Below are 56209 nucleotides of genomic sequence, written 5' to 3' on the forward strand. Positions count from 1 at the left end.
GAAGGCCTGCGCATCCTGGCCGAGGTGAAGCGCCAGATCGGCGTGCCGCTGCTCACCGACGTGCACGAATACACGCCGATGGACGAGGTGGCTTCGGTGGTCGACGTGCTGCAGACGCCGGCCTTCCTGTGCCGGCAGACCGACTTCATCCAGAAGGTGGCGCGCGCCGGCAAGCCGGTGAACATCAAGAAGGGTCAGTTCCTGGCGCCGTGGGACATGAAGCACGTGGTGGCCAAGGCCAAGGCCGTGGGCAACGACGACATCATGGTGTGCGAGCGCGGCGCCAGCTTCGGCTACAACAACCTGGTGTCGGACATGCGCTCGCTCAGCGTCATGCGCGAGACCGGCTGCCCGGTGGTGTTCGACGCGACGCATTCCGTGCAGCTGCCGGGCGGGCAGGGCGCCAGTTCGGGCGGCCAGCGCGAATTCGTGCCGGTGCTGGCGCGTGCGGCGGTGGCCGTGGGCGTGGCCGGCCTGTTCGCCGAGACCCATCCCGATCCCAGCAAGGCGCTGTCCGATGGGCCGAATGCCTGGCCGCTGGGCAAGATGGAAGCGCTGCTGGAAACGCTGCTGGAGCTGGATGCCGTGACCAAGCGGCACCGCTTCCTGGAGCAGGATGTTTCCTGAAACACCGGGCGCAGCGATGCGCCCGTTCCAACTCTTTCACCATCAGCTTACGGAAACCGCATGAGCACCCAGATCACCCGCATCCACGCCCGTGAAATCCTCGACTCGCGCGGCAATCCCACGCTGGAAGCCGAAGTTACCCTGGCCGATGGCAGTTTCGGCCGTGCGGCCGTGCCCAGCGGCGCCTCCACCGGTTCGCGCGAGGCGGTCGAGCTGCGCGACGGCGACAAGTCGCGCTACGGCGGCAAGGGCGTGAAGAACGCGGTGGCCAACGTCAACGGCACGATTGCCGACATGCTGAAGGGTTTCGACGCGGCCGACCAGAAGGGCCTGGACGGCAAATTGATCGCGCTGGACGGCACGCCGAACAAGGGCAAGCTGGGCGCGAATGCGTTGCTCGGCGTTTCGATGGCGGCGGCGCACGCGGTGGCCGATTCGCGCGGCGAGCCGCTGTGGAAGTACCTGTCCAGCTTCAATCAGGCTGGCGGCAAGCCCGGCGCGCTGCCGGTGCCGATGATGAACATCATCAACGGCGGCGAGCACGCGGACAACAACATCGACGTGCAGGAGTTCATGGTGCTGCCGGTGGGCATGCCCAGCTTCGCCGAGGCGCTGCGCGCCGGCGCGGAAATCTTCCATGCGCTGAAGAGCGTGCTGAAGGGCAAGGGCCTCAACACGGCGGTGGGCGACGAGGGCGGCTTCGCGCCGAACCTGCGTTCCAACATCGAGGCGCTCGACACCATCCTCGAGGCGATCCACAAGACCGGCTACAAGGTCGGCAGCGAGATCCTGCTCGGCCTGGATGCGGCCAGCTCGGAGTTCTACAAGGACGGCAAGTACGACCTGGCGGGCGAAGGCAAGCAGTACAGCTCGGCCCAGTTCGTCGACCTGCTGGCCGGCTGGGCCAAGCAGTACCCGATCGTCACCATCGAGGACGGCATGGCCGAAGGCGACTGGGACGGCTGGAAGCTGCTCACCGACACCATCGGCGATCGCGTGCAGGTGGTTGGCGACGACCTGTTCGTGACCAATCCGACGATCTTCCGCGAAGGCATCGAGAAGAAGATCGCCAACTCGATCCTGATCAAGGTAAACCAGATCGGCACGCTGTCCGAAACGCTGGAAGCGATCGCGATGGCCGACGCGGCGAAGTATTCGGCGGTGATCTCGCACCGCTCCGGCGAGACCGAGGACACCACCATCGCCGACATCGCGGTGGCGACCACGGCCACCCAGATCAAGACCGGTTCACTGTGCCGCAGCGACCGCGTGGCGAAGTACAACCAGCTGCTGCGCATCGAGGAAGCGCTGGGTTCGGCGGCACGCTACGCCGGGCGCGACGCCTTCCCCAACCTCAGCCGCCTGCCGGGCTGAGCGGGCAGCCCGCTCCCATGCTGCGCTGGATCGCCGTCATCCTGATCCTGCTGCTGATCGGTCTGCAGCTGAAGCTGTGGACCGGCAACGGCAGCATGCGCGAGGTGGACACCTTGCGCGTGGCGGTGAAAAAGCAGACGGACGACAACGCAAAGCTGCTGCAGCGCAACCAGGCGGTCGGTGCCGACGTGCAGGATCTCAAGCACGGCGACCAGGCGGTCGAGGCGCGGGCGCGCACCGAACTGGGTCTGATCAAGCCGGGCGAAGTGTTCTACCAGGTGGTCGAGCCGCCTGCCGGCGCGGGCAGCAGCACGCCACCGCCGGTCGCCCAACCCGCCGGATCGCCATGAACGCGGCTCGGCTGTGGTGCGTGGTGCCGGCCGCAGGGCGCGGTACCCGGGTCGGCGGTGACTGCCCCAAGCAGTACTTGCCGCTGGCCGGACGTCCGTTGATCGAGCACACCCTGGAACGGCTCGCCGCGCATCCGCGCATCGCCGGCCTGCTGGTGACGCTGGCCGCGACGGATGCGCACTGGTCGGGCATGGAAACGCTGCACGGCAAGCCGGTGCGGGTCGCGATCGGCGGAGCGGAGCGCAGCGATTCGGTGCTGGCCGGACTGCAGGCCTTGCCGGCTTCGGTGGCCGCCGATGACTTCGTCTTGGTGCACGATGCCGCGCGGCCGTGTGTGCGCACGGCGGATATCGACAGGCTGATCGAACTGGCCAGTGCCAGCGACGGCGGCCTGCTGGGCGCGCCGCTGCGCGACACGCTGAAGCGGGCCAATGCCGTCGGGTGCAGCGAATTCACCGAAGCACGCGACCTGCGCTGGCGCGCCTTCACGCCACAGATGTTCCGTCGTGCTCAACTGTCGGCGGCGCTGGGTGACGCGGCGCGGCGCGGCGTGAATGTCAGCGACGAGGCGATGGCGATGGAACAGGCCGGCTTCGCACCGCTGCTGGTCGAGGGCGCCGAGGACAACATCAAGGTGACCACGGCAGCGGACTTCGCGCTGGCCGAATTCCTGCTTTCAAGGACTGCATGATGCGCATCGGTACAGGTTTCGATGTCCACGCCTTTGGCGAAGGCGACCATGTCGTCCTCGGCGGCGTGCGCATCGCGCATCGACGGGGCGTGGTGGCGCATTCCGATGGCGACGTGGTGATCCACGCGCTGTGCGACGCGATCTTCGGCGCGCTGGCGCTGGGCGACATCGGCCGGCATTTTCCGCCCACCGACGAACGCTGGCGCGACGCCGACAGCCGCCAGTTCCTGCGGCATGCGGCGATGCTGATGGCGCAGCACGGCTACCGGCTGGGCAACGCCGACATCACGGTGATCGGCGAGGCACCCAAGGTCACCCCGCACGCGCAGGCGATGCGCGAGAACCTGGCGGTCGACCTGGACTGCGGGGTCGGCTGCATCAGCGTGAAGGCAACCACCACCGAGAAACTCGGCTTTTGCGGCCGTGGCGAAGGGATCGCGGCCCAGGCCTGCGTCCTGCTGGAGCGCGCGTGAGCGAGATCGAGACCCGCAGTGCGGTCGGTCGCCTGCATGACCAGCTTGAAGCCATTCAGGGCGTGCTTCACCGGCAGGACGACGATGTTCCGCTGACCGAAGAGCTGCAGGCCGAGTTGCGCCTGCAACTGGATGCGCTGCATCCGGCCGATATCGCTTTCATCCTCGAATCGCTGCCGCTGGACGACCGTCTCGCGGTCTGGCAACTGGTCAAGGCCGATCGCGACGGCGAGATCCTGCTGGAAGTGTCCGACGCGGTGCGCGAGTCGCTGATCGCGGACATGGACCGGCACGAGATCCTCGCCGCGGCCGAAACGCTGGACGCCGACGAACTGGCCGACCTGGTCGAGGACCTGCCCACGGCGATGCTGCCGGAGCTGATGGCCGGCCTCGATGCGCAGCAGCGCGAGCAGGTGCAGTCGGCGCTGTCGTGGGAGGACGACCAGCTCGGCGCGCTGATGGACTTCGAGATGGTCACCATCCGCGAGGACGTCAGCCTGGAAGTGGTGCTGCGCTACCTGCGCCGCTGGGACGAACTGCCGGCGCAGACCGACAAGCTGTTCGTGATCAACCAGGACAACCTGCTGACCGGCGTGCTGCCGCTGCACTGGTTGCTGGTGAATCCGCCGGAGAAGATGGTCAGCGAGGTGATGGCGCCGGACGTCAACACCTTCCACCCGGCCGATGACGCCTACGACGTGGCCCAGGCGTTCGAACGCTACGACCTGGTGACCGCGCCGGTGGTCGACGACCGCGGCCACCTGATCGGCCGCATCACCATCGACGCGATGGTCGACGTGATCCGCGAGGAGAGCGAAAGCGAGGCACTCAGCCGCGGCGGCCTGCGCGAGGAAGAAGACATCTTCGCCTCGGTGTGGGCCTCGCTGAAGAACCGCTGGTCGTGGCTGGCGATCAACCTGGTCACCGCCTTCATCGCCTCGCGCGTGATCGGCCTGTTCGAGGGCTCGATCGAGCGGCTGGTGGCGCTGGCCGCGCTGATGCCGATCGTGGCCGGCATCGGCGGCAATTCCGGCAACCAGACCATCACCATGATCGTGCGCGCGCTGGCGCTGAACCAGATCACCGCCGAGAGCGCCAAGCGCCTGTGGCGCAAGGAACTGACCGTGTCGCTGGTCAACGGCCTGATCTGGGGCGGGGTGATCGGCCTGGTGGCGTGGTTGCTGTACGACAGCCTCTCGCTGGGACTGGTGATGACGGCGGCGATGACACTGAACCTGCTGCTGGCGGCGTTTGCCGGCGTCGGCATTCCCGTGTTGATGACGAAATTCGGGCGCGATCCGGCGCTGGGTTCCAGCGTGCTGATCACCGCGATGACCGACAGCGGCGGCTTTTTCATCTTCCTCGGACTGGCCACGATCTTTCTGGTCTAGTCCAGGCCTGGCGCGCCCGCCGCTGCACGCCTTCCGATTCATCGTTGCCGGGAAACCCCATGTCAGAACTTCCCCAAGCCTTCGGCCATCCTCCGCTGACTGCCCGAATGCGCGTCAGCGCCGAGGATTTCCAGGTCGAGGAAGTGCTGGGCCATGACGCCGACGGCGCCGGCGAACACGCCCTGTTGTGGGTGGAAAAGCGCGGCGCGAATACCGACTGGGTTGCCCGCGAACTGGCGAAGTTCGCGGGCGTGCCTCCGCTGGCGGTGGGTTTTGCCGGGCTGAAGGATCGCCACGCGGTGACCCGCCAGACCTTTTCGGTGCAACTGGCCGGCAAGCCCGATCCGGACTGGTCGGCCTTTCCCCATGCCGAGGTGAAGGTGCTGGCCGCCACCCGCCATTCGCGCAAGCTCAAGCGCGGTGCGCTGCGCGGCAACCGCTTCGTGCTGGTGTTGCGCGAGGCCGCCGGCGACCGCGCCGGGGCCGAGGCCGTGCTCGCGCAGATCGCCGCCCGGGGCGTGCCGAACTACTTCGGCGAACAGCGCTTCGGCCGGGAAGGCGGCAACGTCGCCCAGGCCCGCGCGATGTTCGGCGGGCGCCGCGTCGACCGCGACAAGCGCTCGATGCTGCTGTCGGCGGCCCGCTCGCAGATCTTCAACAACGTGCTGGCGGCGCGGGTCGAGCGCAACGCCTGGGATACGCCGCTGCAGGGCGAGATCTGGTCGCTGGCCGGCTCGCGTTCCTGGTTCGGGCCCGAGCCGTTCACGCCCGAGCTGGCCGAGCGCCTGGCCCGCGCCGACATCCATCCCTCCGGTCCGTTGTGGGGGCAGGGCGAGCCGCCCTCCGAAGAGGAAGTGGGTGAGCTGGAACGCGGGATCGCCGCGCAGGACAGTGACCTCGTGGCGGGTCTGGTGGCGGCGCGGATGGACCAGGAGCGCCGGCCGTTGCGCCTGCTGCCGAAGGACTTGCGCTGGCATTGGCTGGGCGACGATGCGCTGGAGCTGTCGTTCGAATTGCCCGCGGGCGCTTATGCCACGGTGGTCGTGCGCGAGTTGGCCACGATCGTGTAGCGGATGGTGCTGCCGGAGTCAGCCCTTGAGCAGCACGACGACCGCACCGGTGCCGCCCAACGCCGGCCGCGCCGAGGCGAACGCGATCACGTCGTCGCGCCGGCGCAGCATGCGATCGGTGAGTCCCTTCAGTACCGGCCCGGCGGATTTCGAGCGCAAGCCCTTGCCATGCACGATGCGCACGCAGCGCTGCCCGTGTTGCTTCGCTTCGGCGAGGAAGGCCACGATGCTGGCTTGTGCTGCGGCGGCGTTCATCTGGTGCAGGTCGAGGTCGTCCTGCACGCTGAACTGGCCACGCTTGAGCTGGCGCAGCAGCTTCGGCGAATAGCCATCGCGCAGGTAGGCCAGCTCTTCGCCGACTTCGAGCACGGCCGGGTCGAACGCCATGTCCAGCAGCTCGCCCGGCACGGCCGCTTCGTCGGCCTCCAGCATGTGCGGGTACGGCGCCGGCCGCGCCGCAGCCGGCGGTGCAGCCACCGGGTCGAGCACGCGCACCTCGCCGATCGCCTCGCGAAACAGCTGGCTGTCGGCATCGGTGATCGGAGCGGGCGGACGGCGCTTCATCGGGCCATGCTAACCAATGCGGCGCGGCCGGGCGAATGGCGAAAGCACCGGGGAACGGCGTGAAACCGGGGGCGCGCTCCGGTAGACTTCGAGGCTTCAGCAGTGCGCTGCCGCAGGATGGTAATGAGCACCTGCGTGTCGCTTTCCACGGAGCATCATGCGAGTTCTGGTAAGTAACGACGATGGCGTGGATGCTCCGGGCATCCGCGTGCTGGCCGAGCGTCTCGGCGAAGTGGCGGACGTGACCGTGGTCGCGCCCGACCGGGACCGGTCAGGTGCAAGCAATTCGCTGACCCTGGACGCACCCTTGCGGGTGTTGCCGATGGCCAACGGCTACTACCGGGTGGCGGGCACGCCCACCGATTGCGTGCACCTGGCGCTGGCCGGGCTGCTCGATGAGGAGCCGGACATGGTCGTGTCGGGCATCAACAACTCGGCCAACCTCGGCGACGACGTGATCTATTCCGGCACCGTCTCGGCGGCGATGGAAGGACGCTTCCTGGGGCTGCCGGCGATCGCCGTTTCGCTGGTCAGCCACGACCACAAGGGCGTGCACTACGACTCGGCCGCGAAAGCGGTGCTGCTGCTGATGAACCGCCTGCTGGTCGATCCGCTGCCCGCCGACACCATTCTCAACGTCAACGTGCCCGACCTACCCTGGGCCGACATCCAGGGCTTCGAAGTCACCCGGCTCGGGCGTCGCCATCGCGCGGCCCCCTGCATCGCGCAGACCGATCCGCGGGGTCGGCCGATCTGGTGGATCGGCCCGGCCGGCGAGGCCGATGACGCCGGCCCCGGCACCGACTTCAACGCCGTGCGGCGGGGTTTCGTCTCGGTGACGCCGATCCACGTCGATCTGACCCGGTTCCAGGCACTGGAGAAAGTCAGCAGCTGGATGCAGCCGCTCAGCGACGAGATGAGCACCGCGATGGCCGAAGGCCGCAATCCCACGAACGAGGTGGCCTGAGCCATGACGGTCTATCCACTGCCGGCGGCAGAGCTGAAGGGCGAGGGCATGACGTCGCAGCGCGCCCGCGACCGGCTGGCTGCGATGCTCAAGGACAGCGGCATTCGCGATGCGCGGGTGATCGAAGTGATCCGCAACCTGCCGCGCCATCACTTCATCGATCAGGCGCTGCATTCGCGCGCCTACGAGAATGATGCGTTGCCGATCGGCCATGGCCAGACCATCTCGCAACCGTGGGTGGTGGCGCGCATGACCGAAGCCCTGCTCGAGCATTTCGACGCCAAGCAGGGCATGCCGCAGAAAGTGCTGGAGATCGGCACCGGCTCGGGCTACCAGGCCGCGGTGCTGGCCGCGCTGGTGCCGCAGCTGTTCACGGTGGAGCGGATCGAGGCACTGTTGCGCCAAGCCCGGCGCCGCTTCCGCCAATTGGGCCTGACCAACCTGCGCTCGCGCCACGACGACGGCAAGCTGGGCTGGCCTGACGAGGCACCGTTCGATGCGATCATCCTCACCGCCGCTGGCGACACCATTCCCACCCGCATCCTCGATCAGCTCAGCCCGACCGGCGTGCTGGTGGCGCCGGTGGGTTCACCCAGCCGGCAAACGCTGATCCGCATGCGTGGCGACGGGCAGGGCGACTTCATCCAGGAAGAGCTCGGCCCGGTCAGCTTCGTGCCCCTGCTTGGCGGTATCGGCTGATGCGCCTGTTTGCCGGGTTGTACGCGCGTGCACTGAGCTGGGCGCGCGATCGCAGAGCGTTGTACTACCTGTCCGGGCTCAGTTTCGTCGAGGCGTTCATCTTCCCGATCCCGCCGGAAGTGATGCTGGCGCCGATGATGCTGGGCAAGCGGCACAAGGCGTTCTTTTTCGCCAACATCAGCCTGCTGTTTTCGCTGCTGGGCGCCCTGGTCGGCTACGTGCTGGGCCACTGGGCCTTCCACGCGCTGCGGCCCGCGCTGGATGCGCTGCATCTGCTGACGCCGATCGAACAGGGCGTGGCGGTGCTGAGCAAGCAGATGGTCGAGCATCACTGGGGCATGTTCGGCGTGCTGATCCTGGCTGCGCTGCAGCCGGTGGTGCCGATGAAGTTCGTCACCTGGGCCTGCGGCATCATCGGCGTGCCGATCCTGCCGTTCCTGGCCTGCATCGGGCTCGGCCGCGGCAAGCGCGTGTGGCTGCTTGCCTTGTTGATCCGCCTGTTCGGCGAACGCGCCGAGCGCATCCTGCACAAATACGTCGAGTGGATCGGCTGGACGGCCTTGCTGGCGCTGGCGCTGCTGCTGGTGTGGTGGTTCGTCCTGCGCTGAAGTGGTGAATTTTCCAAGCCGGGCGAGCCTGGCGGCCTCCCGCCACGGTGACGTCGCATGAAAATCACTGTCTGCCTCGGTATGCTGATGCCCATGGATCGATATCTTCAATGGCCGGCGTTGCTGGTCGCAGCCTCGCTGCTTGCTGCCTGCGGCACCATGCGCAGCTCGGTCGTGGTGGAGCCGGCGGCCGGAACGACTTATCGCCACGCCGCCGTGGTCACCCCGCCGCCAGCTCCCGCGCGTACGCCGATACCCGGTGGCAGCTACCAGGTGCTGCATGGCGACACGCTTTATTCGATCGCGTTCCGCAAGGGCGTGGATTTCCGTGACCTGGCCCAGTGGAACGGGATTGCCGTGCCATACACGATCTGGCCGGGGCAGCGCCTGACGCTGGCGCCGCCGGGCAAGCGTGCGGTGGCACCGTCGAGCGTTGCCGCGCCCGTGCAGGCGGCAGGTTCGAGCGTCGCCGCCGCGCCGGTGTTCGAGTCCGTGCCGATGCCGGCATCGCCCGCCACGGCGGCGGCCGGTGGGGTATCGGCGTCCGCGCATTCGCCTGCTGCCCCGGCAGTTTCGCCGGCGGTCACGGCGACAAAGCCGGTCAAGCCCGCGGTTGCCGCGGCGGCGCCCAGTGTCGTGCCGGTCGCCGGCGTTGCACCGGTGGCACCGGCCGCCATGCCGCCACCGGCCACGCCGGCGGCGGGAGTTTCGCGGGTGGTCAGCGGGGTGCAGTGGCACTGGCCAGCCGAGGGCAACCTGGTGGGTCGCTTCAACAGCGCCGATGCGATTCCCGGCATCGAGATCGCGGGCAAGTCCGGCGATCCGATCCGGGCGGCCGCCGATGGCGTGGTGGTCTACAGCGGCAACGGCCTGGTCGGCTATGGCGAACTGGTGATCATCAAGCACAGCGACAGCTTCCTGTCGGCGTATGGCCACAACCGCAAGCGGCTGGTCAAGGAAGGGCAGCAGGTGAGCAGGGGGCAGCAGATCGCCGAGATGGGCTCGACCGGCACCACCCGCAACGAGCTGGAATTCCAGATCCGCAAGGACGGCAATCCGGTCGATCCGCTGGGCTATCTGCCGCAGCGTTGATGCGGCCGGTCACCGCCCGGGCCGCGGCCCGGGCGCAGCGGCAATCAGCTTGGTGGCAATCAGCCTGGCGGCAGGATGAAGGCGGCGACCACCCGGCGGCCTTCGTCGGCCAGCAGGTTGTAGGTGCGCGCTGCAGCGGCGTTGTCCATCACCTCGATGCCGATGTTCCTGCGCAGGAAGCCTGCCATGAACGCGGCCGCCGGAAAGGTCTGGCGCACGCCGGTACCCAGCACGACCAGCTCGGGGTTCAGTGCCAGCAAGGCTTCGACATGGCTGGCATCGAGCGTTTCGGGAGCCGTGACGGGCCAGTTCTCGATCGCCCTGTCCGGTGCCAGCAGGAAGCTGGAGGTGAGTTCGCGATCAATCAGGGTGATGCCGTGCGCGGCCACCCGGCGCACGTACAGATAGCCTTCGGGGCGTTCCAGCGACAGATCCATCAGCGTGGCAGGGCGATCTTCGGTTCGTCGACATTGCGGCGGAACAGCACCACGACATGGCCGATCTGCTGGATCTGCTCGGCGCCGGTGCCGCCGGTGAGCACGTCGATCTGCGCCTGGCGCTCTTCCTTGTCGCCGCCGGAAAGCTTGATCTTGACCAGTTCGTGGATATCCAGCGCCTGGTTCAGTTCCTTCACCACGGCCTCCGTGGCGCCCTTGTTGCCCAGCAGGACGACCGCGCTCAGGTCATGGGCGAGGCTGCGCAGGTAACGGATCTGCGAGGAGGAGAGGGCCATGCGGTGGGACTCGATTCACGGTTGATGAACGGCAAAGGGTATCATGCGGGTATCCCGTTCCCCAATCGACGATTGCACGACATGGCCCGCAGCAAAAGCAGTGCAGTATGGCTGCGCGAACATTTCAACGACGAATACGTGAAAAAGGCCCAGGCCGAAGGCCTGCGCTCGCGTGCCGTATACAAGCTGGAGGAGCTGCTCGAACGCGACCGGCTGCTCAAGCCGGGCATCAACGTGGTCGACCTCGGTGCGGCGCCGGGCAGCTGGTCCCAACTGGTGCGCAACCGGCTGGGTGACAGCGGCAAGGTCTTCGCCCTGGACATCCTGCCGATGCAAAGCATCGCCGGGGTGGACTTCCTGCAGGGCGACTTCCGCGAGGAAAGTGTGTTGAAGGAGCTGGAGTCGCGCCTGGATGGCCTCAAGGTCGATCTTGTACTGTGCGACATGGCCCCCAATATGAGTGGAGTGGCCCTGGCCGACCAGATCCGCGCGATGGCTTTGTGCGAACTGGCGCTCGACTTCAGCCGGGAATGGCTGAAGCCGGGCGGATCGTTCCTGATCAAGTTGTTCCAGGGTGTCGGCTTTGACGATTACTTGCGCAGCTTGCGCGCGGACTTCAGCCGCGTGACGATGCGTAAACCTAAGGCCTCCCGCGCGCGTTCGCGTGAGGTATATGCGCTGGCGACGGGCCGCAAGCCCGTCGCGGCGTCACCGGGCGAGAACCGTGCATGAATGAAACAGCGAAAAATGTGTTGCTCTGGGTAATCATCGCGGTGGTGCTGTTCACCGTGTTCCAGAACTTCAACCCGCGTGGCGCCGCTTCCACGGACATGGCCTACAGCGCGTTCGTGCAAAGCGTGGACAACGGCAACGTGGCCAACGCCACGATCGGCGCCGACCAGCCCGCCACGATCAGCGGCAAGCTGAAGGATGGCAGCGCGTTCCGCACCGTCGCCCCGATCCTGGGCTTTTCCACCAGCCAGGTGGTCAAGCAGATGCAGGACAAGGGCGTCGAAGTCCGGCAGGACCCGTCCGAAGGTTTCTCGCTGATCGGCCTGCTGGTGAGCTGGCTGCCGGTGCTGCTGATCGTGGGCGTGTTCATCTGGTTCATGCGCCAGATGCAGTCCGGTGGTGGCGGCCGCGGCGCGATGAGTTTCGGTCGTTCGCGCGCGAAGCTGCAGGGCGAGGACCAGATCAAGGTCAACTTCGGCGACGTGGCCGGTTGTGACGAAGCCAAGGAGGAGGTCGGCGAACTGGTCGAGTTCCTGCGCGATCCGTCCAAGTTCCAGAAGCTCGGCGGCAAGATTCCCCGTGGCGTGCTGATGGTCGGTCCTCCGGGCACCGGCAAGACCCTGCTGGCGAAGGCCATCGCGGGCGAGGCCAAGGTGCCGTTCTTCTCGATTTCCGGTTCGGACTTCGTCGAGATGTTCGTTGGCGTCGGCGCCAGCCGCGTGCGCGACATGTTCGAGCAGGCCAAGAAGCATGCGCCCTGCATCATCTTCATCGACGAAATCGACGCGGTCGGCCGTCATCGCGGCGCCGGCCTCGGTGGCGGGCACGACGAGCGCGAGCAGACCCTGAACGCCTTGCTGGTCGAGATGGACGGCTTCGAGGGCAGTGAAGGCATCATCGTCATCGCAGCGACCAACCGTCCCGACGTGCTCGACCCGGCCCTGTTGCGTCCGGGCCGCTTCGACCGCCAGGTCGTCGTGGGGCTGCCCGACGTGCGCGGTCGCGAGCAGATCCTCAAGGTGCACATGCGCAAGGTGCCGACCGCCAGCGACGTCAACGCCATGACGATCGCCCGCGGCACCCCCGGTTTCTCCGGTGCCGATCTGGCCAACCTGGTCAACGAGGCCGCCTTGTTCGCCGCGCGCGAGAACGCGCGTGAAGTGCGCATGAGCCACCTCGACAAGGCGCGCGACAAGATCCTGATGGGTACCGAGCGTCGCTCGATGGCGATGAGCGAGGACGAGAAGAAACTGACCGCCTATCACGAGGCAGGTCATGCCATCGTCGGCCGCCTCGTCCCCGAGCACGACCCGGTCTACAAGGTCACCATCATTCCGCGTGGGCGCGCGCTTGGCGTCACCATGTACCTGCCCGAAGGCGACAAGTACAGCATCAACCGGGTGGCGATCCAGTCGCAGCTGTGTTCGCTGTATGGCGGCCGCGTGGCCGAGGAGCTGATCTTCGGCGCCGACAAGGTCACCACCGGTGCCTCGAACGACATCGAGCGGGCCACCAAGATGGCGCGCAACATGGCCACCAAGTGGGGCCTGTCGGACGAACTTGGCCCGATCACCTACGGCGAGGACGAGGACGAGGTCTTCCTCGGCCGCTCGGTGACCCAGCACAAGAGCATCTCCAACGAAACCGCGAGCAAGATCGATGGCGTGGTGCGGGGCATCCTGGATCGCGCCTATGCGCGCAGCACGGAACTGCTGACGGCGAATCTGGACAAGCTGCACATGATGGCCGACGCCCTGCTGCAGTACGAGACGATCGACGCACACCAGATCGACGACATCATGGCCGGGCGCGTTCCCGGACCGCCGGCGGACTGGACGAAGAGCGCCTCCACCGGCAGCACGCCGCCACCGCCGCCGCCGAAGGGCGACACCGGCTCGGCCGTGGGCAAGGTCGGTGATCCGGCGCCGCAGAGCCGCGACAGGTGGAATGGCTGATCGTCGTTTGGACGGCTATTCGGGCAACAGGGAAAGGGCGACCGATGGTCGCCTTTTTCATGGCCGGACCATCGGCGACAAATTTGATGAAGAAATTTTGCGAAAAGGGTTGACGCAAGAGGTCGGAGTCTGAATAATTCCGCTTCTGGCTTCGCCGGCTTGTTCCCCAGACAACCGCCGGTTCGGCTGAAAAGTTTCACAGTGCGCCCGTAGCTCAGTTGGATAGAGTACCTGGCTACGAACTAGGTGGTCGGGAGTTCGAATCTCTCCGGGCGCACCATTTTTATTCCGGGACAGGGTGTCTGCATCCGTCCTGTTTTCAACCAGGAGCCTGCAAGGTCCGCGTTGGAAACGGTGGTGAGGAAATACCAAGGTGTGCTTCGATACGATTGACTGGGCGAGGCGTCACCCGTAACATTTCAAGGCTTCGGTGGCGAGATGACCGGGGATTCGAAAAGCGGGGTATAGCTCAGTCTGGTAGAGCGTTGCGTTTGGGACGCAAAAGTCGGGGGTTCGAATCCCTCTGCCCCGACCAGCGACACGTTCTGCCGACAGGACGGCGCCTGTAGCTCAACCGGATAGAGCATCGGCCTTCTAAGCCGACGGTTGCAGGTTCGAGTCCTGTCTGGCGCACCAGTATCAAACGATGGTGGATGTAGCTCAGCTGGTTAGAGTCCCGGATTGTGATTCCGGTTGTCGTGGGTTCGAATCCCATCATCCACCCCAGTTTCAAATCCGTCCATGCGGATACAATCAGTTCATGGGCCGTTAGCTCAGTTGGTAGAGCAGTTGACTCTTAATCAATTGGTCCACAGTTCGAATCTGTGACGGCCCACCAATAAAACAGCCACCCAGGGAAACCCGGGTGGCTGTTCTCTTTGCGGAATCCGAAAGCCGCGACCGTGATGAAGTCACGAGGCTGGCGGTGCGGGGCGAACCCGAGGGTTCGCTCTGCACCGCCATGGCCGAGGTGGTGGCCTCGTCCTCAGATGGTCTTTGCCAGTCCGTCGGCCACGCCGATGTAACTGCCGGGCGTCAGTTCCAGCAGCCGCTGTTTCGCCTCGGCCGGAAGATCCAGGCCGGCGATGAATTCGCGCATCGAGTCCCTGGTGATGCCGTGGCCACGGGTCAGCGCCTTGAGTTGTTCGTAGGGCTGCGGCAGGCCGTAGCGGCGCATCACGGTCTGCACGGCTTCGGCCAGCACTTCCCAGCTGGCGTCGAGGTCGGCGCCGATGCGCTCGGCGTTGACGTTGAGCTTGCCCAGACCCTTCTTCAATGACTCCAGCGCCACCAGGCCGTGACCGAACGCGGTGCCCAGCGCACGCAGCACGGTGGAGTCGGTGAGGTCGCGCTGCCAGCGGCTGATCGGCAGCTTTTCGGCGAAGTGGCCGAGCAGCGCATTGGCGAGACCGAAGTTGCCTTCGGCGTTTTCGAAGTCGATCGGGTTGACCTTGTGCGGCATGGTGGAGGAGCCGACTTCGCCGGCCTTCAGCGTCTGCTTGAAGTAACCCAGCGAGATGTAGCCCCAGATGTCCCGGGCCAGGTCGATCAGGATGATGTTGGCGCGGCGCACCGCGTCGCAGTATTCGGCCACGTTGTCATGCGGTTCGATCTGGGTGGTGTAGGCGTTGTAGTCGAGGCCCAGGCTTTCGACGAAACGCTGCGAGAACGCGCGCCAGTCCACTTCCGGGTAGGTGATGACGTGGGCGTTGTAGTTGCCCACGGCGCCGTTGATCTTGCCGGAGACTTCGACCGCCACCAGCTGCTGGCGCTGGCGCTCCAGGCGCGCCACCACGTTGGCGATTTCCTTGCCCAGCGTGCTGGGCGAGGCGGTCTGGCCGTGGGTGCGCGAGAGCAGCGGCAGGTTCGCGTTGTCGTGGGCCATGTCGCGCAGCTTGCCGATCACGGCGTCGAGCTGCGGCAGCAGCACGCCGCTGCGGGCGTCGCGCAGCATCAGCGCGTAGGACAGGTTGTTGATGTCCTCGCTGGTGCAGGCGAAGTGCACGAATTCCTTCGCCTGCGCCAGGCTGGCGTCGGCGCCGATCTTTTCCTTGATGAAGTACTCGACCGCCTTGACGTCGTGGTTGGTGGTCGCCTCGATCGCCTTGATCCGCTCGCCGTCGGCTTCGCTGAAGTTTTCCGCGATGGCCTTCAGGGTGGCGACCTGGGCTGCGTCGAAAGACGGCAGCTCGACGATCTTCGGTTCGGCGGCCAGCGCCAGCAGCCATTCGATCTCCACCTGCACGCGGCGGTGCATCAGGCCGAATTCGCTGAAGATCGGGCGCAGCGCTTCGACCTTGCTGGCATAGCGGCCATCCAGCGGCGACAGGGCGGTGAGGGCGTGGTTGGACATCGGGGCGTTCCGGCGAGGGGAAACCGCCATTTTACATTGACGGCGCGTCCGTGCCCGGCGGCTTATAGTGGGCGGACGCATCCGTTCTCCCTTGTATCCCGAACGTGGCGCCGCCCCCGATCCATCCATTTCCCAAGGATCTTCCCCATGAGCAATTTCCGCATCGAACACGACAGCATGGGCGAGCTGAAAGTCCCCGCCGACGCGCTGTACGGCGCGCAGACCCAGCGCGCGATCGACAACTTCCCGATTTCCGGCCTGCACCTGCCGCGCCCGTTCATCCGCGCCCTGGGCCTGATCAAGGCGGCCGCGGCCGAGGTCAACGTCGCGATGGGGCATTTGAAGAAGAACCAGGCCGCGGCGATCCGCAAGGCGTCGATGGCAGTGGCGGAAGGCCAGCATGACACGCAGTTTCCGATCGACATCTTCCAGACCGGCTCGGGCACCAGCACCAACATGAACGCGAACGAGGTGATCGCGCACCTGGCGGTGGCGGCGGGCGCAAAGGTGCATCCGAACGACCACGTCAATTATGGGCAAAGCTCGAACGACGTGATCCCCACCGCAATCCACGTCAGCGCCACGCTGACCACCAGCGAGCAGTTGCTGCCCGCGCTGAAGCATCTGAAGAAGGCGATCGACCAGCGCGCCCGCGAGCTGAAGAACACGCCCAAGACCGGCCGCACCCACCTGATGGATGCGATGCCGATCACCTTTGGCCAGGAGCTGTCGGGCTGGGCTGCACAGATCGGCTCGGCGATCGAACGCATCGAGGATGCCCTGAAGCGCATGCGCCGCTTGCCGCAGGGTGGCACGGCGGTGGGCACGGGCATCAACGCCGATCCGAAGTTCGGTCCGGCGATGGCGCTGCAGCTGAAGAAGCTGACCGGGGTGAAGTTCGAGTCGGCGGAAAATTATTTCGAGGGCATGGCCGCGCAAGACGCAGCGGTGGAACTGTCCGGCGCGCTGAAGACGCTGGCGGTGGCGCTGATGAAGATCGCCAACGACCTGCGCTGGATGAACTCGGGTCCGCTGGCTGGCCTGGGCGAGATCGAGCTGCCGGCGCTGCAACCGGGTTCGTCGATCATGCCGGGCAAGGTCAACCCGGTGATCCCGGAGGCGGTGGCGATGGTCGCCGCCCAGGTGATCGGCAACGACGCCTCGATCACCATCGCCGGCCAGTCCGGCAACTTCCAGCTCAACGTGATGCTGCCGCTGATCGCGCACAACCTGCTGCAGTCGATCGGGATACTGGCCAACGTCAGCGTGCTGCTGGCCGACAAGGCGATCGCCGGGTTCAAGGTCAACAAGGCGAGGGTCGACCAGGCGCTGGCAATGAACCCGATCCTGGTCACCGCGTTGAACCCGGTGATCGGCTACGAGAAGGGCGCCGCCACGGCCAAGCTGGCGTACAAGCAGCACCGGCCGATCATGGAGGTGGCGCTGGAAACCACCGGCTTGTCGAAGAGCGAATTGAAGAAGCTGCTTGATCCGCTGACGCTGACCCGCGGCGGCATTCACGGCGAAGGCAAATAACCTGTCTGCAGCCTGGAAAGAAGTGGCCCGCACCATGCGGGCCACTTCCGTCGACAGTTTCGTTACCTTCAGTTGATCAGCAACGGACGCAGCGTGGGCCATGCGTTGTCGAGCATGCGCAACTGGGCGACCGCCGTCGGATGCACGCCGTCATCCAGCAGCAGGGTGGGCTTGTCCGAAACGCCGGCCATCAGGGACGGCAGCAGCGTGACGTGCTGATCCTTGGCAACCCGGGCATAGACCTGCCGCAGGGCGTCTGCGCAGTGATCCTTGTCGAGCTTGGGCGGAATCTCGAAACCCAGTACGGCGACCTTCGCTCCCGAGGCCTTGGCCAGGTCGATCAGCTGGGTCATGTGCTGTTCCAGCGTTTGCCGATTGGCGCCGAAGATGGCGTCGTTGGCGCCCAGCTCGAGGATGATCAGCCGCGGATGGTGGGTGGTGATCAGTGCGGGCAATTCCTTCAGCGCGTTATCCATGGTCTTGCCGCCGCGGCTGGCGTTGACGATCGAAGGCGGAGTCGTCGTGGCGTGGTCGACGCGTTGCTGCAGCAGGTTCACCCAGCCTGCCTCGGCCGGGATGCGGTGCGCCGAGCTCAGGCTGTCACCGACCAGCAGAACGGTCCCGGTCCGTGCCGTGGCATCGCTGGCGGGGGAGAGCGAGGCTTGCGCCAGCGGTGTGGCGAGAGTCAGTGCAAACAGGACGCAGGGCAGGAGGCGCATGGTGATTCCTTGGGGTGCGGGAGGCCGACGCAGTCGGGACGACTTCGTGGAGTGAACGGTGAGGCGGGAGGGGTGGATACGGGGCGGTATCCGCGCGGGAAGGGCTTCATCCGGCACGCGTGCCGGATGGTCCGTCGTCAGTCTTTGGCGTTGCTCTCGCAGTCCGCCACGTCAGATGAGCTGACGATCGAAGCGTAGGGCTTGAAGGACGCCAGTTGCGTGGCCAGCTGATCCTGCGCGGTCTTGATCGAAGCCTGCGCCTTGCAGATGTCTAGGCTCAGCTGCTGCATTTGCCCGGCTCCCGCCTCGGCTGTCTCGCCCGCATTGGCCGGCGCGGAGGACGTGCTGGCCACGACCGCTTTGGCCGCCATGCGGACGCCGGCCTTGCCCATGGCCAGGCCGGTTTCATGCACCGAGCGCACGCTCTGGTTGTATTGGGCCAGCAGGCTGCGTTCGGCGGGCGTGGTGACGACAGGCTTGCCGTCGACGGTGAACGCGCCGTCGGCATCGATCGTGGCCTTCGACGCGCCGATGACGCGCAGGGTCACCTGGTTTCCATCCAGAGTGATCGCACCATTGGCCATGACTGCGTCAGGCGTATTGCAGGCAGCGAGCGTGCATGCCAGTACGGCGAGAAGGAGCGGGCGGGCGAGAGCTTTCATGACAGGTCCGTTGTTCGGTTCAAGAGAGCGCTTGTGATCATGGTGTGTGCAACTCCGCCAGCCGCCGGGGCGGCCGACGGAAGCGGGTCCGCTCAGTCGGAGAACACGGCAAAGCCCTTCTTGCCATCCTTGTCGGTCATCTCCTTGCCGCAGTCATCGATGTCCTTTTGCGTCATCGTGGCGTAGGGCCTGAACGCCGGCATCGCCGCGGCGAGCTTCTGCTGCGAGGCCAGCAGGTCCGGCAGCCGCTTGCACAGGGCCATGGCGGCGGCCTGGATCTTGTCGGTCTGCGGCTTGATGCTCGCCTCGATCTCCTTGTCGTCCTTGCCGCTGAGCGCACCCCAGATGGCCTGCTTCGCCGCCGTGACGCCGATGTCCGCGCCCTGTGCACCGATGTCCATGCCGGCCTCGGCGATGCCGAGGACCTGCTGTCGGTAGTCGACCAGCATGACGTGCTGCTCCGGCGTGGCATCGATCGGCTTGCCCGCGATCACCAGGTTGCCTTGCGGGGTGATCGCCGCCTTGGGCAGGGAGGAGTCGTGGTGGACGCCCGGTTCCGTGTTGAAGTGGACGTCGCCGATGCTGATGTCCTTGGTGGCCAGTTCCTGCTTGGCCTGCTCGATGCCCTCACGGACTTTGGCGGCGATCGACGAGGACGAGGTCTGAGTGCTGGCTTGCTTTGCTGCCGGGGCATCCTGGTCCGAGTGGCTGCAGGCGGCCAGTGGCAGCAGCAGGGCCGATGCGAGGATGCCGCTGGCGAAGAGATGGCTTTTCATCGTGTGTTCTCCCTTGTGATTCGTAAGGATGGGTCAGTTGTCGTCGCGCCAGCGGCGGAACCAGGTCGCACCGGCCAGCAGGGCGGCGCCGATCACCACACCGATCCACAGGTTCGGCGAGGCTGCCAGGTGCCAGGTGTTGACCAGGTCCAGGACGTCGCTGCCGTTGCCGGTGACGTGGCTGACCATGTTGTCGCTGTCCGCGCTGAAGATGCTGCCGGTGCCGGGGAATACGCTGAACAGGGCGCGCTGCACGATGTTCTTCCAGAACCAGGTGGCCGGCAGGTTGAACAGGCCCATGATGCCGAACCAGCTCACCAGCAGACCGGCGCCGACCGGCAGTGCCACCGCCCACAGGAACGGCTTGCTGCGTGCCCAGGCCGAACAGATCAGCAACCAGCCCACCGCGGGCGCAGCCCACAACACATACAGCGGGATGTAGCCGATCAGGTTGAACATGACCTTGAACGGGTGCGCCAGTACCAGCAGCTGCCACACGTTGACGCCGTGGAAGGACAGCGTGATCGCCACGATCAGCAGTTGCAGCATGCCCACGATGATGCCCACGATCACGGCCACGATGGGCGCGACGACGGTGGCGCTGACGACCTTGGACAACACGGTGCTGGCGTCGGAGATCGGCAGCGATTTCCAGAACAGGATGCTGCGGTCGCGGCGATCGTCGTACAGCGCGCCGAGGCAGTAGAAGAACACCACGAAGCCGAGCACCACGATCAGCAATCCCATTGCCGAGTACATCGCGATGTCCAGGGCGAACCCGACCTTGCTCATGTCGCCGGCGTCCATGCCCTCGATGACCTTGCGCAGTCCGCCGCTGGCGCCGAAGCTGATGCCCTGGCGGGCGCCGAGCACCTCGGCGGTGATGATGCCCATGATGTTCAGCAGCAGGAAGATGCCGCCGGTGATGATCGGCGCCCAGAAGAAGCCGCCCCGATGTTCCCAGAATTCGCGCTTTACCAGCCAGTAGAAGGTTTTCATGCGTAGGTTCCCTTCATGGTGGCGACGAACAGGTCGCTGATGGACGGCCGGCGGGTTTCGCCCAGCTGTTCCAGCACCGCGCGGTTCGCGCCGTCAAACAGAAAAATGCTCTTGCCGAAGACCTGGCGTTCGTCGATGGGCTTCAATGCCCGGGCCGCATCGGCCTTGTCGGCGCCCACCATCACCTCGATGAAGCGTTCGCCCACCGCGTCCATGTCCGCATCCAGCACGATCCTGCCATCGCGGATGAACATCAGGTCGGTGAGGATGTGTTCGACTTCCTCGACCTGGTGGGTGGTGACGATGATCGTCTTGTTCTCGTCGAAGTAGTCTTCCAGCAGGTTCTGGTAGAACTGCTTGCGGTAGAGGATGTCCAGGCCCAGCGTGGGTTCGTCCAGGATCAGCAGGCGGGCGTCGATCGCCATCACCAGCGCCAGGTGCAGCTGCACGATCATGCCCTTGGACATCTGCCGCACGCGCTGGTCGGGCTGCAGCTTGGTGCGGGCCAGAAAGGCCTCGCACTTCTTGCGGTCGAAGCGCGGATGCACGTTGGCGACGAAGTCGATCGCCTGGCTCACCTTGATCCAGCGCGGCAGCACGGCCACGTCGGCGATGAAGCAGACTTCGCCCATCAGCTTGTCGCGCTGCTTGCGCGGGTCGAAACCCAGCACGTTCAGCTCGCCGCTGAAGTCGGTCAGTCCCAGGATGGCCTTCAGCGCGGTGGTCTTGCCGGCGCCGTTGGGACCGATCAGGCCCACGATGCGGCCGGGCTCGATCTGGAAGCTGGTGTTGTCCAGCGCCAGCGCCGACTTGTACCGCTTGGTCAGGCCGTTGGCCGTGATTACCGCGCTCATGATCCTTCCTCCTTGTCCGTGGCGGCTTCGCGCAGCAGTGTCTTGAGATCCAGCCCCATCCGCTGCAGCCGTGCAAACAGCGCCGGCCACTCTTCGCGCAGGAAGCGCTCGCGTTCCGATTTCAGCAGCGCCTCGCGAGCGCCTTCAATGACGAACATGCCCAAGCCCCTCCGTTTCTCAACCAGTTGTTCGTCGACCAGTTCCTGGTATGCCTTGGATACCGTCAGCGGATTGATCTGGTATTCCGCTGCCACCTGGCGTACCGACGGCAGCGGGTCGCCCTCGTTCAAGGCGCCGTCCAGGATCATCGCCACGACACGCTGGTGCAGTTGGCGATAGATCGGGACGCTGTCGTTCCAGGTAATGGTCATGTCTTATTCCTTGCTGATGCGACCGAATTTGTTGCCGAACGAATAGTAGGGCATGGCCAGTTGCGACCCGAGCAGGCTGAATTGCCCGGCGCCGTCGGACTCGCCCAGGTTGCCCAGCACCGACATCGTGGCGATGGTGGCGGTGTCGTTCCCGGGCAGCAGGGCCGCGCTGCGCATTTCCGCTGCGCTGGGGCGAACCTGGACCGGTGCCAGGTTGGTGACGCGGGCGGCGCCCTGCTGGGCAGCTGCGGCCGGCTGGCTGTCGACGTTGTAGTTGACGACGCTCAGGCTCGCGACGGTGAGCAGGACGGCGGCGGCGCTGGCGATCAGGTTGTGCGCTTTCATGACGGGCCTCCTTAGTGACCTCGTTGGGTGGTGTTGTAGTGAACTATAACACCGAGTTTTGAACCGTCAATAGGCTGGATGCAAATTGGCAACATGACTGATGGCAGGGGGCGCCGGATCGTCCGTGCAGGGGTATCAGGTCCATCCAGCGGAGACGGTTGCGCCGTTGGCCCGCGCTGCGCGGGCTTCATGCTTCAATACCTGGCGTCAATCCGGAGGTGAACGTGGATCTTGAACTGGCTGGTCGCATCGTCGTCATCACCGGCGCGAGCAAGGGCATCGGACTGGCTTGTGCGATCGCCTTCGCCCGCGAAGGCGCCAGCGTGATCGGCGTTTCCCGCGATCCGGCCAACCTGCGTGTCGCGCAGGAGCAACTGGCGTCGCTGGGCCTGGCCATGGATGTCGACCCGGCAGATCTCAAGGACAGCGTGGCGGCGCAACTGGTGATGGAACGCATCGTCAACGACCACGGGCCCATCGACGTGCTGGTCAATTGCGCGGGCGCCGCCCGGCGCACGCCGCCGGACGAACTGGACGCGACCGCCGTGCTCGCGGCGATGCAGGCGAAGTACCTCAGCTACATGCACGCGATCGATCCGGTGATTCGTGCAATGGCGGCGCGTGGCACGGGAAGCATCGTCAACGTGATCGGGCAGGGCGGTCGCCAGGCCAATCCGCAGCACATCGGCGGCGGTTCGGCGAACGCCGCCCTGATGCTGGCCACCGTGGGCTATGCCAATGCCTACGCCGGCAGGGGCGTGCGGGTGAATGCGATCAATCCGGGGATAACCCGTACCGGCCGCGTCGACGAAGGACTGGACGCCGCGGTGCGGGCGAGCGGGCAAGCGCGCGAGGCGCTGCTGGCAAGTCAGCTGGCCGGCATTCCACTGGGGCGCATGGCCGAGCCCGCCGAGATTGCCGATGTCGCGGTTTTCCTCGCCTCGGCGCGGGCCAGTTATGTCACCGGCGCCATCATCCCGATGGATGGCGGCAAGACCTCGACGATCTGAGCGCCACCACGGCAAGGGCAGGCACGGATGCCGGCCCTTGCGGGCCGATGGTCAGTCCCTGGCGACGTAGACCTGCTTGCCGCCGACCCAGGTCTGCAAGACCTTCGTGTTCCAGATCTTGCTGGAAGGGTCCTTCATCACGTCGTGATCGATCAGGATGAAGTCGGCCCACTTGCCCGGTTCCAACGTGCCCAGGGTCTTCTCGGCATGCTCGGCGTAGGCCGCGTCCAGGGTGAAAGCACGCAGGGCCTCGGTCAGGCTCAGGTCCTGCTGCGGGTACCAGCCACCCGGGGGCTGACCCTGATGGTCCTCGCGGGTCACCGCCGAATACAACCCGTAGAACGGATCGGGCGATTCCACGGGGAAGTCCGAGCCGGCGGCGATCACGGTGCCCTGCTTGAGGAAACGCTGCCAGGCATAGGCACCCTTGATGCGCTCGTGGCCGATCCGGTCCTCGGCCATGTTCATGTCCGAGGTGGCATGGGTGGGCTGCATCGAGGCGATCAGGTGCAGGCTCACGAAGCGCGGGATGTCCTGCAGCGAAACGATCTGCGCATGTTCGACGCGGTTGCGCAGGGCCACCGCATCCGGATGGGTCTTGTAGGCGGCGGCGAAGCTGTCCAGCACCTCGCGGTTGGCGTGGTCGCCGATGGCATGGATGCCGACCTGGTAGCCCTTGCCGAAGGCCTTCTCGATCTTCGAAGTCATCACCGCCGGCGACAGGAACAGCAGGCCGCTGTTGTGCGGATCGTCGGAGTAGGGCTTCAGCATTGCCGCGCCGCGGCTGCCCAGTGCGCCGTCGGCGAACAGCTTGACCGAGCGTACGGTGAGGAAGTCGTTGCCGTAGCCGATCAGCGGGCCGTCCTTGCTGATCGCGTCGAAGGCCTCGCCGGTGTCGCGGATCATCGCGTAAATGCGCGCGGTGAGCTTGTGCGCGTCGGCGTACTGCCGATACAGCTGGTAGTTCTCCAGATCGATGCCCGCATCGCTGACGCCGGTAAGCCCGACGCTGGCCATCTCGGCCAGCGCGGTGTCCAGCGCCTCGATCCGGTCCTTCTGCGTCAACGCAGGCACCACGGCGTTGACCAGGTCCACGGCGCCATCGACGAAGACACCGGACGGGTTGCCGTGGGCGTCGCGCTCGATGCGTCCGCCGCTGGGGTCCCGGGTGGTCTTGCTGACGCCGGCCAGCTTGATCGCCGCCGAGTTAGCCCATGCGGCATGGCCATCGATGCGGCTCAGCCATACCGGTCGGTCGGACACCACGGCATCAAGCTCTTTCGCAGTGGGGAAACGCCCCAGCTTCCAGATTTCCTGGTTCCAGCCGCCGCCGCGTATCCACTTCGCGTCCGGATGGGCCGCGGCATACGTCTTCACTTTCGCCAGCGCTTCGTCCAGCGATTTCGTGGTGCTGAGATCCACGCTGTTGCGGGCGTAGCCGAGTTCGAGCACGTGACCGTGAGCGTCGATCAGCCCCGGCAGCAGGGTCCGGCCGTGGCCGTCGACGACCTTCGCGCCACCGGCGCGCTTGATCAGGTCGGCGCTGGTGCCGGTGGCGACGACCTTGCCCTGGTCCACCAGCAAGGCCTGGAAATGCTGCAGCTTGCCATGGCTGTCGAGGGTGTAGCCGTTGACGTTGCTGACCAGCAGGTCGGCGGCCGAAGCCACCGGTGCCAGCACCAGCAGGGCCAGCAGGGAAAAACGGAGCGAACGGATCATGGGTGGGGTCCGATGATGGGTGGGCGAAGCTCCAGTGTGTCTGCCCCGGCCCGTTTTTTCCACCGCGTGCAAACGGTCGCGACTTGATTGACCGTCGATGCAAAGCGGATATATTCGGAACAATCTGACGGTGGATGTGTCCTTTCTGATCAATCGTCCCCAAATGGAAACGACGATGACCGTATTGAGCGGCGCCCTGCAGGACCTCAACGACCTTTACTTCTTTGCCGCCGTGGTGGAGCACGCCGGCTTCTCCGCCGCCGGCCGCGCCCTGGGTGTGCCGAAGTCGCGTCTCAGCAAGCGGGTCGCGCAGCTGGAGGAACGGCTCGGCGTGCGCCTGTTGCAGCGGACCACCCGACGCTTCGTGGTGACCGAGGTGGGCGAGCGCTTCTACGCGCATTGCCGCGCCGTGCTGGAAGAGGCGCAGGCCGCCCAGGATGCGGTGGACGAGTTGCGCGCCGAGCCGCGCGGCGTGGTGCGCCTGAGTTGCCCGGTGTCCCTGACCCAGACGGTGCTGGCCTACCTGCTGCCCGACTTCCTGGCGCAGTATCCGAAGATGCAGGTGCGCCTGCTTTCCAGCGATCGCCGGGTCGACGTTATCGGCGAGGGCTACGACCTGGCGATCCGCGTGCGCAACAAGCTGGATACCGATGCGAACCTGGTGGTGCGCAGTTTTGGCAACTCCCGCACCAAGCTGGTGGCCAGTCCGGCACTGCTGAAGGCGCAGGGGCGACCGACCTCCCCGGACGAACTGGCCAGGCTGCCGGCGTTGTCGATGCGCGAGCACGAGGGCGCGCAGACGTGGGAGCTGACCGACGCGGGCGGTGCCCAGGTCAACGTGGAGGTCCATGCACGCCTGATCACCGGCGATTTCGCCGTGTTGCTGGAAGCCGCCCGCCGCGGCATGGGCGTGGCGCTGCTGCCGGAGTTCGTCTGCGCGCCGGCGATCACGGCAGGCGATCTCGAAGTGGTGCTGCCGGACTGGAGCATGCCCGAGGGCACCATGCATTTCGTCTACCCCAGCCGGCGCGGCATGCTGCCCGGCGTGCGGGCGCTGGTGGATTTCCTGGCCGAGCGCCTGCCGGTCACCACCCTGCTCAAGCACGAACAGTGCAAGCAGCGCCCGCTGGATGCGCTGCCGAAGTCCTGATGCGCTACGCTTGAACCTTTATGGACATCCATACGGCCGAATGACAATGATCGAAACCAAGCTTCCGAAAGTCGGCACCACCATCTTCAGCGTGATGAGCCAGCTCGCGCTGGAGCACAAGGCGGTGAACCTGGGCCAGGGTTTTCCCGACTTCGAGCCGCCGCAGGCATTGCGCGACGCGCTGAACCACGCGATGAACGACGGCCGCAACCAGTACGCGCCGATGCACGGCACCGCGGCGCTGCGCGAGCAGATCGCCCTGAAGACCGAACGCCTGTATGGCCGCAAGCTCAACGTCGATACCGACATCACGGTGACCTCCGGCGCCACCGAGGCGATCTTCGCGGCGATCGCCGCCACGGTGCGCGCGGGCGAGGAAGTGATCGTGTTCGATCCGGCCTACGACTGCTACGAGCCGGCGATCGACCTGCAGGGCGCGCGCGCGGTGCACATCCCGCTGACCGTGCCGACATTCTCGATCGACTGGCAGCGCGTGCGCGAGGCGGTGACGCCGAAGACCCGCATGATCATGATCAACACGCCGCACAACCCGTCCGGTGCGGTGTTGTCTGCGGCGGATCTGGACGAACTGGCGGCGATCGTGCGCGACACGGAGATCGTGGTGTTGTCCGACGAGGTCTACGAGCACATCGTCTACGACGGCGCCCAGCACGAAAGCGTGCTGCGCCATCCGGAACTGGCCGGGCGCAGCTTCGTGGTGTCCTCCTTCGGCAAGACCTATCACTGCACCGGCTGGAAGGTTGGCTACGCGGTGGCGCCGGCTGCACTGAGCGCCGAGTTCCGCAAGGTGCATCAATACCTCACCTTCTGCACCTTCCATCCGGCGCAGGTGGCGTTCGCCGAATTCATGGCCAGCACGCCGCAGCATTACCTGGAATTGCCGGCGTTCTATCAGGCCAAGCGCGACCGTTTCCGTGCACTGCTGGCGCCTTCGCGATTCAAGCTGCTCGACGTGCCGGGCGGCTATTTCCAGCTGGTCGACTACTCGGCGATCCGCGACGAGGACGACCTCAGCTTCAGCCGCTGGCTGGTCGAACAGGGCGGGGTGGCGGCGATCCCGTTGACGCCGTTCTACGAACAGGCGCCGGGAACGCGATTGCTGCGCCTGTGTTTTGCCAAGAGCGACGCCACCATGGAAGCGGCGGCGGAACGCCTGCTCAAGCTATGAGCATGCAACCACTGCAGGTTTCGCTGGTGCAGGGCGCCACCCGCTGGCACGACGCGCCGGCCAACCGCGACTATTACGGTGCGCTGGTACGCCAGGCCAGAGGCAGCGACCTGATCGTGCTGCCGGAGACGTTCCTGTCCGGTTTCAGCAACGACATCCAGGCCAGCGCCGACAGCATGGACGGCGAGGGCGTGGCCTGGCTGCGCGCGCTGGCGATCGAGGTCGGCGCGGTGATCTGCGGCAGCCTGGCGATCCGCGAGGATGGCGTGGTCTACAACCGCCTGTTGTGGATGCAGCCGGACGGCAGCTTCCAGCAGTACGACAAGCGCCACCTGTTCCGCATGGCCGGCGAACACACCCGCTACGGCGGTGGCAACGAGCGGCTGGTCGTGGAGCTGAAGGGTTGGCGCATCCTGCCGCAGGTCTGCTACGACCTGCGCTTCCCGGTGTGGCTGCGGAACCGTCGGCTGGCGTCTGCCACCGGCGGCATGGACTACGACCTAGCCGTGTTCGTGGCGAACTGGCCGTCACCGCGCCGGCAGCCGTGGCGCACCTTGCTGCGCGCCCGCGCGATCGAGAACCTCAGCTACGTGGTCGGCGTGAACCGGGTTGGCGTGGACGGCAACGAGATCCCGTATGCCGGCGACAGCGCGATACTCGATCCGGTCGGCGAACCGCTGGTGGAACTGGGCGCGCAGGAACAGGTGGTGACGATCACGCTGGATCCGGCACCGCTGCTGGCCCATCGCGAACGCTTCCCGGCATGGATGGATGCCGACGCGTTCTCGCTCGACCCGGGTTGACCGATGCGTCGCATCGTCGTTCGCCTGGCAACAAAAAGCCGCCTCGAAGGCGGCTTTTGTCGATGGGTCGGTGACGGGTTCAGAGTATCGCCAGCACGGCCTCGGGCGGACGGCCGAGCGCCGCCTTGCCGTTGGCGACCACGATCGGTCGCTCGATCAGTTTCGGATGCGCGACCATCGCGGCGATCAGGGCCTGGTCGTCGAGCGAGGGGTTGTCCAGGCCCAGGGCCTGGTAATCGTCCTCGCCCTGGCGCAGCAACTGGCGTGGCGTCATCCCCAGTTGCTGCAGCAAGGTCGAAAGCTCGGCGGCCGTCGGCGGCGTGTCGAGGTAGTTGACCACCTCGACGTCGGCGCCGCGTTCCTGCAGCAGCGCCAGCGTGGCGCGCGATTTCGAACAGCGGCTGTTGTGATAGATCCGCACCATCGGTCAGGCCTCAGCGATTGCCCGAACGGTTGCCGCCGCGGCCTGGCGGACGTCCACCGCCGGAGCCCGCGGGCCGCGCGCCGCCATGCGGACGGTTGCCGCCCTGACCCTGCGGTCGACCGGAACCCTGGGGGCGATTGCCACCCTGTCCTTGCGGGCGAGCCTGGTTGCCATGCGAACGGTTGCCCTGGGCCTGTCCCTGTCCTTGTCCCTGCGGACGCGGACCACGATTGCCCAGAGCGCGATTGCCTCCTGCGCTGTTGCCCCGTGATTCGCCGCCAAAACCGCTGTACGGACCGGCGGCGCCGGCGCTGCGGCCTTCGCCCGCGGAACGTGCGCCGAACGGCTTGCCACCGGCCGGGCGACGATTGCCCGGGGCGCCGGCATTGCCGCGCGGTGCGCCGGGACGACCGGCACCGCCTTCGCGACTTTCGCCGGCGAACCAGGTGCGCACCGAGGGCAGTTCCTGCCCCGGCGCCACACGGCGACTCTTGCCGCCTCGGGCGCCACCGCCCGCGCCACGTTCGGGGCGCGCCACGTTGCCGTTCACTTCCCGGCCGTCACGCCGCGGCGGCTTGCGGCCGCGGACCGGTTCCTCGCGGATGCGGTCGTAGGCGCGCAGTTCGCGCGCTTCGTCCTGGCCGCCGGTCCAGGCCGTACCGGCGCCGCGTTCGGGACGATATTCGGTGACGCTGCGGCTGGCGCGACGCTGGTGCAGCACCGGACTCAGCGTGAGCACCGGCTGCGCCGCACCCAGGCCGGTGGTCTGGCGCAGCTGCTTGACGCTTTCGGCGTCCAGCGCTTCGCACTCGCCACGACGCAGGTTGCGCGGCAGTTCGATCTTGCCGTAGCGGATGCGCTTCAGGCGGCTGACCAGGAAACCCTGCGAGTCCCACAGCCGGCGCACTTCGCGGTTGCGGCCTTCGCGGATCACCACGCGGAACCAGCTGTGGCTGCCGCCGCGGCTGATCACCGCGATCTCGTCGAAGCGGGCGGGACCGTCTTCCAGCTCCACGCCGGCCTTCAGCCGCTCGATGATCTCGTCGGGCACTTCGCCATGCACGCGGCACAGGTATTCGCGCTCGAGGCCGCTCTTGGGATGCATCAGGCCGTTGGCCAGTTCGCCGTCGGTGGTCAGCAGCAGCAGGCCGGTGGTATTGATGTCGAGGCGACCCACGGCGACCCAGCGCGCGCCCTTCAGGCGCGGCAGCTGTTCGAACACGTTGGGGCGGCCGTCGGGATCGTCGCGGGTGGTCAGCACGCCTTCGGGCTTGTGGTAGATCAGCACCTCGGCGTCGTCGCGGCTGTCGGTGGCCACGACGAACTGCTTGCCGTCCATGACCACGCGGTCACCGGCCTTCACGCTCATGCCGATCTCGGCGGGGGCGCCGTTGAGCTCGACTTCGCCGGACTGGATGCGTTGCTCCAGCATGCGGCGCGAGCCCAGGCCGGCGTTCGCCAGCACCTTGTGCAGGCGCTCTTCCAGCGCGGGTGCGTCGGTGTCGATGCGCGGTTCGCGCTTCAGGGACAAAACGGATTTTTGCGGCGCAGTCATGCGCGGTACTCCTCGGTATCTTGGCTGGCGGTGCCGGTGTCGGCATCCGCGGCGGGGTTCGCTGCCTCGTCGGCAGTGGCAATCGGTTGGTCGGCAAGTGGGCCCGATTCTGGGCCAGGCTCGACGGCCTCGGGTGTCGTGGTCGGCGCATCGGCGTCGGCCGTGGTGTCGCTGTGATCGGTATCCGCGACGTCAGCGGGTACCGGGTGTTCGTGCTCGTCGTCGATCGCGCCGTCGTTGTCCGGGCTGCTGTCGTCCGGCATTTCCTCGTCCGGGTCGATCGGCAGGTCGCGTGCGACGCGGGCGGGCAGGGGTTCAGGCTCGAAGCGCATCTGCGGGTCTTCCATGTCGCGGATTTCCGACAGCGGCGGCAACTGGTCCAGCGATTTCAGGTTGAAGTAGTCGAGAAAGGCGCGGGTGGTGCCGAACAGCGCCGGCTTGCCGGGCACGTCGCGGTAGCCCACCACGCGAATCCACTCGCGCTCCTCCATCGTCTTGATGATGTTGGAGGACACCACCACGCCACGGATCTGCTCGATCTCGGGCCGGGTGATCGGCTGGCGGTAGGCGATCAGCGCCAGCGTTTCCAGCAGCGCACGCGAATAGCGGCTGGGTCGCTCGGTCCACATCCGCGAGATCCACGGATGCACGTCCTGGCGCACCTGGTAGCGGAACCCCGACGCCACTTCCTTCAGCTCGACGCCGCGGCCGTCACAGTCCCCGGCCAGCGACTCCAGCGCCCGGGCGATCAGCTCGCGCGTGACCTCGTCGGCCTCGACGAACAGGTCGCCCAACTGCTGCACGGTCATTGGCTGGGTGGAGGCCAGCAGGGCGGCCTCGATGATGGATTTGAGTTGCTCGATCTGCATAACCTTGGGTCGGATGCCGTTTCGGTCGCTGTCGTTCAAAGGGTGTCGTTCATTCGCCGGATGCCTCGATCACGGCCGGTTCGCCGTCCTGTGCCGCATCCAGCGGCAATTCGGCGGCTTCCTCGATGTGGCTCGCTTTCGCCTTCACGTAGATCGGCGCCAGCGGTTCCTCCTGGACGATCTCGACCAGCATTTCCTTGGCCAGCTCCAGCATCGCCAGGAAGGTCACCACGATGCCGAGCCGTCCCTCGCTGATGTCGAACAGGCTCTCGAAGCGGTGGAAGCTGCTGTCGTCGAGCCGGCTCAGCAATTCGCCCATGCGCTGGCGCACGCTGAGCGCCTCGCGCTTGATCGCGTGGTGCCCGAACAGTTCGGCCCGGTGCATCACGTCCTTCAGTGCCAGCAACAGCTCGGTCAGCTCCAGTGGCGGCGGCAACTTGATGACGTTGCGCTCACCCACATCGGCGTGGACCACCACGCTGTCGCGTTCCTGTCGCGGCAGCGCCTCGATGTCCTCGGCGGCCCGCTTGAATCGTTCGTACTCCTGCAATCGCCGTACCAGTTCGGCGCGGGGATCCTCTTCCAGCCCTTCCTCGGTCGGCGGTCGCGGCAGCAGCAGCCGCGACTTGATCTCGGCCAGGATCGCGGCCATCAGCAGGTATTCGGCGGCCAGTTCCAGCCGCATGACATCGCGCATCAGCTCGATGTAACTCATGTACTGCCGGGTGATCTCGGCAACCGGGATGTCCAGGATGTCCAGGTTCTGCCGGCGGATCAGGTACAGCAGCAGGTCCAGCGGACCCTCGAACGACTCCAGGATGACTTCCAGTGCATCCGGCGGGATGTACAGATCCTGCGGCATCTGCAGCATCGGTTCGCCGCGCACGATGGCCAGCGGCATTTCCTGCTGCTGCGGCACCGACGCGAAGGCGTCCTGCGTTGCAGGTACCGGACTCTGCGGCTCGACGACGGGCTCAGTGCTCATCAATGCATGTCATGGGGCCGCTTTCGGCGGCTGGCAGTGCGTTCTACGGGATCGGAGTCATTCACATGCCGTCACGACATGCGGATGTCCGTACTCGGAACACGGCGGTAAGGCGGCATTCCCGGGTGCTGCGTTCGTCAAAACCATACAAATCGAGGCGTGGCGTACGCACTCGTCACGACGGGCATGATGAAGCCACGCGTTCGTGGTTCGGTCAGGCAGGTCGCCAGCGACCAATCGCGCCAACTGCGGGTTGTCAGCCACGGCAGGTGCGCCTAGCCGATGACGGCGGAATCACATCGCGCCAGTTCACCGGTCGGGTCGAAAGCCATCGAATGGAAGCCAAGGTGCGCCGCTGTCGCTCGGCGAGCAGTTTCCGTGGTGCCATGCGTGGGCCAAGAGTAGCGGCTGGCCGGCTTCAAGTCCAGCGTAGGCAGACATGACTGATGGAACGAGGAAGGCCGGACTGCAAGGTGGCAGCTTCGCATCACGGCCGCAGGCAGGCACAATATCCGGATTGTGCCTTCGAAGCGGGTTGTACGGGAAGGCGAGGGCGCCATGTGACCTAATGCGTCGACTTGCGGTCAGCTTGCGTCATGGCTGATGCCATCGCCGGCAGGTGGCGGAAGACGCGACCGAGGATGCCTGGGCGTGGCGCAGCGGAAGAACGCCGCGCGGTGGCGTTGGCTCGCTGGTCCGCGCCGTTTTTCCCGTGCATCAGGGCTGCTGGCGGTGGTGGGATAAACCAGGGGACGGACTGGCACGTTGGTTGCTTTCCAACAGCTCGACTGGTGCAATCGCTGGCGGTTGCATCGTCCCACAGGGAGCGACACGACGATTTCAGGAAGAAGGTGAAACAGCGTTTGCGGAAAACAAGAGCAACAGCAGGCGCAAGCACAAACGGATGGTGGAGTTGATGGTGACCGACAAGAATGGACAAGGCGGACCGGAGCAGTTGCGTCCGGCGCGCATGCAGATCGAGACGACGGTGCTGATGAGTCGTCATGGCGAGTCGCACCCGACCGAACTGGTGGACATATCGGCGACCGGCGCATTGCTGCGGCGCCCGCTGGGGTGGTCCGGAGACGTGGGTCAGAGCTGGGTGCTCGACATGATCTTCGGGCACAACCTGCACATTCACCTGGAGGCTGCGGTCGCGCGCATTTCCGACCATCACATCGGTTTTTCCTACAGCCGCATTCCCGAGGACAAGCAGGTCCCGCTGTGGAACCTGCTGGGCGGCTACGCCGACATCCTCGAATACTGGAAGGACGGCTGACCCGCGCCGCATCCCCGCGCATGGCGCAAACGACAACGCCCGCCTGATCCAGGCGGGCGTTTCTGTTCGCGAAGCAGGAATCAGGCGGCGGGTTTCTTCTCGTCGCGCAATTCGCGGCGGAGAATCTTGCCCACGTTGCTCTTGGGCAGTTCGGTGCGGAATTCGATCTGGCGCGGCCGCTTGTAGCCGGTCAGGCGGTCGTGGCAGAACTGCTTGAGCGCTTCCTCGGTCAATTGCGGGTCCTTGCGCACCACGAACAGTTTCACCACTTCGCCCGAATGTTCATCGGGAACCCCGACGGCGGCGACCTCGAGCACGCCCGGGTGCTCCATCACCACGTCTTCGACCTCGTTCGGGTACACGTTGAAGCCGGACACCAGGATCATGTCCTTCTTGCGGTCGACGATGTAGAAGTAGCCGTGCTCGTCCATCCTGGCGATGTCGCCGGTGTGCAGCCAGCCATCCGCACCAAGCACGTTGGCCGTCTCTTCCGGGCGCTGCCAGTAGCCCTTCATCACCTGCGGACCGCGCACCATCAGTTCACCGACTTCGCCGGAGGGCAGCGGCTGGCCTTCCTCGGACCAGATGGCGACATCGGTCGATGGCACCGGCAGGCCGATCGAGCCGTTGTATTCCTTCAGGTCCAGCGGGTTGATGCAGACCGCCGGCGAGGTCTCGGTCAGGCCATAAGCCTCGGCCAGCGTGCAGCCGGTGGTCTTCTTCCAGCGTTCGGCCACGGCACGTTGCACGGCCATGCCGCCGCCGAGGGTGAGGTGCAGCTTCGAGAAATTCAGCTCGGCGAAGCCGGGCGTGTTGAGCAGGCCATTGAACAGCGTGTTGACGCCGGTCAACGCGGTGAAACCGGACTTGCGAAGTTCCTTCACGAATCCCGGCATGTCACGCGGATTGGTGATCAGCCAGTTCAATCCGCCAAGGCGCATGAAGACCAGGCCGTTCGCGGTCAGCGAGAAGATGTGATACAGCGGCAGGGCGGTGATGATCACCTCTTCGCCGGGCTTGGCGCTGCCTCCAATCCATTCGCTGGCCTGCAGCATGTTCGCGATCATGTTGCCGTGGGTGAGCATGGCGCCCTTGGCCACGCCGGTGGTGCCGCCGGTGTACTGCAGGAACGCGATGTCGCCGTGCTCCAGCGTGACGCTCTGCAACGGGTGCGCTGCGCCGCGAGCCAGGGCATCACGGAAGCGCACGGCCTGCGGCAGATCGTAGGCCGGGACCATCTTCTTCACGTGCTTCAGCACGAAGTTGATCAGCGCACCCTTGGGGAAGCCGAGCAGGTCGCCGATGCCGGTGGTGATGACATGCCGTACGCCGGTTTCCGCCACCACCTGCTGCAGGGTGTGGGCGAAGTTGTCCAGCACCAGGATGGCCTTCGCGCCGGAGTCCACCAGCTGGTGTTTCAGTTCCCGCGCGGTGTACATCGGATTGGTGTTGACCACGATCAGGCCCGCGCGCAAGGCGCCAAACAGGGCGATCGGATACTGCAGCACGTTGGGCATCATGATGGCGATGCGATCGCCCTTGCCCAGCTTGAGCACGCCGGTGAGGTAACCGGCGAACTGGCGACTCATCGCATCGATCTGGCCATAGCTGAGCTGGCGGCCGAAGCTGGCGAACGCCGGGCGATCACTGAAGGCGGCGAAGGCCTCTTCCAGCACCGCAGGAACCGAAGCGTACTGACTGACGTCGATCTGCCCGGACACGCCGGCTGGATACTGCTCCAGCCACGGACGCTCATTGCTCATGCTTGGAATTCCCTGTTGGTCGAGGACGACGGATCAGATGATGGAATCAGGATCGGCTTTGCATCCATCATGGATCATGCGTCAGGTGATTTGAGCATACGCCCGCGTACAGCGGCAAGCCGCACTGCAACGAGTAGCCCGATGATGATGACGAAAAACATGCTTTGCCGATGGCTTGCCTGCGTGGTGTTCGCGCTGACCCTGGTGGCCTGTCGACACGACTCCGACGAGGCGCGGGTGAGGGCGGCGATTGCGGCCGTCGCCCAGGCGGCGGAGGCGGGTTCCGCCAGCGATCTCGGCGAGCCGATCAGCGAGGACTTCGAGGGCAATGACGGTGCACTGGACCGACGCAGCCTGACGTCGATGGTCCGCCTGCTGGCGCTGCGCGGGGAGCACGTCGGCGTGACCATGGGGCCAGTCTCGATCGAGCGGCGTGGCGAGCGCATGGTGGCCACGTTCACGGTCACCCTGACCAGTGGCGGCAAGTTGCTGCCAGACCAGATGGGTCTGTACCAGGTCGAATCGGCATGGCGCCAGGAAGAGGGCGAATGGCGTTGTTACACGGCAAGCTGGAAGCATGCGCTCTGACGATCTTTCGGTGAGCTGATGCAAAGCCGCCCCGGAATCCGGGGCGGTTTTGCTGTTGCAGAAAGTCACGCCTGGACTCAGGCGGCCTTCTTGCCCGCCAGCTGACGCAACACGTACTGCAGGATGCCGCCGTGACGGAAGAAGTCACGCTCCTTCGGGGTCAGCAGCATCACGTGCACGTTGAACTGCTTCTTGCTGCCGTCGGCGGCGGTAGCCACTACCGTGGCCTCGCGGGCATTGCCGTTGTCCAGACCGGTGATGTCGAAACTTTCGTTGCCGGTCAGGCCCAGCGACTTGGCGCTTTCGCCATCCTTGAACTGCAGCGGCAGCACGCCCATGCCGACCAGGTTGGAGCGGTGGATGCGCTCGAAGCTTTCGGTGATCACGGCCTTCACGCCCAGCAGCAAGGTGCCCTTGGCCGCCCAGTCACGCGATGAACCGGTGCCGTATTCCTTGCCGGCGATGACCACCAGCGGAGTGCCCGCTTCCTTGTACTTCATCGCCGCGTCGTAGATCGCCAGCTGTTCGCCGCTGGGGACATGGCGGGTGAAGCCGCCTTCGACGCCATCCAGCATCTGGTTCTTGATGCGGATGTTGGCAAACGTGCCGCGCACCATCACGTCGTCGTTGCCGCGACGCGAGCCGTAGGAGTTGAAGTCGATCGGCTGCACGCCACGCGAGATCAGGAAGCGGCCGGCAGGCGAATCCTTCTTGATCGAACCGGCCGGCGAGATGTGGTCGGTGGTGATCGAGTCGGCGAACAGGCCCAGGCAACGCGCGGCGTGGATGTCCTCGACCTTGCCCACTTCCATGGTCATGCCGTCGAAGTAGGGCGGGTTCTTGATGTAGGTGGACGCTTCGTCCCAGGCGTACAGCGCACCGTCCGGCGAAGCGATCGCGCTCCAGCGCTCGTCGCCCTTGAACACGTCGGCGTAGTTCTTCTTGAACATGTCCGAGGTGACCGCGCTGGCCAGCAGGTCGCTGATTTCCTGGTTGCTCGGCCACACGTCCTTGAGGAACACGTCCTTGCCATCCGAACCCTGGCCCAGCGGTTCGGTGGTGAGGTTGATGTCGAGCGAGCCGGCCAGCGCGTAGGCGACCACCAGCGGCGGCGAGGCCAGGTAGTTCATCTTCACCTCGGCGTGCACGCGGCCTTCGAAGTTGCGGTTGCCGGAAATCACGGCGCCCACGGTGAGGTCGCCGGTGCTGATCGCCTGGCTGATTTCCTGCGGCAGCGGGCCGGAGTTGCCGATGCAGGTGGTGCAGCCGTAGCCGACCAGGTAGAAGCCGGTCTTCTCGAGCTCGGTCAGCAGGCCGGTCTTTTCCAGATAGTCGGTAACGACCTTGGAACCCGGCGCCAGCGAGGTCTTCACCCACGGCTTGGCCTTCAGGCCACGCGCAGCGGCCTTCTTCGCGACCAGGCCCGCGGCCAGCATCACGGCGGGGTTGGAGGTGTTGGTGCACGAGGTGATCGCGGCGATCACCACCGAGCCGTCGCCGACGCGGAAGTCCTGGCCGTTCATCGACACGTGCTGGCCCGGCGCGTTCTGGCTCTGGTCGTGGCCGACCGCGGTGTCGCCGCCTTCATTGGCGAAGCGGGCTTCGGCACCGTTGCGCTTGGTCGTGGTGGCGCCGAGGTTGTCGTTGTAGTTCTGCTTGACGTCGGTCAGCAGCACGCGATCCTGCGGGCGCTTCGGGCCGGCCATCGACGGCTTGACGTCGGCCAGGTCCAGTTCCAGCGTGGCGCTGAAGTCGGCGTGCACGCTGTTTTCGTCGTGCCACAGGCCCTGGGCCTTGGCGTATGCCTCGACCAGGGCGACCTGCTCGTCGCTGCGACCGGACAGGCGCAGGTAGCGCAGCGATTCCGCGTCGACCGGGAAGATGCCGCAGGTGGCGCCGTATTCCGGCGCCATGTTGCCGATGGTGGCGCGGTCAGCCAGCGCCAGGTGCTGCAGGCCCGGGCCGAAGAACTCGACGAACTTGCCGACCACGCCCTGCTTGCGCAGCATCTGCGTCACGGTCAGCACCAGGTCGGTGGCGGTGGCGCCCTCGGGCAGGCGACCGGACAGCTTGAAGCCGACCACCTGCGGAATCAGCATGGAGGAGGGCTGGCCCAGCATCGCGGCCTCGGCCTCGATGCCACCCACGCCCCAGCCCAGCACGCCCAGGCCATTGACCATGGTGGTGTGCGAGTCGGTGCCGAACACGGTGTCCGGGTAGGCCCACTGCTGGCCGTCGACTTCATTGGCCATCACCACGCGGGCCAGATGTTCCAAATTCACCTGGTGCACGATGCCGGTGCGCGGCGGCACCACCTTGAAGTCGGCCAGCGCCTTCTGGCCCCAGCGCAGGAAGCTGTAGCGGGCCTGGTTGCGCTCGAATTCGATCGCGACGTTCTTTTCCAGCGCGTCCTCGCTGCCGAATACGTCAACCTGCACCGAGTGGTCGATGACCAGCTCGGCCGGTGACAGCGGGTTGATCAGGGTCGGGTCGCCGCCCAGTGCCTTCATCGCGTCGCGCATCGCCGCCAGGTCGACCACGCACGGCACGCCGGTGAAGTCCTGCAGCAGCACGCGTGCGGGCATGAAGGAGATTTCGGTATCCGGCTCCTTCTTCGCGTCCCAGTTGGCGACCGCTTCGATTTCCTTCGAGGTCACGTCCACGCCATCCTCGTGGCGCAGCAGGTTTTCCAGCAGGATCTTCATCGAGTACGGCAGCCGCTTCAGGTCGAAGCGCTGGCCGAGCTTGGCCAGGCTGGCAAAGGCGTACTGCTTGCCGTTGACCTCGAGGATGTCGCGTGCGGAAAAGGTATCTTTCATGGGGAAGCTCCTGGCTGAATCCTGCGGCTGGGATGACTGAACGACGCCGGACGGCGCGTGGGGTCCACCAGTCCGGTAAAAAACGCAATTATCGCGCAAACCCCGCATCTCCGCGAACTGGACAAGCGACCTGGACGGGATGACATGGCCGGTTTGATGCCTTTTGGCTCATGCCGCCAAGTACACTGCGCGAACGGCGCGTGGCCGCACTTCACCGCACAGGATGGCCCCGATGATCACCGCAAGCAAACGCCTTTGATGACATGCAGCATTCGATGATTTCGATGGGCCTGGCGGCTGTCTCGCTGCGCGACCTCGCGCTGGTGCAGGCGGTGCATCGCCACGGCAGTTTCAACAGCGCGGCGCGGGCGATGCACATCAGTCCGTCCGGGTTGTCGCACCAGGTGCAGAAGGTGGAGCAGGCGCTGGGTGCGCCGTTGTTCGAGCGTGGCGGGCGGAAGATCGTGCCGACCGCCGGCGGCCAGCGGCTGCTGCAGCAGATCGACGCGGTGCTGGCTGCGGGCGAGCACCTGCAGCAGGTCGCCCGCGCCGGCGAAGTCGCCTTCGGTGGCGAATTGCGCCTCGGCGTACCGGCCTCGCTGGGCCCTTACCTGCTGCCGCACCTGATCGCGCCGTTCCCGCAGCATTTTCCCGGTGCGCGGCTGGGCATCTCCGAGGGCAAGCCGCGTGGCCTGCTGCGCCGCCTGAGCGAAGGCGAACTCGACGCGGTGCTGGCGCCGCCGACCGCGACGGTCAGCGGCATCGCATTACGCCCGCTGTTCTTCGAGCCGTGGGAACTGATGCTGCGCGCCGACCACCCTCTGGCCGGGCAGCAGGACATCGCGATGACCCAGCTCGACCCGGCCGAGGCCACGCTGATGGCCGAGAGCCACGCCGACGGCCTGCATTGTGAAGGCAGCGAGCACGGTCACGTGCAGGACGTCAGTCTGGAAAGCCTGGCCGCCCTGGTCAGCCTGCGTGGTGGTTACGCGCTGGTGCCGGCGCTGGCCCGCGAACGATTGGCCTCGATGCCGAACATCGCGCTGGCGACCTTGAAAGGCCCCGCGAGCGGCCGCGAGATCGCCCTGTACTGGCGCGACGCCTCGCCCTGGCACGACGACCTGCAGGCATTCGCCGAATTGCTGCGCAAGCTGGCGCGGCAACGGCCCGGTTTGCGGGTGCGCGGCAGCAAGGCCTGAGGTACCGGTTCCGGCGGGCACGAATGCAGAAGGCCGCCTTGCGGCGGCCTTCTGTTCAATCCCTCACTTGACGATGCAACTCAACCGCGCGAAGCGCGCTTGCGGTCGTTCTCGGTGAGGTGCTTCTTGCGCAGGCGGATTTCCTTCGGGGTGATCTCGACCAGCTCGTCGTCGTCGATGAAGTCCAGCGCCTGTTCCAGGGTGAACTTGATCGCCGGGGTCAGCTGGATCGCGTCGTCCTTGCCGGAGGCGCGCATGTTGGTCAGCGGCTTCGGCTTGATCACGTTGACGGTGAGGTCGTTGTCCTTGGCGTGGATGCCGACCAGCTGGCCTTCATACACGTTGTCGCCTTCGGCGGCGAACAGCTTGCCGCGATCCTGCAGCGGCCCCAGCGAGTAGGCGGGGGTGGTGCCGCCGGCGTTGGCGATCATCACGCCGTTGAGGCGCTTGGCGATCTGGCCGTCTTCCTTCGGACCGTAATGGTCGAACACGTGGAACAGCAGGCCCGAACCCTGGGTCAGGGTCTTGAACTGGTTCTGGAAGCCGATCAGGCCGCGCGCCGGGATCTCGTAATCCAGGCGCACGCGACCCTTGCCGTCCGGCTCCATGTTCTTCAGCTGGCCCTTGCGCACGCCAAGGCGTTCCATCACGGCGCCCTGGTGAATCTCTTCCACGTCGACCACCAGCTGTTCGATCGGCTCCATCTTCTGGCCGTCGATTTCCTTGATGATGACTTCCGGGCGCGACACGGCCAGCTCATAGCCTTCGCGACGCATGTTCTCGATCAGCACCGACAGGTGCAGTTCGCCGCGGCCGGAGACCAGGAACTTGTCGGCGTCGGAGCCTTCCTCGACCTTCAGCGCCACGTTGTGCACCTGCTCGCGCTCCAGGCGGTCGCGCAGCTGGCGGCTGGTCAGGAACTTGCCGCCGGAGAGGTCCTTGTTGCCGGCGAACGGCGAGTTGTTGACCTGGAAGGTCATCGAGATGGTCGGCTCGTCGACGGTCAGCGCGGGCAGCGCTTCGGGGGTGTCCAGCGCGCAGACGGTGTCGGAGATGGTCAGCTCGGCGATGCCGGAGATGGCCACGATGTCACCGGCCTCGGCGCTGTCCTGCTCGATCCGCTCCAGGCCCAGGAAGCCCAGCACCTGCATCACCTTGCCCTGGCGCTTCTTGCCATGGCGGTCGATCACGCTGACCGGCATGCCCTTCTTCAGGGTGCCGCGCTGGATGCGGCCGATGCCGATCACGCCCACGAAGCTGCTGTAGTCGAGCTGGCTGATGCGCATCTGGAACGCGCCTTCCGGGTCCACGTCCGGCTTGCTGACGTGCTGCATGATCGCTTCGTACAGCGGGGTCATGTCGCCTTCGCGCACGTTCTCGTCGAGGCTGGCATAGCCGTTGAGGGCCGAGGCGTAGACGATCGGGAAATCCATCTGCTCCGGCGTGGCGCCCAGCCGATCGAACAGGTCCCAGACCTGTTCCACCACCCACTCGGGGCGCGAACCGGGACGGTCGACCTTGTTGATCACCACGATCGGCTTGAAGCCCATCGCGAACGCCTTCTGCGTCACGAAGCGGGTCTGCGGCATCGGGCCGTCCATCGCGTCGACCAGGATCAGCACCGAGTCGACCATCGACAGCACGCGCTCCACCTCGCCGCCGAAGTCCGCATGTCCTGGCGTGTCGACGATGTTGATGCGGTTGCCCTGCCAGGTGATGGCGGTGTTCTTCGCCAGGATGGTGATGCCGCGCTCCTTTTCCTGGTCGTTCGAGTCCATCACGCGCTCGGCCAGCACGGTGCGCTCGTTGAGCGTGCCGGACTGTTTGAGCAGGCAATCGACGAGGGTGGTCTTGCCGTGGTCGACGTGGGCGACGATGGCGATATTGCGCAGATTTTCGATGGACATGGGATCGACTCGGGTGGCGCTTGGAGCCACCACGTGGGTTATCAGAGGGTTAACCCGTCGATTATACGGATTTATGCGACAACTTGCCCGCATTCGTTGAAGGGGTCATTCAGGGGCGCGATGGTTCGCCTTTGGGGCAGGTGGCCGTGGCCGGCCACCTGCCGGTGCCTCATTCCAGCAGACTCACCTGGTCGGCGGCGGTCAGCCACAGCAGCTGATAGTGGTCGTAGGGATAGTCGAAGCTGTAATCCTCGCCGGGGATCGTCGAGGTGTGCACGCCGTAGACGAGGCAGCTGCCGTAGCAGTTGATCTCGTCGCTCCACGATTTCATCGAGTACATGTGCGCTCCGAACCGGTGCCCGGCCATGCCTTGCAGCAGCGGGCTGCCCACGGACAGGCCATACGAGCCGCAGGTCGCGGTGGCCACGTTCCATGGATACATGCCGCACGACCACAGCCCGTGCACCGCGCCGGCGATGCCGATGAACACGTCGACCTTGCCGGCCACGCCGAGCCTGTCGATCTCGCGCATCGCCAGGGTCACGCCCATCGAATGGCCGATCACGTCGATATGCCCGCTGCACGAGCCGGCGATGGCGCTGCTGATCGCGTTCCTGACCGGGGTCTCCTCGCTGCCGCTGTGGTCGTTGCAGGCGGCGCAGTAGGCGTTGCCCCAGGCGGGCGCAACAATCTGCGCGTCGCTCCAGCCCTGCTGGCGCAGCCGGTCGTAGGTGTTCTGGAAATCGGCGGGGCTGCCGGTATTGCCGTGCACCAGCACCACGGTGTCATGGCAGGTGGCCCGCGCAGACAGCGCGGGCAGGAACAGCAGCACGGCCAGCAGGCCAAGTCCATACGTCTTGATCGACATCGCTCATGTCTCCCTTAGCTTCACGACAGTCCCGCTTGCGCGGAACGGAAGGAGCCACCCGCATGCAGGCGGCCCCGGATCGGTCGGCGTCGGCAACCGGCAACGCCGGTCGGGGGAGGCGACGTCGTTCGGGTGGTGGTCTAGACCACGCCGAGGAAGTAGTACGCCGCGATCACCAGCAGCACCGCCAGCGTCTTGATCACGGTGATCGCGAAGATGTCCCTGTAGGCCTGCCGATGGGTCAGTCCGGTCACCGCCAGCAGGGTGATCACCGCGCCGTTGTGGGGCAGGGTGTCCATGCCGCCGGAGGCCATCGCGGCGACCCGGTGCAACACTTCCATCGGGATACCGGCGGCGTTCGCGTTGGCGATGAAGGTATCGGCCATCGCCCCCAGCGCGATGCTCATGCCGCCGGAGGCCGAGCCGGTGATGCCGGCCAGCGCGGTGACGGTGACCGCCTCGTTGACCAGCGGATTCGGGATCGTGTGCAGCGCGTCGGCCACCAGCTTGAAGCCGGGCAGGGCGGCGATCACCGCGCCGAAGCCGTATTCGGATGCCGTGTTCATCGAGGCCAGCAAGGCGCCGCCGACCGCCGCCTGGCTGCCCGCGGCCAGCCGCCCCATCACCGCGCGCCAGGCAAACACCAGCACGCACGCAATGCCGACCAGCAGGGCGCCCTCGACCGCCCAGATCGCGGCGACCTTGGACACGTCCTGCACCACCGGCTTCGCGTTGCCGACCACGCTGGGCAGGAACGACTGGGTTTCGCCATACACGCGCGGGATCAGGTCGGTGAACAGCTTGTTGCACACGCCAACCAGCACCAGCGGCAGCAGGGCGATCAGCGGATGCGGCAATCGCGCAGCCTCGAACGGCTCCGGCTCGTTGAGCAGATTGTTGCCGTAGCCTTCGCCGGCCGCGGCGGCCTTGCGTCGACGCCAGTCCAGATAGCTCAGGCCCACGATCAGGATGAACACGCCGCCGATCGTTCCCAGCCACGGCGCTGCCCAGGTGTTGGTGCCGAAAAACGAGGTGGGGATGATGTTCTGGATCTGCGGCGTGCCCGGCAGCGAATCCATGGTGAAGGTGAACGCGCCCAGCGCGATGGTGCCGGGGATCAGCCGCTTGGGGATGTCCGACTGGCGAAAGAGTTCTGCGGCAAACGGGTATACCGCGAACACCACCACGAACAGCGACACGCCACCGTAGGTCAGCAGCGCGCAGACCAGCACGATCGAGAGCATCGCGCGGCTGCGCCCGACCAGGCCGATGGTCGCGGCCACGATCGATTTGGAAAAGCCGGACAGCTCGATCAGCTTGCCGAACACCGCACCCAGCATGAACACCGGGAAATACAGCTTGAGGAAACCGACCATCTTGTCCATGAACAGGCCGGTGAACATCGGCGCGACCAGTGACGGATCGGTCAGCAGCACCGCGCCCAGCGCAGCGATCGGCGCGAACAGGATCACGCTGTAGCCGCGGTACGCCGCGAACATCAGGAAGCACAGCGCGGCCAGCACGATCAGGAACGCCATCCGTGAATCTCCCCGTTTCAGCCCTAACGACAGGCGCCGAGTATCCCGAAGCGCTGGCCGTGCGGGCACTGTACGAAGGTACAAGTGTTGCTGCGGCAAGGCCCACCTAAGCTCCCCTCATCAGCATTCGCGCGAGCGATGCATTCACTAGCAAGGGGACGTCATGAAACGCACGCATCTGAGTTCGGCGATCGGTCTGGTTCTGGGCCTGGCCCTGGTGGCGCCGCTGCAGGCGCAGCAGGCGAACGAGGATGCCGGCGCGAAAACCACGGCAGCGAAGCAGGCCGACGCCAAGCAGCTGCAGGAAGTGACGGTCAGCGCGCGGCGCCGCGACGAGTCGCTGGAAAAGGTGCCGGTGGCGATCACCGCGTTCAGCGGCGAGGACATGAAGGACCTGCAGGCGAACAGCATCGACGGCCTGCAGGGCGCGGTGCCGAACATGAACATCGTGCAGGGCCGCGGTTCGTCCTCGGCGGTGAACATCTTCATCCGCGGCATCGGCCAGCCCGACGCGCTGCAGACGTTCGACCCGGGCGTAGGCATGTACGTCGACGACGTCTACTACTCGCGCATCCAGGGCGGGCTGATCAACCTGTTCGACGTCGAGCGCGTCGAGGTGCTGCGCGGTCCGCAGGGCACGCTGTACGGCAAGAACTCCACCGGCGGCGCGGTCAAGGTGGTGACGAAGAACCCGGGCGACAGCACCGAAGGTTCGGTCGAGGCCGGCTTCGGCAACTATGGTCGGCGCGAAGGCAAGTTCTACTTGGGCGGCCCGCTCGGGGGCGCGTGGTCGGCGTCGATCGCCGGCGGCGTCACGCAGACCGACGGCTACGTCACCGATCCGTCCACCGGTCACAAGTACAACGACGAGGACACCAAGTCCGTGCGCGGCAAGCTGCGCTATCACCCGTCGGAGAATTTCGACGCCGTGCTGAGCCTCGACTACACCAAGCAGGACACCGGTCTCACCTTGGGCCAGCCGGTCTCCACGTTGAAACGCACCGACTTGGTGTTCGGTTCGGTGGCGTTGTACACCCCGACTCCGGACCAGAAGTACGACTTCAAGACGCGCACCTCGTTCAGCCCGGACAAGGGCCAGCAGCTTGAACACAAGGGCGCTGCGCTCAGCCTCGACTGGAAGCTGTCCGAGCAGTGGAACCTCAAGAGCATCAGCGCGTTCCGCAAGCTCGACAGCGACTCCTACATCGACATCGACGCCTCGCAGTTCGAGCTGGGCGACGTGCTGGTCGACTTCCACCAGAAGCAGGCCAGCCAGGAACTGCAGTTGCAGTACGACAACGGCAGCAACCTGCAGGCGGTCTACGGCCTGTACTACCTGCGCGAGACCGTGCCGTCGCACCAGGAAGCGTACGCCGATGACCTGTTCGCGCTGGCCGGTACGCCGATCACCTTCCTGCGCACCATCGACGACGACCTCACCACCACGACGTACGCCGGCTTCGCCCACGTGAACTGGCAGTTCGTGCCCAGCTGGACGCTGGCCGCCGGCGTGCGTTACAGCAGCGATCACAAGGACTACGACCGCACCACCAGCACGTTCTGGGGCCAGCCCTTCACCGCGATCAACGAGACCGTCGCCTTCACCGGCGACAAGCGCTGGAATGCGTGGACGCCGACGATCAGCCTGCAGAAACAGTTCGACCCGCAGACCATGGGTTATGTTTCCGCGAGCCGCGGCTTCAAGTCTGGCGGCTTCAACGGCCGCGCCAACTCCGCCGCGGAAACGCGCACCGCCGAGTACAACCCCGAGTACGTGTGGACCTACGAACTGGGCCTCAAATGGCGCTCGGCCGACAACAAGCTGCAGGCCAACCTGGCCGCGTTCCACAGTGACTACACCGACTTCCAGGCCCGTGTGTCCGAAGTGCAGAACCCCGGCTCGATCACGCCGACGTTCGCCTTCCCGGTGATCAACGCGGCCAAGCTGAAGATGGACGGCTTCGAGTTCGAAGGCGCCGCCGTGCTCGGCCAGGGCACCCGCCTGTCGGCGCAGGTCGGCTACATGGACGCGCGCTATGCCAAGTTCGTCGACCACCGCCTCGATCCCAGCGACCCGCTGTACAACCCGGAGCTGCATAAGCACGTGCCGTTCTCGCCGACCTGGACCTCGCGCGTCGCGGCCACCCAGGCATTCACCCTGGGCGACGGCAGCGCGATCACCATCGGCGCCGACTGGTCGTACCGCAGCGAGACCTGGCTCAGTGTGGACAACTACGACGCCTTGAGCCAGAAGGCCTACTCGGTCACCGGCCTGTTCGGCATCTATGACTCGGCCGACGGCCACTGGCAGTTCCGCACCGGCGTGCGCAACCTGGGCGACAAGGTCTACAAGACCGACGGACAGGAGTTCTCCAGCGTGGGCAACATCCGCACCGCTTACTACGGCATGCCGCGCAACTGGTACGCCAACGTGCGCTATAACTTCTGACGAGGCCGTCCTGCGGGGTGGGTGATGCCCGCCCCGCAGCCCACCTCGAATCGAGCCCATGGAGCGACCGATGACTACCCGCTGGACAACCCGCGTGCTGTGGCTGGCCTTGCTGGCCAGCGCCGGCAGTGCCTGCGCCAAAAGCCCCGACGCCAGTTTGCCGAAGCTGAAGATCGATCCGGCACGCACCGCGGTGGTCGGTCTTTCCTCCGGTGCCTACATGGCCACCCAGGCGCAGCTGGCCTATCCGGAGCTGTTCCCGAATGCGGCGATGGTCGCCGGCGGACCGTACGGCTGCGCCGGCGGCAAGCTGGACGTGGCGCTGGGCAGTTGCATGAAGGGCGTGCCCGCACCGGATGTCGCCGCACTGGTGGCCAGCGCCGGCAAGCGTTCGGCCGCCGGCGAGATCGGTGCCTTGAAGGACCTGGCGCATGCCCGCGTCTACCTGCTGCACGGCAGGGACGACGCCCTGGTGGCGCCAGCCGTGGCCGAAGCCGGCGCCCATTTCTATGAACAACTGCGCGATGGCACGGCGGGCCTCGGGGGCATGCAGGTGCATGACGATGGCCAGCGCGCGTTCGCGCACAATCTGCCGGTGGCGGCCACCGGCGACGATTGCGACAAGTCGGTCACGCCTTACCTCGGCCACTGCGGTTTCGACGCCGCGGGCGAAATCTTCGCGCAGATGTTCGGCCAGCCGGCGCATGTCGCGACCACGGCCAAGGGCGAGCTGCGCAGCTTCGACCAGGACGCGCTGCGTCCCGACGGCGCCGACGCGTTCATGGCCGATACCGGCTACGTCTACCTGCCACCCACCTGTCTCGCCGGCAAGTCCTGCGGCGTGGTAGTGGCGTTCCACGGTTGCAAGCAGAACGCCGACGCGGTGGGCGAGGCGTTCGTCAAGGACGCCGGCTTCAACCGGTGGGCCGACGTGTACGACGTGGCGGTGCTATATCCTCAGACCCGCGCAAGTTTCGCGCCCTTGAATCCGCAAGCATGCTGGGACTGGTGGGGTTATTCCGGAGCAGACTACGACACACGCCACGGCGTGCAGTTGCGCTGGCTGGTGAACGCGGTACGCGCACTGGGGCTGCCTGCCGGCCATTGATGGCCCCGCACGCGGATGGCCTCGACGTTGTCGTAGGAACGCACCGTGTGCGCGATGCTCTTGCGCATTCAGAGCGAAGATCAAGCAGAGCTGAAAGGCTTTCGTCTGCCTTTGGCAGCCGAGTTACTTTCTCTTTGCGTGGCCAAAGAGAAAGTAACCAAAGAGAAAGGCCACCCCGCTTGGCGCTTGTTGGGCATCCTGCCCAACAAGTCCGTGAGCCGGGGCCGGGCTTTTCGAGCGGGCTCCTGCCCGCGCGAAAAGGCGTTGCCATCCCTGGCAACGCCCGCTGCGCGGCCTGTCGACCCCGTCTCACCGCCGCACAAGGGACCCCGGTAAAGCAGCGGGCCATCGTGGCCCGCACTCTTCAGAAGAGCCGGGGCAAGAGCAAAGCCGCGGCGACCCGGAGCTTTTGTTCTGGCTCTGCTTTTTTCTGCTTTTGCTTTTCGGCTTCATCACCGAGTGCGCGCTGGGAGCGCGCTGCTCTACCCGGGGCCCCTATGGCGTGGCGGGTGGGCGGAGGAAAGGCCCCGCAGGGGTGGCCGGCAGGGATGCCGGCCAGTTCGACGTCAGTCCATGGATGGACTGTCGGCGAACCCCCGGAGCCCACCCGCGCACCCGGAGGGCAGGATGCCCGCAGGGCGCGCCATCGGGGTGGCCTCTCTTTTGGTTACATTTCTCTGGCCACCCAGAGAAAAGTAACTCGCCCTCCGAAGGAGGACGAAAGCTCTTGGCTCTGAACCCACCAACAGCAAGAGCATCGCGCACAAGGCGTGCTCCTGCGGATGCGAGCGGACGAAACCTCTTCACATCGAAGACGGGGCATGCCGCGCCCGGAACATCGCGACGGAAGTCGCCCTCACGGATGTGCTTCGCATGCTGAGCGCCAGCGTCATCGCCATCGCCGCGCTTTGCTGGCTGGGCCTGCTGTTCGGCGTGGCGTTGCTGGGCGAACGCCGCCCGCACATTTTCGAGAAGCGCTGGGCGATCGTGTATGCACTGTCGTTGGCGATCCACTGCACCTCGTGGACGTTCTACGGCACGGTGACCCAGGCCAGCCGTTCGGGCTGGTGGCTGCCGCCCACGTTCGTCGGGGCGATCCTGATGTATCTGTTCGCGCTGAAATTCCTGGGCCGGCTGGTGCAACTGGTGCGCGAATACAACGCCGGGTCGCTGGCCGACCTGATCGCGGTGCGGCTGGGGCGACATTCGGGGCTGGCGGCGCTGGTCACGGCGGTGGTGGTGATCGGGATCGTGCCGTACATCGCGCTGCAGCTGAAGGCGGTGGCGATGAGCTACGGCATCCTCAGCCAGGGCCAACTGGCCGAATCCGATCCGTGGCAGGACAGCGCGTTGTACGTGGCGCTGCTGATGGCGCTGTTCGCGATGCTGTTCGGCACCCGCCGGGCGTCGACCATGGCGCACAACCGCGGGCTGGTGCTGGCGATGGCGTTCGAGTCGCTGTTCAAGCTCGGCGCGATGCTGGCGCTGGGCACGCTGCTGTTCGCGGCGTTGCCGCCCGGCTTGCCGGTGAATGTGCCGCAGGCACCCGACAGTGGCGGGTTCCCCGCCTTGATCCTGCTCGGCGCGCTGGCGATGTTCACCATGCCGCACCAGTTCTACGCGGGCATCGTGGAATGCCGCGACGATGGCCAGCTGCGCACCGCGCGCTGGCTGTTCCCGCTGTACCTGCTGCTGATCTCGCTGCCGATCCTGCCGCTGGCGCGGCTGGGCGATGCGTGGTTGGGCGCGAGCGGGGTGTCGTCGGACATGTACGTGCTGGCACTGCCGCTGGCCCGTGGCGAACACGGGCTGGCGCTGATCGCCTTCCTCGGCGGCCTGAGCGCGGCGACCAGCATGGTGGTGATCGCCACGCTGACGCTGAGCCTGATGGTGGTCAACCATTTCATCGCACCGCTGCGCGTGCGTTCCGGCTGGGGTCGCGACGAACATGGCGACCTGCGCGGCGAGCTGCTGAACCATCGGCGCGTGGCGATCCTGCTGGTGATCCTGCTGGCCTGGGCGTACAGCCGGTTACTGGCGCGCAACGAGGCGCTGGCCGACATCGGCGCGATCTCGTTCTCCGCGCTGGCCGGGCTGACACCGGCCTTGCTGGCGGCGGTATATCGGCCGCAGCTTGGGCCGCGCGCGGTGATGGCCGGGCTGGCCGCGGGCACCCTGGTGTGGATGTATGCCGTGCTGCCGGCCCTGTTGCCGGCCGCGCCGGCGTGGTTGCACAGCGGTCCGTTCGGCCTGCACTGGCTGGCGCCGGATGGCCTGCTGGGGCTGGGCAACTGGAACCGGCTGGGACGCGCGGTGGTGGTCAGCCTGCTGGTCAACATCGTGGTGATGCTGGCGCTGGCCGGCTCCCGTTACGGCCGTTCCGCGCACGCCGTCAGCGTGGGCGACGTGGGCCTGGTCGAACTGCGGGCGCTGGCGGCGCGCTTCCTGCCGCCGGAGCGGGTCGCGCTGCTGTTTGCCAGCGCGCCGGCGACCGGTTCCGCCGGCAGTGCGCGGGTGGCCCAGGTCGAGCACGAACTGGCCGCGGTGATCGGCGCGGCATCCGCGCGCCTGCTGCTGGAAGTGGTGCATCGGCAGGGTCGCGACGACCTGGACACGGTGGTTGCGATCGTGGGCGAGGCGGCGCAGGACCTGCGCTTCAACCAGCGCGTGCTGGAGGCGGCGCTGGAGAACATGAGCCAGGGCATCTGCGTCGTCGATGCGGAATTGCACCTGGTGGCGTGGAACACGCCGTATGCGCGCCTGTTCGACTATCCGCCCGGGATGCTGCAGGTAGGGCGGCCGGTGGCCGAGCTGACCCGCCACAACATCGACGCCGGCATGCTGGGTCCGGGTGAGGGCGAAGCGCGCGTGCAGCGCCGGCTGGCGCACATGCGCACCGGCACGCGGCATTTGTCCGAGCGGCGTTTTCCCGACGGCACCATCGTCGAGATCCGCGGCAACCCGATGCCCGGCGGCGGCTTCGTGGCCACCTTCACCGACGTCACCGCCTTCCGCCAGGCCGAGGCGGCGCTGAAGCGGGTCAACGAAACACTCGAGTTGCGGGTGGAGGAACGCACCCGCGAGCTGGCCGCAGCCTCGGCCGAAGCGCAGGCGGCGAATGCCTCGAAGAGTCGTTTCCTGGCCGCGGTCAGCCACGACCTGATGCAGCCCTTGCACGCCGCGCAGCTGTTCGCGCACTCGCTGACCGAACGTGGCGGCGATGCCGCCATCGCGCAGCATCTCAACGGTGCGCTCAGCGCCACCGAAGGCCTGCTCACCGGCCTGCTCGACGTGGCCCGGCTGGAGGGCGGTCGCCTGCATCCGCAGCCGCGCGCGTTTGCGCTGGCTGAAGTGCTCGATCCGCTGGCTGCCGAGTTCAGCGCCATCGCGCTCGACCGCGGCGTACGGCTGGACGTGGTCGGCACGCGCGCGTGGGTGCATTCCGACCCGCAGCTGCTGCGCCGGGTGCTGCAGAACTTCCTGTCGAATGCCTTGCGCTATGCCGAGCACGGTCGCGTGCTGCTCGGCGTGCGTCGAGCCGGTGACCGCCTGCGCGTGGAAGTGTGGGACACCGGCCCGGGCATCGCCGTGGCGGAGCAGGAACTGATCTTCCAGGAATTTCGCCGTGGCAGCGCCGCGGGCGGACAAGGACTCGGACTGGGTCTCTCCATCGCGCAACGCATGGCCGAGCTGCTCGGTCATCCGCTGGGGCTGCGTTCCTGGCCGGGTCGCGGCAGCGTCTTCCATCTCGACGTGCCGCTGGCGCGGGCTGCTGCACGCCTGCCGATGGTCGCCAACGGTGCGCAGTTGCTGCCGACGGGTCGCGCGCTGCTGCTGGACAACGAACCGGCCGCGCTGGCCGCACTAGGCAGCCTGCTGGCCAGCTGGGGCTGGCAGGTTCACCCGGCCCGCAACGCGGAACAGGCACTGGCCGCGCCGTGGCAGCCGGACCTGCACATCCTCGACTACCACCTCGATGGTGGACGTACCGGCCTGGACGTATGGGAGCGCCTGTGCGAGCGACATGCCGACGTGCCGACGGTGATGCTCACCGCGGATCGGGACGGCGAACTGCGGCAACGGCTGCTCGATGCGGGGATCGGCGTGCTGTACAAGCCGTTGAAGCCGCTGGCACTGCGGCAGGTATTGCAGCGGGTGGTGGCAGCAACAGGGCGCGCTCCGGACGTTTGATCGTCGTGTTTCGGTCAGACCGGTTTGTGGACGAATGTCCGTATGCCTATGATCAGCGGCTCTGATTACCGATGCAGGATGTAAGCGCAGTGAGTTCCGTCCCCACCGATCCCATGCAGGATTTGTCGCGTGAAGCGACGGAACTGCTGCGCCGCGCTGAAGCCCATCTGGGACGTGGCGAGTTTTCGCTGGCCGGCGACCTGCTCGAAACCGGTCTGAAGCTGGCGCCCGAGCATCCGGAACTGTTGCGCCGGCAGGCGATAGCCTTGCACATGCAGCAACGTTTTCCGGAGGCCGCCGCCATATTTCGCCGGATCCTGCAGCGCCGTCCGGATGACGCAACGATCTACAACAATCTCGGCAGCGCGCTCGGCGCCGCGGGTGACATGCCTGGCGCAGCGGAGGCCTTGCGACGCGCGTGCGAACTGGCCCCCGGGCGTGCCAACTACTGGTACAACCTGGCCAAGGCGCTCGAAGGCATCGCCGATGCCGATGGCGCCTGCCAGGCATTGACCCGCTTCCTTGAACTCGTACCCCACGACGCGGAAGCACGGATCCTGCGCGCCGACGCGCTGAAAACACTGGGGCGTCTGCAGGAAGCCGAGGCGGATCTACGGTATGTGCTGGCCCGGCATCCGGATTCCATCGAAGCGTGGACGCCGCTGGTCAACCTGAAGTCGGTGCGCCTGAGCGAGCGCGATCTCGCCGAGATAAAACGCGTCCACTCGCTACCGGGGGTGAGGGAAGACTATCGGGTTTCGCTCGGCTTCGCCCATGGTCAGGCGCTGGAGTCGAACCGGCGCTACGCCGAGGCGTTTCCGGTTCTGCTAGCTGCGAATGCAGCCAAGCGTCGATCCGTGCAGTGGGATTCCGGCAGGACCAGTCGTTTTGTCGACGACACCATGAATGCGTTTGCACAACCCATGACGCAGGCCACGAATCCGCAACTTGGCGGGGAAGTGATCATGTTGTTCGGAATGCCACGCTCGGGCTCGACCCTGCTCGAACAGATGCTCAGCGCCCATGACCAGATCGAGGGATCCGGCGAGATCAGCGACCTGGGCAAGGTGTTGTTCGAGGAATCCGTGCGGCGCGGCATGGACATTCCGCAATGGGCGCCAAAGGCCACTGCCGAGGACTGGACGCGGCTGGGCGAGGCATACATGCAGCGCACTGCGCACTGGCGCCAGCATCATCCGGTTTTCACCGACAAGGAACTGGGCAAGTGGCAGTTGGTCGGAGCGGCGCGTGCGATGTTGCCGGGAGCGCATTTCATCCATTGCCGGCGCGACCCGCTGGAAACGTGCTGGAGCTGCTTCAAGCACGAGTTCAAGGCGGACCAGCTCTACAGCTACGATTTCCACGAACTGGCCACCTACTGGCACGACTACGATCGGCTGGTGCGTTTCTGGCAGACGCGTTACCCGGGCCTGGTCTGCGATTATGTCTACGAAGATCTGGTCGAGCAGCCTGAAGCGGAAATACGCCGTCTGCTCGATTACTGCGGTCTGACTTTCGATCCGGCCTGCCTGCGTTTTCACGAGGTCGAGCGGCAGGTGCGCACTGCCAGTGCCGGCCAGGTGCGGCAACCGCTCAATCGCAATACCGCGGTCGCTGAACGTTATGGAGCGTTGTTGAATCCGCTACGCGAGGCGCTTGGTTTGACCATTGTGACCAGTTGAGAAGTCCGGGAGGTTGTATCCAGAGCCGACGCGGCCTGTCCCGTTCGACAACAGCGATTGCAGCAGCATCCATGCCTGCGTGCGGTCTATCACCCGGCAGCAGCATTCATGGGTGCGCCGCCACGAATCCCTTTGCTTCGGCCAGTTCCGGCAGATCGGCATCCGCGGTGTGCCAGATATCCAGAAGTTGTTTGTATGTTGCGGTGGCCGCCGAAGTGTCGCCGCTGGCGGCTTCCGCGCGGGCGCGGCCCAGCAGCGACCGGCTGCGGCCTGGCGCGCTTTTCAGTGCGGTCTCGAAAGCCACGCGCGCGTCGGCGGCCTTGCCTTGTTTCAGCAATTGTTCGCCGAGCAGTTCATGCGGTGGCTTGATCGGCACCGGTGGACCGAAATCGAACGGCAACGCTTCATAGTTGCGGGAGGCGCGACGGATGGCTTCCACTCCGTTGTCGGGCTTGCCCTGTTCCACGGCCAGCAGGCCAGCGAGATCGTCCTGCAGGATGGCGAGATAGCTGGACGTCTGTTTTTCTCCCGCAGCCTGGCTTGCGGCATGCAAGGTGGAAATTGCGCTCAGCGAGCGCTGCACGGCCGCCAGGTCATGGCGTTCGATCGCGGCATAACCATCGGTGAAATCGTTCCAACCGGCGTCCGAGCCCATGCCCGTGGTGTCCACGGCCGTGTGGGCGGCGAAGCCGTTGCCGTCACCTGACTCGACCACGGCGATCGCGCGCATCTGCATCAGCGATTCGTTCAGCATCTGCCCGAACATGGCCGGCGAACTGTGCATCTCGGCAAGTTGTCCGGCGTGACTGCTGGCCCACTCCATCGAGGGTTTGACCGACTGCAGGCAGGCCTGCAACGTCTTTCCGGCATCACGGAAGCGGCCTTGCTGGTAGTAGGCGTATTCCAGCCACTGGGTGTAGTGATCGCAGGTGGTGAGCGGGCGGCCCTCTGCCTTGGCCGGGACATTCATCACATGCATCGCCACTTCGTTGGCTTTCGCCACGTCGTCCCACAGACCGAGCGCCATGAAGATGTGCGAGGTCATGTGCTGGGCGTGGGCGGCAGCCGGAGAGATCTTCGACAAGGCACGTGCCGGCTTCAGCGCGCCGGCGGCGTGCGCGGGATCGTCCATCGCGTGGATCCAGTAGTGCGCCGCGCCGGGGTCCTGCGGATTCAGTCGGAATATGCGCTCGGAGATCGCTCCCGCGCGCAGGTAAGCCGGTATGTCGCGCACGCCTTCGCTGCGTCCCATCAGCGCCAGTGCATGGAACAGTTGTGCGTTGTTGTCGTCAGGCCAGGCCTTGGCCAGATGCTCCATCGCCTCGTCGTAACGGGCGTCGCGGGCAGGCTTGGTGTCGCTGTCGGCGTACAGGATCTCTACGGCAGCCAGATAGGCCTTCTCTCGCGGCGTGGGCGCTTTCGCCGCACGCGCGGCGGGTGTGGGGCCGAGCTTTGCGAGTGCCTTGCGTCCGGCATCCGCATCAAGCTGGTTCCAGATGCCGTGGTTGTATGTCATCGCCTCGCCCCAGTAGGCCATGGCGAAATCCGGGTCCAGCTGTTGGGCCTGGCGGAAAGCCCGGGCTGCGTCGGGATACTCGAACAGGTGCAGCAGGAGTGCGCCGCGCAGGAACGCGGTCTGCGCAGCAGCCGACCGGGTCGAGGTGGGGAACGAAATCGTGCCGAGCCCCTCGATGCTGCGCATCGGTTCGGTCTGGCGGGCCTGCGTGGCGCTGATCGCACCCGACAGCAAGACCCCGGCAATGAGCGCGGCGAAGCAAAACCTGTGCTGCATGTTCATGATCGACATCCCCCATGGTGGATGGAGTCACACGCGGCGAATCGATTCGCCAATGCGATGCACGAGATCGGCGTGTCGCGTCCATCCGGTAACCGGACAGAGGCGTCTCGATCTGGGCGGGCAGAGTATGCACCCGATCTTTCGACAGTGGATACGCGAGGCCGCGAGCCGCTCAGTTCACCCGCGCCGGTTCGCCCAGTTCCAGCGATTTCAGCAGCATCCCCGCCTGGGTCCGGTTGCGCACCTTCAGCTTCTCGAAAATCGCGGTGACGTGCGCCTTCACCGTGCGCTCCTGGATCGCCAGCCGGTCGGCGATCTGCTTGTTGAGCAGGCCTTCGGCCAGCAGGGCCAGCACGCGCGATTGCTGTTCGGTGAGGCGGGCCAGCCGGCTGGCGAGGTCGGTGTCGGCGGGATCGGCGGGCAGGGCGGCGACGGCGTCAGCGAGATCGGGCGGCAACCAGGTGCCGCAATCGAGCACGCTGCGGATCGCCTCGCCGATTTCGGCAGGACTGGCGCTCTTGGGGATGAAGCCGGCGGCGCCGTGATCGAGCACGCGGCGCACGATGCGCGGCTCGTCGTGGGCGGAGACCACCAGCACCGCCACGCCGGGGTGCTGGCCGCGCAAGGCGGCGAGGCCGGACAGGCCCTGGCTGCCGGGCATGTGCAGGTCGAGCAGGACCAGGTCGATATCCGGTGCGTCAGACAGCAACTGCAGCGCCCCGGCAAGGTCAGCCGCCTCCCGGATTTCGCAGCCGGGCAGGCTGTCGTTCGCGGCCAGCCGCAGCGCGGCGCGAAACAGGGGGTGGTCGTCGGCAATCAGCAGGCTGGTCATGACGCTGAAGTTAGCTGGCCGCCGCGGCCGCGTCGAGCTTGCCGGCGCGCGGCGATGGACTTTCGTACGATGGCCAGGCGCCTTGTGCTTGCTATGGTGCGGGAATGAAAAATTCCGCCCGTCGCCTGTCCTGGCTGTTCTGCTTCATGCCCTTATCCGTCATGCTGTCCGCTTGTGCCAGCCATGCCACGGGGAAGGAAGCTGCCATGCCAGAGGTCGACTACGGGGAAGTGCGGGTAACGGAGCATCGCGGTCACGATGATCTGCTGAGTGCAGGACTGGGCCTTGCCGGCCTGGCCGCTGCGCCGCTGCCCTTTACCGATCCACTCGACCCCGGCGCGGAAGAACTGCGGCGACGCGCGATCCAGACCAGTTGGAAGGGCATCGCCGACCTGGGTCCGCTGGGTGGCTACGGCACGGTCTACGGCGCGGTGCCGGACGTGCCGGGGCGCGAATACTCGGCGTTTGCCCGGATTCCCGGCGCACGCGCGCCGCATCGCGTATTGCTGCAGTTGCCGGACAACTTCGACAAGCAGAAACGC

50 protein-coding genes and 5 tRNA genes (2 of these 55 running past the window's edge) are annotated in these 56209 nt (G+C 66.1%); 32 read left to right on the forward strand and 23 right to left on the reverse strand.

Features of this window, described 5'->3' with window-relative positions:
- The 7 genes in view from kdsA to truD are tightly spaced (at most 60 nt apart) and all read left to right on the forward strand, a layout consistent with a single transcriptional unit that may run on beyond the window.
- Window positions 1-627, forward strand: the 3' portion of a protein-coding gene (kdsA, locus tag AC3A56_RS09055) for a 3-deoxy-8-phosphooctulonate synthase (protein WP_007809120.1). It extends 210 nt beyond the left edge of the window; only the last 627 of its 837 coding nucleotides appear in the window; its start codon lies off the left edge, out of view; its stop codon occupies window positions 625-627.
- Between the two features lie 60 nt (window positions 628-687).
- Entirely contained in the window at window positions 688-2001 is a 1314-nt protein-coding gene (gene eno, locus AC3A56_RS09060) for a phosphopyruvate hydratase (protein ID WP_056764722.1), read from the forward strand.
- Window positions 2002-2018: 17 nt separating this feature from the next.
- The gene (gene ftsB, locus AC3A56_RS09065) at window positions 2019-2351 is read left to right on the forward strand and encodes a cell division protein FtsB (protein ID WP_007809116.1); all 333 of its coding nucleotides are present in this window, start codon (window positions 2019-2021) and stop codon (window positions 2349-2351) included.
- A complete protein-coding gene (ispD, locus tag AC3A56_RS09070; protein WP_487770099.1) occupies window positions 2348-3043 on the forward strand; it encodes a 2-C-methyl-D-erythritol 4-phosphate cytidylyltransferase in 696 nt (231 codons plus the stop codon). The genes ftsB and ispD overlap by 4 nt, the downstream gene beginning before the upstream one ends.
- Window positions 3043-3516 (forward strand): 2-C-methyl-D-erythritol 2,4-cyclodiphosphate synthase, encoded by a 474-nt coding sequence (gene ispF, locus AC3A56_RS09075; protein ID WP_056718403.1) that lies wholly within the window; start codon window positions 3043-3045, stop codon window positions 3514-3516. Before ispD ends, ispF begins: the two co-directional genes overlap by 1 nt.
- Window positions 3513-4907, forward strand: a complete 1395-nt coding sequence (mgtE, locus tag AC3A56_RS09080) for a magnesium transporter (protein ID WP_056718369.1) — start codon at window positions 3513-3515, stop codon at window positions 4905-4907. The genes ispF and mgtE overlap by 4 nt, the downstream gene beginning before the upstream one ends.
- Window positions 4908-4966: 59 nt before the next feature.
- A complete protein-coding gene (gene truD, locus AC3A56_RS09085; protein ID WP_487770100.1) occupies window positions 4967-5977 on the forward strand; it encodes a tRNA pseudouridine(13) synthase TruD in 1011 nt (336 codons plus the stop codon).
- An 18-nt stretch (window positions 5978-5995) separates the two neighbouring features.
- On the opposite strand, the gene AC3A56_RS09090 is transcribed toward truD, so the two are convergent.
- A complete protein-coding gene (locus AC3A56_RS09090) occupies window positions 5996-6541 on the reverse strand; it encodes a Smr/MutS family protein (protein ID WP_487770101.1) in 546 nt (181 codons plus the stop codon).
- 157 nt (window positions 6542-6698) lie between these two features.
- On the opposite strand from AC3A56_RS09090, the gene surE reads away from it, so the two are divergent.
- The 4 genes from surE (at window position 6699) to AC3A56_RS09110 (ending at window position 9907) form a co-directional block, all read left to right on the forward strand.
- Window positions 6699-7508 (forward strand): 5'/3'-nucleotidase SurE, encoded by an 810-nt coding sequence (gene surE, locus AC3A56_RS09095; protein WP_056764728.1) that lies wholly within the window; start codon window positions 6699-6701, stop codon window positions 7506-7508.
- A 3-nt stretch (window positions 7509-7511) separates the two neighbouring features.
- Window positions 7512-8207: a protein-L-isoaspartate(D-aspartate) O-methyltransferase gene (locus AC3A56_RS09100; RefSeq protein WP_056764729.1), complete on the forward strand. Its 696-nt coding sequence runs from the start codon at window positions 7512-7514 to the stop codon at window positions 8205-8207.
- Window positions 8207-8815 (forward strand): YqaA family protein, encoded by a 609-nt coding sequence (locus AC3A56_RS09105; protein ID WP_007809099.1) that lies wholly within the window; start codon window positions 8207-8209, stop codon window positions 8813-8815. Before AC3A56_RS09100 ends, AC3A56_RS09105 begins: the two co-directional genes overlap by 1 nt.
- 81 nt (window positions 8816-8896) lie before the next feature.
- Window positions 8897-9907 carry a peptidoglycan DD-metalloendopeptidase family protein gene (locus tag AC3A56_RS09110; RefSeq protein ID WP_487770290.1) on the forward strand — a complete coding sequence of 337 codons (1011 nt, stop codon included), beginning with the start codon at window positions 8897-8899 and terminating at the stop codon, window positions 9905-9907.
- A 59-nt stretch (window positions 9908-9966) separates the two neighbouring features.
- On the opposite strand, the gene AC3A56_RS09115 is transcribed toward AC3A56_RS09110, so the two are convergent.
- Both AC3A56_RS09115 and yhbY read right to left on the reverse strand, forming a co-directional pair.
- Window positions 9967-10344, reverse strand: coding sequence for an Mth938-like domain-containing protein (locus tag AC3A56_RS09115; protein ID WP_487770102.1), 378 nt, complete (start codon window positions 10342-10344; stop codon window positions 9967-9969).
- The gene (yhbY, locus tag AC3A56_RS09120) at window positions 10344-10640 is read right to left on the reverse strand and encodes a ribosome assembly RNA-binding protein YhbY (protein WP_056718376.1); all 297 of its coding nucleotides are present in this window, start codon (window positions 10638-10640) and stop codon (window positions 10344-10346) included. Before yhbY ends, AC3A56_RS09115 begins: the two co-directional genes overlap by 1 nt.
- Window positions 10641-10721: 81 nt before the next feature.
- Here yhbY and rlmE point away from each other — a divergent pair, with 81 nt between their 5' ends.
- From rlmE to AC3A56_RS09160, 8 genes are all read left to right on the forward strand, one after another.
- Entirely contained in the window at window positions 10722-11372 is a 651-nt protein-coding gene (gene rlmE / locus AC3A56_RS09125) for a 23S rRNA (uridine(2552)-2'-O)-methyltransferase RlmE (RefSeq protein ID WP_056764735.1), read from the forward strand.
- Entirely contained in the window at window positions 11369-13327 is a 1959-nt protein-coding gene (ftsH, locus tag AC3A56_RS09130; protein WP_056718378.1) for an ATP-dependent zinc metalloprotease FtsH, read from the forward strand. The genes rlmE and ftsH overlap by 4 nt, the downstream gene beginning before the upstream one ends.
- A complete protein-coding gene (locus tag AC3A56_RS09135) occupies window positions 13320-13460 on the forward strand; it encodes a hypothetical protein (RefSeq protein ID WP_204108800.1) in 141 nt (46 codons plus the stop codon). The genes ftsH and AC3A56_RS09135 overlap by 8 nt, the downstream gene beginning before the upstream one ends.
- Before the next feature lie 70 nt (window positions 13461-13530).
- Window positions 13531-13607 (forward strand) — tRNA-Arg (locus tag AC3A56_RS09140).
- A 178-nt stretch (window positions 13608-13785) separates the two neighbouring features.
- Window positions 13786-13862, forward strand: a tRNA-Pro gene (locus AC3A56_RS09145).
- A 24-nt stretch (window positions 13863-13886) separates the two neighbouring features.
- Window positions 13887-13963 (forward strand) — tRNA-Arg (locus tag AC3A56_RS09150).
- Between the two features lie 13 nt (window positions 13964-13976).
- Window positions 13977-14053: transfer RNA gene (locus AC3A56_RS09155), tRNA-His, on the forward strand.
- 36 nt (window positions 14054-14089) lie between these two features.
- A tRNA-Lys gene (locus AC3A56_RS09160) sits at window positions 14090-14165 on the forward strand.
- 147 nt (window positions 14166-14312) lie between these two features.
- Here the strand turns inward: AC3A56_RS09160 and purB are convergent.
- Entirely contained in the window at window positions 14313-15680 is a 1368-nt protein-coding gene (gene purB / locus AC3A56_RS09165) for an adenylosuccinate lyase (RefSeq protein ID WP_487770103.1), read from the reverse strand.
- Between the two features lie 147 nt (window positions 15681-15827).
- Here purB and AC3A56_RS09170 point away from each other — a divergent pair, with 147 nt between their 5' ends.
- The gene (locus AC3A56_RS09170) at window positions 15828-17216 is read left to right on the forward strand and encodes a class II fumarate hydratase (RefSeq protein WP_487770104.1); all 1389 of its coding nucleotides are present in this window, start codon (window positions 15828-15830) and stop codon (window positions 17214-17216) included.
- Between the two features lie 68 nt (window positions 17217-17284).
- Here AC3A56_RS09170 and AC3A56_RS09175 read toward each other — a convergent pair whose 3' ends face one another.
- From AC3A56_RS09175 to AC3A56_RS09205, 7 genes are all read right to left on the reverse strand, one after another.
- Window positions 17285-17935 carry a GDSL-type esterase/lipase family protein gene (locus tag AC3A56_RS09175; RefSeq protein ID WP_487770105.1) on the reverse strand — a complete coding sequence of 217 codons (651 nt, stop codon included), beginning with the start codon at window positions 17933-17935 and terminating at the stop codon, window positions 17285-17287.
- 137 nt (window positions 17936-18072) lie between these two features.
- The gene (locus AC3A56_RS09180; RefSeq protein WP_487770106.1) at window positions 18073-18597 is read right to left on the reverse strand and encodes a hypothetical protein; all 525 of its coding nucleotides are present in this window, start codon (window positions 18595-18597) and stop codon (window positions 18073-18075) included.
- A 92-nt stretch (window positions 18598-18689) separates the two neighbouring features.
- Entirely contained in the window at window positions 18690-19373 is a 684-nt protein-coding gene (locus tag AC3A56_RS09185) for a YggN family protein (RefSeq protein ID WP_487770107.1), read from the reverse strand.
- 33 nt (window positions 19374-19406) lie between these two features.
- Window positions 19407-20372 (reverse strand): hypothetical protein, encoded by a 966-nt coding sequence (locus AC3A56_RS09190; RefSeq protein WP_487770108.1) that lies wholly within the window; start codon window positions 20370-20372, stop codon window positions 19407-19409.
- Window positions 20369-21226, reverse strand: a complete 858-nt coding sequence (locus AC3A56_RS09195) for an ABC transporter ATP-binding protein (RefSeq protein ID WP_007809082.1) — start codon at window positions 21224-21226, stop codon at window positions 20369-20371. Before AC3A56_RS09195 ends, AC3A56_RS09190 begins: the two co-directional genes overlap by 4 nt.
- Window positions 21223-21597, reverse strand: coding sequence for a GntR family transcriptional regulator (locus tag AC3A56_RS09200; protein ID WP_007809080.1), 375 nt, complete (start codon window positions 21595-21597; stop codon window positions 21223-21225). The genes AC3A56_RS09195 and AC3A56_RS09200 overlap by 4 nt, the downstream gene beginning before the upstream one ends.
- Window positions 21598-21600: 3 nt before the next feature.
- A complete protein-coding gene (locus AC3A56_RS09205) occupies window positions 21601-21942 on the reverse strand; it encodes a hypothetical protein (RefSeq protein WP_056718385.1) in 342 nt (113 codons plus the stop codon).
- 224 nt (window positions 21943-22166) lie between these two features.
- Here AC3A56_RS09205 and AC3A56_RS09210 point away from each other — a divergent pair, with 224 nt between their 5' ends.
- Window positions 22167-22952: an SDR family NAD(P)-dependent oxidoreductase gene (locus tag AC3A56_RS09210; protein ID WP_056718404.1), complete on the forward strand. Its 786-nt coding sequence runs from the start codon at window positions 22167-22169 to the stop codon at window positions 22950-22952.
- Window positions 22953-23003: 51 nt separating this feature from the next.
- Here the strand turns inward: AC3A56_RS09210 and AC3A56_RS09215 are convergent, their stop codons facing one another.
- A complete protein-coding gene (locus AC3A56_RS09215) occupies window positions 23004-24671 on the reverse strand; it encodes an amidohydrolase (protein ID WP_487770109.1) in 1668 nt (555 codons plus the stop codon).
- 175 nt (window positions 24672-24846) lie between these two features.
- On the opposite strand from AC3A56_RS09215, the gene AC3A56_RS09220 reads away from it, so the two are divergent.
- From AC3A56_RS09220 to AC3A56_RS09230, 3 genes are read left to right on the forward strand one after another with little or no spacing between them, the layout of a single operon-like run.
- Window positions 24847-25821, forward strand: a complete 975-nt coding sequence (locus tag AC3A56_RS09220; protein WP_056718405.1) for a LysR substrate-binding domain-containing protein — start codon at window positions 24847-24849, stop codon at window positions 25819-25821.
- Window positions 25822-25867: 46 nt separating this feature from the next.
- Window positions 25868-27010 carry a pyridoxal phosphate-dependent aminotransferase gene (locus AC3A56_RS09225; protein ID WP_487770110.1) on the forward strand — a complete coding sequence of 381 codons (1143 nt, stop codon included), beginning with the start codon at window positions 25868-25870 and terminating at the stop codon, window positions 27008-27010.
- Between the two features lie 2 nt (window positions 27011-27012).
- On the forward strand, window positions 27013-27813 hold the full coding sequence (locus tag AC3A56_RS09230) for an amidohydrolase (protein WP_487770111.1): 801 nt from the start codon (window positions 27013-27015) through the stop codon (window positions 27811-27813).
- 79 nt (window positions 27814-27892) lie between these two features.
- On the opposite strand, the gene arsC is transcribed toward AC3A56_RS09230, so the two are convergent.
- Genes arsC through AC3A56_RS09250 form a run of 4 tightly spaced genes read right to left on the reverse strand, consistent with a single transcriptional unit; the run spans window position 27893 to window position 31646 of the window.
- Window positions 27893-28237, reverse strand: coding sequence for an arsenate reductase (glutaredoxin) (gene arsC / locus AC3A56_RS09235; RefSeq protein WP_487770112.1), 345 nt, complete (start codon window positions 28235-28237; stop codon window positions 27893-27895).
- A gap of 10 nt (window positions 28238-28247) precedes the next feature.
- Entirely contained in the window at window positions 28248-29792 is a 1545-nt protein-coding gene (locus tag AC3A56_RS09240; protein WP_487770113.1) for a pseudouridine synthase, read from the reverse strand.
- Complete coding sequence (gene scpB / locus AC3A56_RS09245) at window positions 29789-30661, reverse strand: SMC-Scp complex subunit ScpB (RefSeq protein WP_487770114.1); 873 nt, start codon at window positions 30659-30661, stop codon at window positions 29789-29791. The genes AC3A56_RS09240 and scpB overlap by 4 nt, the downstream gene beginning before the upstream one ends.
- A gap of 49 nt (window positions 30662-30710) precedes the next feature.
- Window positions 30711-31646, reverse strand: a complete 936-nt coding sequence (locus AC3A56_RS09250; RefSeq protein WP_056718392.1) for a segregation and condensation protein A — start codon at window positions 31644-31646, stop codon at window positions 30711-30713.
- Window positions 31647-32562: 916 nt separating this feature from the next.
- On the opposite strand from AC3A56_RS09250, the gene AC3A56_RS09255 reads away from it, so the two are divergent.
- The gene (locus AC3A56_RS09255) at window positions 32563-32925 is read left to right on the forward strand and encodes a PilZ domain-containing protein (RefSeq protein ID WP_056718406.1); all 363 of its coding nucleotides are present in this window, start codon (window positions 32563-32565) and stop codon (window positions 32923-32925) included.
- An 80-nt stretch (window positions 32926-33005) separates the two neighbouring features.
- On the opposite strand, the gene AC3A56_RS09260 is transcribed toward AC3A56_RS09255, so the two are convergent.
- A complete protein-coding gene (locus AC3A56_RS09260; RefSeq protein ID WP_487770115.1) occupies window positions 33006-34688 on the reverse strand; it encodes a long-chain-fatty-acid--CoA ligase in 1683 nt (560 codons plus the stop codon).
- Between the two features lie 159 nt (window positions 34689-34847).
- Here AC3A56_RS09260 and AC3A56_RS09265 point away from each other — a divergent pair, with 159 nt between their 5' ends.
- Window positions 34848-35276 carry a hypothetical protein gene (locus AC3A56_RS09265; protein ID WP_487770116.1) on the forward strand — a complete coding sequence of 143 codons (429 nt, stop codon included), beginning with the start codon at window positions 34848-34850 and terminating at the stop codon, window positions 35274-35276.
- Window positions 35277-35353: 77 nt separating this feature from the next.
- Here AC3A56_RS09265 and acnA read toward each other — a convergent pair whose 3' ends face one another.
- Window positions 35354-38095: an aconitate hydratase AcnA gene (gene acnA, locus AC3A56_RS09270; RefSeq protein ID WP_487770117.1), complete on the reverse strand. Its 2742-nt coding sequence runs from the start codon at window positions 38093-38095 to the stop codon at window positions 35354-35356.
- A 263-nt stretch (window positions 38096-38358) separates the two neighbouring features.
- Here acnA and AC3A56_RS09275 point away from each other — a divergent pair, with 263 nt between their 5' ends.
- Window positions 38359-39294, forward strand: coding sequence for a LysR family transcriptional regulator (locus AC3A56_RS09275; protein ID WP_056718396.1), 936 nt, complete (start codon window positions 38359-38361; stop codon window positions 39292-39294).
- Window positions 39295-39374: 80 nt separating this feature from the next.
- On the opposite strand, the gene typA is transcribed toward AC3A56_RS09275, so the two are convergent.
- From typA to AC3A56_RS09290, 3 genes are all read right to left on the reverse strand, one after another.
- On the reverse strand, window positions 39375-41201 hold the full coding sequence (typA, locus tag AC3A56_RS09280) for a translational GTPase TypA (RefSeq protein WP_056718397.1): 1827 nt from the start codon (window positions 41199-41201) through the stop codon (window positions 39375-39377).
- A gap of 169 nt (window positions 41202-41370) precedes the next feature.
- Entirely contained in the window at window positions 41371-42069 is a 699-nt protein-coding gene (locus tag AC3A56_RS09285) for an alpha/beta hydrolase family protein (protein ID WP_487770118.1), read from the reverse strand.
- A gap of 140 nt (window positions 42070-42209) precedes the next feature.
- Window positions 42210-43607: a GntP family permease gene (locus AC3A56_RS09290; RefSeq protein WP_487770119.1), complete on the reverse strand. Its 1398-nt coding sequence runs from the start codon at window positions 43605-43607 to the stop codon at window positions 42210-42212.
- Window positions 43608-43770: 163 nt separating this feature from the next.
- Between AC3A56_RS09290 and AC3A56_RS09295 the strand changes: the two genes are divergently transcribed.
- The 4 genes from AC3A56_RS09295 to AC3A56_RS09310 all read left to right on the forward strand — a co-directional run bounded on the left by AC3A56_RS09295 (window position 43771) and on the right by AC3A56_RS09310 (window position 53037).
- Window positions 43771-46056 (forward strand): TonB-dependent receptor, encoded by a 2286-nt coding sequence (locus AC3A56_RS09295; RefSeq protein WP_487770120.1) that lies wholly within the window; start codon window positions 43771-43773, stop codon window positions 46054-46056.
- A 70-nt stretch (window positions 46057-46126) separates the two neighbouring features.
- Window positions 46127-47164: an extracellular catalytic domain type 2 short-chain-length polyhydroxyalkanoate depolymerase gene (locus tag AC3A56_RS09300; RefSeq protein ID WP_487770121.1), complete on the forward strand. Its 1038-nt coding sequence runs from the start codon at window positions 46127-46129 to the stop codon at window positions 47162-47164.
- 873 nt (window positions 47165-48037) lie between these two features.
- Complete coding sequence (locus AC3A56_RS09305; protein WP_487770122.1) at window positions 48038-51355, forward strand: sensor histidine kinase; 3318 nt, start codon at window positions 48038-48040, stop codon at window positions 51353-51355.
- An 89-nt stretch (window positions 51356-51444) separates the two neighbouring features.
- A complete protein-coding gene (locus AC3A56_RS09310; protein ID WP_487770123.1) occupies window positions 51445-53037 on the forward strand; it encodes a tetratricopeptide repeat-containing sulfotransferase family protein in 1593 nt (530 codons plus the stop codon).
- 106 nt (window positions 53038-53143) lie between these two features.
- Here the strand turns inward: AC3A56_RS09310 and AC3A56_RS09315 are convergent, their stop codons facing one another.
- Complete coding sequence (locus AC3A56_RS09315) at window positions 53144-54835, reverse strand: tetratricopeptide repeat protein (protein WP_487770124.1); 1692 nt, start codon at window positions 54833-54835, stop codon at window positions 53144-53146.
- A gap of 172 nt (window positions 54836-55007) precedes the next feature.
- Window positions 55008-55667, reverse strand: a complete 660-nt coding sequence (locus AC3A56_RS09320; protein ID WP_487770125.1) for a response regulator transcription factor — start codon at window positions 55665-55667, stop codon at window positions 55008-55010.
- Window positions 55668-55828: 161 nt separating this feature from the next.
- On the opposite strand from AC3A56_RS09320, the gene AC3A56_RS09325 reads away from it, so the two are divergent.
- Window positions 55829-56209, forward strand: partial view of a 3-hydroxybutyrate oligomer hydrolase family protein gene (locus AC3A56_RS09325; protein WP_487770291.1) — the 5' portion only. Its footprint extends 1413 nt past the window's final position; only the first 381 of its 1794 coding nucleotides appear in the window; its start codon is at window positions 55829-55831; the stop codon falls past the right edge of the window.

This window comes from Rhodanobacter sp. Soil_C_14, assembly GCF_057657335.1.

Bases quoted from the DNA above. Each gene is read 5' to 3' on its own strand.
- AC3A56_RS09175 (WP_487770105.1), bottom strand. From the start codon at position 17,935: ATGCGCCTCCTGCCCTGCGTCCTGTTTGCACTGACTCTCGCCACACCG.
- AC3A56_RS09135 (WP_204108800.1), top strand. From the start codon at position 13,320: ATGGCTGATCGTCGTTTGGACGGCTATTCGGGCAACAGGGAAAGGGCG.
- AC3A56_RS09275 (WP_056718396.1), top strand. From the start codon at position 38,359: ATGCAGCATTCGATGATTTCGATGGGCCTGGCGGCTGTCTCGCTGCGC.
- ispD (WP_487770099.1), top strand. From the start codon at position 2,348: ATGAACGCGGCTCGGCTGTGGTGCGTGGTGCCGGCCGCAGGGCGCGGT.
- AC3A56_RS09215 (WP_487770109.1), bottom strand. From the start codon at position 24,671: ATGATCCGTTCGCTCCGTTTTTCCCTGCTGGCCCTGCTGGTGCTGGCA.
- AC3A56_RS09320 (WP_487770125.1), bottom strand. From the start codon at position 55,667: ATGACCAGCCTGCTGATTGCCGACGACCACCCCCTGTTTCGCGCCGCG.
- typA (WP_056718397.1), bottom strand. From the start codon at position 41,201: ATGTCCATCGAAAATCTGCGCAATATCGCCATCGTCGCCCACGTCGAC.
- arsC (WP_487770112.1), bottom strand. From the start codon at position 28,237: ATGGTGCGGATCTATCACAACAGCCGCTGTTCGAAATCGCGCGCCACG.
- AC3A56_RS09200 (WP_007809080.1), bottom strand. From the start codon at position 21,597: ATGACCATTACCTGGAACGACAGCGTCCCGATCTATCGCCAACTGCAC.
- AC3A56_RS09170 (WP_487770104.1), top strand. From the start codon at position 15,828: ATGAGCAATTTCCGCATCGAACACGACAGCATGGGCGAGCTGAAAGTC.
- yhbY (WP_056718376.1), bottom strand. From the start codon at position 10,640: ATGGCCCTCTCCTCCTCGCAGATCCGTTACCTGCGCAGCCTCGCCCAT.
- AC3A56_RS09090 (WP_487770101.1), bottom strand. From the start codon at position 6,541: ATGAAGCGCCGTCCGCCCGCTCCGATCACCGATGCCGACAGCCAGCTG.
- AC3A56_RS09285 (WP_487770118.1), bottom strand. From the start codon at position 42,069: ATGTCGATCAAGACGTATGGACTTGGCCTGCTGGCCGTGCTGCTGTTC.
- AC3A56_RS09100 (WP_056764729.1), top strand. From the start codon at position 7,512: ATGACGGTCTATCCACTGCCGGCGGCAGAGCTGAAGGGCGAGGGCATG.
- AC3A56_RS09260 (WP_487770115.1), bottom strand. From the start codon at position 34,688: ATGAGCAATGAGCGTCCGTGGCTGGAGCAGTATCCAGCCGGCGTGTCC.
- AC3A56_RS09205 (WP_056718385.1), bottom strand. From the start codon at position 21,942: ATGAAAGCGCACAACCTGATCGCCAGCGCCGCCGCCGTCCTGCTCACC.
- AC3A56_RS09255 (WP_056718406.1), top strand. From the start codon at position 32,563: ATGGTGACCGACAAGAATGGACAAGGCGGACCGGAGCAGTTGCGTCCG.
- AC3A56_RS09180 (WP_487770106.1), bottom strand. From the start codon at position 18,597: ATGAAAGCTCTCGCCCGCCCGCTCCTTCTCGCCGTACTGGCATGCACG.
- AC3A56_RS09290 (WP_487770119.1), bottom strand. From the start codon at position 43,607: ATGGCGTTCCTGATCGTGCTGGCCGCGCTGTGCTTCCTGATGTTCGCG.
- surE (WP_056764728.1), top strand. From the start codon at position 6,699: ATGCGAGTTCTGGTAAGTAACGACGATGGCGTGGATGCTCCGGGCATC.
- AC3A56_RS09105 (WP_007809099.1), top strand. From the start codon at position 8,207: ATGCGCCTGTTTGCCGGGTTGTACGCGCGTGCACTGAGCTGGGCGCGC.
- ftsH (WP_056718378.1), top strand. From the start codon at position 11,369: ATGAATGAAACAGCGAAAAATGTGTTGCTCTGGGTAATCATCGCGGTG.
- scpB (WP_487770114.1), bottom strand. From the start codon at position 30,661: ATGCAGATCGAGCAACTCAAATCCATCATCGAGGCCGCCCTGCTGGCC.
- AC3A56_RS09115 (WP_487770102.1), bottom strand. From the start codon at position 10,344: ATGGATCTGTCGCTGGAACGCCCCGAAGGCTATCTGTACGTGCGCCGG.
- AC3A56_RS09225 (WP_487770110.1), top strand. From the start codon at position 25,868: ATGATCGAAACCAAGCTTCCGAAAGTCGGCACCACCATCTTCAGCGTG.
- truD (WP_487770100.1), top strand. From the start codon at position 4,967: ATGTCAGAACTTCCCCAAGCCTTCGGCCATCCTCCGCTGACTGCCCGA.
- ispF (WP_056718403.1), top strand. From the start codon at position 3,043: ATGCGCATCGGTACAGGTTTCGATGTCCACGCCTTTGGCGAAGGCGAC.
- acnA (WP_487770117.1), bottom strand. From the start codon at position 38,095: ATGAAAGATACCTTTTCCGCACGCGACATCCTCGAGGTCAACGGCAAG.
- AC3A56_RS09110 (WP_487770290.1), top strand. From the start codon at position 8,897: ATGCTGATGCCCATGGATCGATATCTTCAATGGCCGGCGTTGCTGGTC.
- purB (WP_487770103.1), bottom strand. From the start codon at position 15,680: ATGTCCAACCACGCCCTCACCGCCCTGTCGCCGCTGGATGGCCGCTAT.
- AC3A56_RS09190 (WP_487770108.1), bottom strand. From the start codon at position 20,372: ATGAAAACCTTCTACTGGCTGGTAAAGCGCGAATTCTGGGAACATCGG.
- AC3A56_RS09300 (WP_487770121.1), top strand. From the start codon at position 46,127: ATGACTACCCGCTGGACAACCCGCGTGCTGTGGCTGGCCTTGCTGGCC.
- AC3A56_RS09305 (WP_487770122.1), top strand. From the start codon at position 48,038: ATGCTGAGCGCCAGCGTCATCGCCATCGCCGCGCTTTGCTGGCTGGGC.
- AC3A56_RS09240 (WP_487770113.1), bottom strand. From the start codon at position 29,792: ATGACTGCGCCGCAAAAATCCGTTTTGTCCCTGAAGCGCGAACCGCGC.
- AC3A56_RS09220 (WP_056718405.1), top strand. From the start codon at position 24,847: ATGACCGTATTGAGCGGCGCCCTGCAGGACCTCAACGACCTTTACTTC.
- rlmE (WP_056764735.1), top strand. From the start codon at position 10,722: ATGGCCCGCAGCAAAAGCAGTGCAGTATGGCTGCGCGAACATTTCAAC.
- AC3A56_RS09295 (WP_487770120.1), top strand. From the start codon at position 43,771: ATGAAACGCACGCATCTGAGTTCGGCGATCGGTCTGGTTCTGGGCCTG.
- AC3A56_RS09195 (WP_007809082.1), bottom strand. From the start codon at position 21,226: ATGAGCGCGGTAATCACGGCCAACGGCCTGACCAAGCGGTACAAGTCG.
- ftsB (WP_007809116.1), top strand. From the start codon at position 2,019: ATGCTGCGCTGGATCGCCGTCATCCTGATCCTGCTGCTGATCGGTCTG.
- AC3A56_RS09230 (WP_487770111.1), top strand. From the start codon at position 27,013: ATGCAACCACTGCAGGTTTCGCTGGTGCAGGGCGCCACCCGCTGGCAC.
- AC3A56_RS09265 (WP_487770116.1), top strand. From the start codon at position 34,848: ATGCTTTGCCGATGGCTTGCCTGCGTGGTGTTCGCGCTGACCCTGGTG.
- AC3A56_RS09250 (WP_056718392.1), bottom strand. From the start codon at position 31,646: ATGAGCACTGAGCCCGTCGTCGAGCCGCAGAGTCCGGTACCTGCAACG.
- eno (WP_056764722.1), top strand. From the start codon at position 688: ATGAGCACCCAGATCACCCGCATCCACGCCCGTGAAATCCTCGACTCG.
- AC3A56_RS09185 (WP_487770107.1), bottom strand. From the start codon at position 19,373: ATGAAAAGCCATCTCTTCGCCAGCGGCATCCTCGCATCGGCCCTGCTG.
- AC3A56_RS09315 (WP_487770124.1), bottom strand. From the start codon at position 54,835: ATGAACATGCAGCACAGGTTTTGCTTCGCCGCGCTCATTGCCGGGGTC.